The following is a 57,671-nucleotide window of genomic DNA, read 5'->3' as shown; positions in this document are numbered from 1 at the left end:
TGGCCTGCCTATTTGTGCCGGTCGCCTGCGCCTATTTCGCCGGCCTGGACATTGGTTATGCGGTTGGCCTCTACGCCGGCTCGCAGACGATCTCGGCCTCGATTGGCGTGGCCACCGACCAGATCAACAAGATGGGCCTGGAGCCGAATGTGGTCAAGGGCTACCTGACGGCGATTCCTGTCGGTTATGCGGTGACCTATATCTTCGGCACCGTGGGCTCGGCGCTTTTGCTGGCCAAGCTCGGGCCGTTCATGATCGGCGCCGATCTCGAGCAGGCCTGCAAGGACTACGAGAAGCGCCTGGGCGGCGGCAAAGCGGCGGCCAAGCCCGGCATCCTGTCGGCACGCCGCGGCGTTGAGTTGCGCGGCTACCGGATCACCGCCGCCAGCGGCCTGGCCGGCAAGCGCTGCGCCGACACCTTTACCGACCTGCGCGTATATTTCGAACGCATCAAGCGCGGCGATCAGATCATCGTCGCCCAGGCCGACACAGTACTGCAGGAGGGCGACTTGGTCGCCATCTCCGGCCATCGCGAGTTGTTGGTCAACAAGGTCGAAACGGTGATAGAGGAGATCGACGACGTCGAACTGCTGAACATGCCGGCCACCGTCGTCGACATTTTCGTCACCAGCAAGGAGGTCAATGGCAAGACCATCGCCGAGCTGTCGGACCTGCCGCAGGCGCGCGGTGTGTATCTGTCCAAGATCACCCGCAACCTGGTCGACATCCCGCTGCTGCCGGGCACCGAGATCCTGCGCGGCGACGTGCTGCGCGTCGGCGGCAGTATTGCCCACGTAGACGCGGCCGCCAAGGCACTCGGTTATGCCGACCGCCCTACCGATTCGACCGACATCGCCTTCATGTCAGCCGGTATCTTTATAGGCGGCCTCATCGGTGTCCTCAGTGTCAAGGTCGGCGGCGTGCCGATCAGCCTGTCGACCTCGGGCGGCGCGCTGCTGGCGGGCCTGTTCCTCGGCTACTACCGCACGATCAAGCCAGTGTTCGGCCAGATCCCCGGCCCGGCGCTGTGGATACTGAACAACCTCGGCCTGAACGTCTTCATCGCCATCGTCGGCATCAATGCCGGACCGGACTTCATCAAGGGTCTGCAGGAGCTCGGCGTCAGCCTCTTCCTGTGGGGTGTGGTGGCCACCTCGGTGCCCATCCTCATTGCCGTCGTTCTGGCGCGCTTCGTCTTCAAGTTCGACCCGGCGCTGATCTTGGGCATCGTGTCCGGCGCACGCACGACCACGGCCTCCCTGGGCATGGTGCAGGACGCTGCCAAGAGCAATATCCCGGCACTGGGTTACGGCATGCCCTATGCCGTGGGCAACACCTTCCTGACGATCTGGGGCCTGGCCGTCGTCGTGCTGATGAGCAAGCTGTCTGGCTGATGGATGGACTGACTGTCACATCACCGGACGAATTTCAACACAAGGAGTACCTGAGATGGATTTACTGACATTGCGCAAGTACGAAGCCCTGGGCCCGTTCGAGATCAAGAACTTCCTGGCCGAGGCGGCCAGCTCGGCGGCCAAGCATTCCTCGCTGGCCTATCTGAACGCCGGCCGCGGCAACCCGAACTGGGTCGCGACCGAAGCGCGCGAAGCCTTCTTTACGCTCGGCCATTTCGCCGTCACCGAGACACGCCGCGTGATGGACCTGCCGCCCGGCATTGGCGGCATCCCGCGCGCGCCCGGCTGCGCCGCGCGGCTGGAGGCCTGGCTGGCCAAGCACTCCGACCTGCCGGGCACCGATTTCCTGGCCCGCATGGTGCCCTGGGCGGTGAAGAAGTTCAGCTTCAAGCCGGACGAGTTCGTCAACGAACTGGTTGACTCTATCATCGGCGACCACTACCCGGTGCCCGACCGCATGCTGGCGCACAACGAGCTGATCGTGCGCCAGTACCTGAACTGGGCGATGCTAGGCGACAAACCTCCACCGGGCGTGTTCCAGCTCTACGCGGTAGAGGGCGGCACGGCGGCGATGTGCTACATCTTCAAGGCGCTGAAAACCAACCGGCTGCTGAACCCCGGCGACACGATCGCGCTGGGCGTGCCCATCTTCACGCCCTATCTTGAGATGCCCCATCTGGAGGACTACGACCTGCACATCGTGCCTATCCATGCACCGCAGGAGCAGCGCTTCCAGTTCACCGACGCCGAGCTGGACAAGCTGCTCGACCCTAAGATCAAGGCCTTCTTCGTCTGCAACCCCGGCAACCCCTCGGCGATGGCGATCGAGCAGCGCGTCTTCGACAAGATCGGCGAGATCCTGAAAAAGCGCCCGGACCTGATTCTGCTGACCGACGACGTCTACGGTACCTTCGTGCCCGGCTTCCGCTCGCTGATGGCAGCCTTCCCGTACAACACCATAGGCGTCTACTCCTACAGCAAGTATTTCGGCTGCACCGGCTGGCGCCTGGGCACGATCGCCGTGCATGAAGACAATCTGTTCGATGCGCTGATCGCCAAGCACGACGATGCGACGCTGGCGAAGCTGGACAAGCGCTATGGCGGTCTGACCCCGCATCCACGCGAGATCAAGTTCATCGATCGCATCGTTGCCGACAGCCGTGACGTGGCGCTGAACCACACGGCCGGCCTGTCGCTGCCGCAGCAGGTGATGATGAGCCTGTTCTCGCTCTACGAGCTGATGGACGAGGAGAAGGCCTACCAGAAGGCCTGCATGGAGATCTGTCATCGCCGCACCTGGGCAACCGTCAAGGGCCTGGGCATAGACATCGAGCCGAACCCGCTGTTCGACCATTACTACGGCCTGATCGACTTCGAGTTCTGGCTGCGCAAGTACGGTGGCGAGGAGGTCGCGACCTGGGTCAAGGCGAACATCCACCCGCTGGATATCGTCTTCCGCCTGGCCGAGGACCACGGCATCGTGCTGCTCAATGGCGGCGGTTTCGAAGCGCCCGATTGGTCGGCGCGGGTCTCATTCGCCAACCTCGACGATGAGGTCTACGAGCAGATCGGCCGCGCCGTACGGGCCGTAGCGCGCGGCTACTTCGAGGCCTATCAGCGCGACCAGGCCAAGGGAGCAACAAAGGGCTAAGCAACCCGCTTTGCCGTATCGGTCCCGGGGGACAGCCTTTGGGCTCGTGCTTCCCTCTAAGCAAGGCAGCCCAGGAGCACGCCCACATGGATTGGTTGACCCCGTACCTGACGAAGTCCCCCGAGATCGCCGTCTTCCTGGCCATCGGGGTGGGCTACTGGATTGGCAAGTTCAAGTACAAGGGCGTGGGATTTGGTCCCGTCACCGGCTCGCTGATTGCGGGCCTGGTGATAGGCTATTTTTTCCATATCCCGGTCTCAGACACGGCCAAACAACTGCTGTTCTTGCTCTTCATGTTCGGCATCGGTTATTCGGCCGGGCCCGGCTTTATCCGCGGCATTCAGGATGGCGGCTGGCGCTGGATCGCGCTGGGTATCGTGATGCCGGTCACCGGCCTGCTGACCAGTTTTGCCATGGCCAAGTTGCTGAACCTCGAGTTGGGCTATGCGGCGGGCATGATGTCGGGCGGCCTGACCGAATCGCCGGTGATAGGCACAGCCAGCGAAGCGATTCGCGCGCTGCCGCTGCCAGATGAAGAGAAGAGTAGGCTTGTGGCGCAGATACCGATCGCCGATGCGCTGACCTACATCTTCGGCACCTTCGGTGTGATTTTTTTCTGTGCCTATCTTGGCCCCTGGTTGTTGCGTCTGGACCTCAAGGCCGAGGCGCGCAAGCTGGAAAAAGAAATGGGCATGGAGCGCGAGGAGGAGGGTGTCAGTTCGGCCTGGCGCATGTTTGAGTTGCGCGCCTACCGCATCGATGTTGGCTTGTCCGTGATCGGCCGCACCGTCGCACAGGCTGAGTCGCAGCTGGCCAGCGAGCGCCTGTTCATCGAACGGATTCGGCGGGACGGGAGCATCATCGAGATAGGCCCCGACACCATACTGCAGGCCGGCGACATCTTGGCCGTGCTCGGCTCCAACGAGGCCTTGCTGCGGCTGGTCGACCGGCATGCCGAGGAACAGTATGACCGTGAGCTGCTGGATATCCCTTCCGCCAATTTTGACGTCGAGCTCACCAACCGAGTCCATGCTGGCCGCACCCTGGCCGACCTGAGGCAGCAATCCGATGCTGCGCGCGGGATTTTTCTCAAGTCCATCCGGCGTGGTGCCGAGACCATTCCTGTCGCACCTGGCACCGTGCTGCGGCGTGGTGATCTGCTGACGCTGTGTGGCATGGAACCGGCTGTGAAGCGAGCCGCCACAGAGCTGGGCAAGATTGCTTTTCCGGGCGCCAGCACCGACTTTGTAGCCCTGGGCCTGGCCATCTTTGTCGGTGCGCTGATTGGGGTGTCGGTGTCCTTCCCGGTTGGTGGTCTGCATATCGCGCTGGGCAGCAGCGTCGCCGTGCTGCTGGTCGGCATCGCCATGGGCTGGCGCAACTCGGTGCGGCCGGGTTTTGCCTATATCCCACCGGGTGCCATCGAGTTCATGAAGTCCATTGGGCTGGCGGCCTTTGTTTCCATGATAGGGCTGAAGGCCGGACCGGTGTTCGTTCAGGCCGTGAAGGAGATAGGCCTGCAGGTCTTCCTCGGCGGCATCGTGGTCACCTTGGTGCCGCTGTTTGTTGGCCTGTATTTCGGGCGCTATGTGCTCAAGCTCAATCCACTGATGCTGCTGGGTGCGCTGGCTGGTGCGCAGACGATGACGGCCGGCCTGGCGGCGGTGCAGGAGCGATCCGGCAGCCCGGTCGCCGTGATTGGCTATTCGGGCACGGTGGCCTTCGGCCACATCCTCATCTCGATCGGCGGTACGGCCCTGATCTGGATGCTGCACGCATGACCGCTACGCGAGCTGCAGCCGCAGCGGCGTGATTGCGCCGCAACGACAGCCACTCAAGCCGGCCGCGAAACCTCCGCCCTCCGCTTTCTCGCCGGCGTGATACTTGTCGTGTGAACAGGTTTCTTCCCGGCCCGCTCAGCCGCTGAACCTGAATTCAGGCAAAGCGATCGCTCATCAGCATGGCGTTCAACTTTCGCCGCTTCCAATACAGGTTGTGAATGCGCTGCTGCAGCTTGGTCAGCGTCGTGGCATCGACGTCTTCGTAGATCAGCAACATGGCCGGTCTCGACCCGTCGCCTTCGGCATGCTCGATTTGGTCAGGAAGCGGAAAGCCATATTTTTCAAGAAGCCCCCGGACCTCATCATCCGTGGTACCCGGTGCAATATTACCCAGCAAAAGACGACTCATGATAGGCGCTCCTTTTCGAGAAATTTACCAGGGCGGTACCGCAAGGATTTGCAACACGGCCATGACGCCAGAGGCCGGCTTTCATGTGCTGTGATTTGCGGCAGACCACACTAGGCCATGATATGCATGCCACCATCGATGTATATCGTTTCACCCGAGAGCCGGCGCGCATAAGGCGTCGCAAGAAAGGCGCAGGTGAAGCCAACGTCCATGATATCGACCAGTTCGCCCAATGGCGCGCGCTGTGCCGCTTCGTTGAGCAGCAGATCGAAATCTTTAAGCCCCGAGGCGGCGCGGGTCTTCAGCGGCCCGGGCGAAATCGGGTGCACGCGGATACCACGCGGCCCTAACTCATAGGCCAGGTAGCGGGCAGAGGACTCGAGCGCCGCCTTCACCGGCCCCATCACGTTGTAGCTGGGCACCACCTTGCTGGCGCCGTGATAACTCATGGTGAACATCGTGCCGCCTGCCGTCATCAACGGCGTAGCCAGACGCGCCATACGTATGAAGGAATGACAGGAGATATCCATGGCCTGGGCGAACCCCGCAGCAGAGCAATCCAGCAGACCGCCCTGAAGGTCATCCTTAGGCGCCCAGGCAATCGAATGCACCAAAACGTCCAGCCCACCCCATTCTTGTGCAATACGCTCAAACACCGCCTCCATATCGCCGGCTTTGGCCACATCCAGTGGCAACAACAAATCCGCATTCAGTTGCTTTGCCAATGGCTCGACATAGGTCTTGCCCTTGTCGTTGACATAGGTGATCGCCAGCCTGGCGCCCAGTTCGTGGAAGGCCTTGGCGCAGCCCCAGGCGATGGAGTGTTCATTGGCAATGCCGCAGATCAGGACTTTGCGGCCCTGCAATATGGGCGGCGAGCTGGTGCTGGTCATGTCTAAGCTCCTTTGGCAACTTTGAATGTGTGGGACGCGATCATGAGTTCCTCATTGGTGGGAATCACCCATACCGCGACTTTGCTGCTGGCCGCATTGATTTTTGGCCCGCCCGTGGCGTTGGCCACCGGATCCACCACCACGCCCAACCATGCGGCCGCGTGGCAGACCTGTTCGCGTAGTGCAGCTGCGTGCTCGCCTATGCCGGCCGTGAACACCAGCGCATCTATGCCACCTGCAGCCGCCGCCAGAGAACCCAGCTCGCGCCCTATCCGATAGGCAAACAGTTCCACCGCGAAGCGCGCACGCGTATCAGTGCTTGCCAGCAGGTCGCGCATGTCGCTGGACACACCGGAGACGCCCAGCAGACCGGACTGCTTGTAAAGCAAGGTCTCGATGGCTCGGGCGTCCATCCCCAGTTCGTCAAGCAAATAGAGGATGACGCCCGGATCCAAGCTACCGCTGCGTGTGCCCATGGGCAGGCCGTCTACAGCGGTGAAGCCCATCGTGCTGGCCACACTGCGCCCACCGACCAGCGCACACATGCTGGCGCCATTGCCAAGATGCGCAACAATGGTGCGGCCCGCAGCCGCCTTGGGATCAACCTGCGGCAACACGCTGGCGATGTACTCGTAGGACAGCCCGTGAAAGCCATAGCGCCGCACACCACGCTCGGTGATGGCCGCAGGCAGCGCAAAGGCCTGCGCCACTTCGGGCTGCGCTCGGTGGAAGGCCGTGTCGAAACAGGCCACCTGGATCAACTCCGGGCGCAGCTTGGCCACAATCTCTATCGACTTCAGATTGTGCGGTTGGTGCAGCGGAGCCAATGGGCTGAGTTTTTGCAGTTCAGCCACCAAGCCGGCGTTCACCCGCACGGCTTGGCTGAAGGCAATGCCACCGTGCACCACGCGGTGTCCTGCAGCCACCAGCTTGTGTCCACCACGGTGGGCCTGCAGGAAGTCGACAAGATAAGCAATCGCGCCATCATGACCCAGGGCGTCACCTTGCGGCCAGTCCTTCTGTTCGACCGTCGTGCCATGCGCATCTTTGACGGTGAAGTGGGGGCTGGTGTAGATGCCCTCGAACTGGCCGCGCAGGAACAGGTCCAGCCCCGTGCCGTCGGCGTCAAAAAGACTGAACTTGATGCTGGACGATCCAGCATTGAGAACCAGGATTAAATTGGCCATGGCTCAGCCCAGCGTCTGGCCGCTCTCGCGGCGCGCCTTGGCGACCATCGCAGCCACGGCGCAGGACGCCAGCCGGGTCGTGACCGAGTCGGCGCGGCTGGTCAGGATGATGGGCACACGTGCGCCCAACACTATGCCTGCGGCATCAGCGCCAGCCAGGAATGAAAGACTCTTGGCCAGCATATTGCCGGCCTCCAGATTCGGCACCAGCAGCACGTTCGCACGCCCGGCGACTGGCGAGCTGATCTTCTTGATCTGGGCCGCGTCCAGGTTGATCGCGTTGTCCAGCGCCAATGGGCCGTCGACGATCGCGCCCGTGATCTGCTGGCGGTCAACCATCTTGCAAAGGGCCGCAGCCTCGATGGTGGAAGGCACCTGCGGGTTGACGGTTTCCATCGCCGACAGTATGGCCACGCGAACCTCCGAAAAATGCATGGCGTGGGCAAGATCAATTGCGTTTTGCAGAATGTCGGCCTTCTCGGCCAGGGTTGGCGCAATATTGATCGCCGCGTCGCTGATGATCAACACTTGCTCATGTTCGGGGACATCCATCACAAAACAGTGACTCACGCGCCGCGCGGTGCGTAGACCGGTGTCGCGCTTGACAACGGCGGCCATCATCTCGTCGGTATGCAGGCTCCCCTTCATCAAGGCCTCGGCCCGCCCGGCGCGCACCAGCTCCACCGCCACGGTGGCGGAGGCATGGCTATGCGGAGCGTCCACGATCTCAATGGTGCCAAGATCAATCCCTAGAGCGGCAGCAACCGATTGGATGCGCTGGCTAGGGCCCACCAGGATAGGTTCAATCAAGCCGATTTGCCGCGCTTGCACCGCACCTTCCAATGCGCTCTGATCGCATGGATGTACAACCGCCGTTGGCGTGGGCGGGAGGTCTTTGCAGAAATCAATGAGGCGCTGATATTTGGCATGCTTGGCATCCATCGTGTGGTCCTCCTTTAACGTGTCATCGGCTGCGGGTCGTTTTTGCGCGGCTGGGTTTAACGGTCTTGGCGGGAGCGGCGGCGGCGGCACGAGCAGGGACACGAGTGCGCGCCGTAGCGGGACGCAGCAGGCTTTGGATCTGCGCCAACATGTCCAGCTGTTCAGGACTCGCCCCGCCATCCTGCACGCGCGGATCGGAGATGAGCTTTTTAAGCAACGTCGTGAAGCGTTTGCGCTCGGCCGCGTTCTGCAGCAGTTGCGGCAAGGTCTGCACGGCTTGCTCGGGCGCATACCGCGCGATGATTTCCTGTTGTCCGCGCAGGCGCCGCCATTCGTGCGCTGACAAATCCGGTAGCTCATCCGCGTACTCCGCCACCAGTTCCTTGCGCAATTCCATTCTCGACAAAGGCAAGGGCTGGCCTTGTTTTTTCAGCAGGAAAGATGCACGCGCCAGCGCCTCCACGTAGCCGCCCTTGCCCACAGCGTCGAGTACGTATTGCAGCTCCTGTGCGGGAACCTGGCCAGGGACTTCAGCCTCGGTCGGCGCGCTGGGTTCTTCTGCCGGCGCGGCAATGTTGGCATAGACAGAGAAGAAGCCGGCTTCGGTCATGGCGTCGCGCAGCGCGCGGTAATAGTCGAGTGAAGCGCTGATCCACTCGGCTCCGACGTGTTCTGCCTGACGCAGCGGGTGCTCTCCCGCCAAGGCATGCCGGTCCGCCTTGACCGCCTCGGCCGCGGGCGCCAACCAGGACAACCAGGGATTCGCATTCGAAACGGCCCAGTTCTGCACACGCAGCGGATGAAGTTGGCGCAGCGCTTCGGCGGTCTTTTCGCTCGACATGGCCTGCACCAGAGGGCGGCCAAAACGCTCATAAGCTTTCTGATTTAAATCCGATACCTGGGCAACCGCCTCAAATGCTTTTTCGTCGGCCCTCTCGAAGCGGTTGAGCCGCTGCGCAATATCTTCCAAGCGCAGCTCCCGGAACTCAACCTCATAGTCGGGCTTGCCGTCGCTGCCCGTCTTGTCGGTGATCTCCATGCCATACAGGCCCGGCGCGAGTCCCTCTATGGACTGCAGCACATCGACAATCGTTGCGTGTTCCTTTTTGGCGACCTTGCCGGACACAAAAATGCCCAGATGCCCGACGTCCTCGTGCAGCAGCCCGACAATGACCTGCCCCCTGGCCTTGATTTCAGCACTGCTGGTGTACACGTCGGCGACCCAATTGAAGGCCTGCTGCGGCGGTGTGATGTTGTCGCCCATCGAGGCGAACAACACGATGGGCGCACGAATCTCCCGCAGATCGAAGCCCTGGTCTTGCCACACCTTGTTGCCGACGAACAGGTTGCGGGTGATCCACTCGATCTCCTCCGCGTTCATCAGGTAGTAGCCACCCCACCAACGCTCGAATTCCAGAAAACGCGGTGGCTCGGTATCGGCCCTGTCGTAGAGGTGGTAGTACTTGTCCCACAAAGCGTTTGCCGGATTCAGCTTCTCGAAGTTCTGCACCAGGTGCGCACCGTCAAACTTGCCCGCGCCCAGATCGGCCGCAAATGACGCCATCCAGGAGCCGCCCATCATGCCGCCGGCATAACGCATGGGGTTGTCGCCTTCACCCTCGGTCCAGGCACCGCCCCAGTAAGACATTGGCGCACCGTTGATGACGATGGGGCCCGTATCCTCGGGGTCCGAAGCGGCCAGCATCATCGCAGCCCAGCCGCCTTGGCAGTTGCCGATGATGGCCGGTTTGGCGCTGCGCGGATGAAGCTCGCGCACCTTTTTGACGAATAACTGCTCAGCCCGGCAGACATCCAGCAAAGTCTGGCCCGGCTCGGGCTCGCGGTAGAAGATCACGAAGTAAACCGGATGGCCCGCACGCAGCGCCACACCGACCTGGGAATCGTCCTTGAACCCGCCTATGCCTGGGCCATGGCCGGCACGCGGATCGATGATGATGTAGGGACGCAGCTTGGGGTCGACCTTCACGCCTGCGGGCGGCGTAATACACAGCAGCGCGTAGTTCACCGGCCGTTCGAACGACCGGCCATCCAGCACCGTCTGGTACTCGAAATGCAGCACGGGCTTCAACCCCTCTGCATTGTGCTCAAGATAGTTGCTGCCGCGCTGCCGCAAGGTTTCCCAGAACAGGATGCCGCGCTGCACTGCGTCGATACCGTATGCCTGCCAGTTGGCCGGGTCCAAGACTGCTGCCAGCTGGGCCCGCGTCTCTTCCGGGGTGCCCGCAAGACTGCCTTGCTTCAGGCGAGCGGCGAACTTGTCTTTCGCCACTTGCATGCGCTTCTGAAAAACCGCCGCAACACTTTTGTTGACACGTTGGCTACGCTCAAGCCGCTCCGCTGCTTTCATAAGAAGACCTCCGCGCGTCGTCGATGCAAACATGGGGGGCAAATCTCTTGATTGGGAACTGCCCTATCAGTCAATTTCAGCAGACCTTACAGGCCCATTGCAATGATCATGCCATTGGAATATGAATCAACGCTACCCCTCTGCTGGCGGAAATGGCGTAACCCGCAATGGCTGTGGTGTTTCACTGACGGCCGTCTCCATTTGCGCTGTCTGACGACATGTAGTGAAAGATCATGTATCAATGCATACACACAATGAGTATGCTGTGTACTCGATGACATTTTTGTGTTCCTGCACCGGACTCTGCCCCCAGGTGAAAGTGCGGTTTCCCGTTGGGGAAGCTTGGGTGACAACCAACGGCATCACTCGTAAACTGCCACCATTTGATCGGAGGATGTTCGGCATTTAGTGCCGCTCGCCCAAGATGAAATTAAACGCAAAAACATATGTGTTGACGCCTGTCGCCTCCATCGTGATGGGCGCTCTTCTCGCAGGCTGCTACTACCCTGTGGCCGTCACGGCACAACCTGGCATACCGGTGCCAGTCACGACCACCACAACCACCACCACGACGAATACGCGCTCACCCGCCCCGCCTGCGGCGTCGGCGCCGCCGACGTCGCAGGCTCCGGTGGCGGGCAGCAGTTTCAGCGTGGCGCAGATCGACCAGATGATGGCGCCCATCGCGCTGTACCCCGATTCGCTGCTCTCTCAAGTGTTGATGGCCTCTACCTACCCGGCCGACGTGGCCGACGCGGCGCGATGGTCCAAGGCCAACTCGACACAGTCCGGAGATGCTGCAGTGAAAGCGGTGGATGCCCAGCCGTGGGATCCAAGCGTCAAGTCGCTGGTCGCGTTTCCGCAAGTCATCCAGACCATGGGAGACAAACCCGACTGGGTACAGAATCTTGGCGATGCCTTTCTTGCTTCTTCGAAGGACGTGCTGGATTCGGCCCAGCGGCTGCGTGCCAAGGCCAGGGAGAACGGCCAACTCAAGACAACCGAACAGCAAACGGTGGAGGTTCGACAGGAGCAGACCACGCAGCAAAGCGTGATCACCATAGAACCCGCCAATCCTCAAATGGTCTACGTGCCGACTTACAACCCAACCGTCGTCTACGGCACCTGGCCCTACCCGGCTTACCCGCCCTTTTATTACTACCCGCCTGCGGCCTACTACCCCGGCTACTACCCCGGTGCAGCGCTGGCCTCAGGGATTGCGTTCGGCATTGGTGTGGCAGCAGTGGCTTCGTTATGGGGCGGCTGCAACTGGGGCGGTGGCGACGTGAATATCGACGTCAACCGTTTCAACAACATCAATACCCGCAACACACGGGCGGCTGGCCAGACCGGCTTTCAGCACAATGCGGCCAATCGACGCGGTGTGCCCTATCGCGACAGCCGCAGCCAGCAACAATTTGGCCGCCAAGTGCCCGGTGCCGAACAGCGCGGCGATTTCCGAGGCCGGGATTCGGCGGCAACCCAGGCCCAACGCCAGCAAGCGCAAGAAACCTTGCGACAGCGTGACATGGACCCCGGACAAGGCCGTGAACGTTTGCAAAATGACGCGGGCACGCGAGAACGCGCTCAGGCCGCCGCGCAGGGCCGGCCCAGTACCAACCAGCGCGACACCGCTGGCATGCGTGACCAGGGCAGAGCCGCTCACAACAACAGCCGCGCTGGAGGCAATGCCGACAACGCGTTCCGCGGAGCCGGGCGAGACGGTGGACAACTTCCGCAGCAATACAACCGCGGCAACTCGAGCCGGCAGTCTATGGGCCAGCACTCCGGTGGTGGTGGCCGAATGTCTGGCGGTGGTGGTGGCGCCCGCGGCGGACGTCGGTAGCAGGGGGCTAATGATGCAGCGTTTTACTACTCATTTGAAGACTTTTCTGGCAGCACTCGTGGTCGGAGTGACTGCGCTCACGGGTGTTGCCACACATGCACAGCAGGTGTTCCCAACTGCGGAAGCTGCTTCCGAGGCATTCCATAAGGCCATCGCAGCCAACGACTCTGCAGCCATTCGAAACGTGCTGGGCGGACAGTGGAAGCGCTTTGTTCCCAAGGATGAAATCGCCCAGGACGACATCGCCACTTTTCTGGCCGCGTGGAACAAGCAGCACAGCTTGATCACTGAATCCGAAAACAGGGTCTTGCTCGCCGTGGGCGAGGGCAACTGGACCCTGCCCATTCCTATCGTCAAACATGCTGCCGGTTGGCGCTTCGACCCGACGATAGGTGCCGATGTGATGCGCACGCGCCGGATCGGCCGCAATGAACTTTCGGCCATCCAGGCGGTGCTCGCCTATTTCGATGCCCAACTGGAATATGCACAGCGTGACCGCGACGGCACTGGGGTACTGCACTACGCCCAGAAGATCATGAGTACGCCGGGGCGGCACGACGGACTCTACTGGGATGACTCGACCGGCATCGGCAGCAGTCCGCTAGGCCCGATGTACGGTGGCCAACGGGCTGGACAGGGATACCACGGCTACTACTTCAAGATTCTCACTGCGCAAGGTGAGAACGCACCCGGCGGAGCCTACAACTACATCATTGGTGGACGCATGCGGGCGGGCTTTGCGCTGATCGCCTGGCCCATAGAGTACGGCGAGAGCGGCGTCATGAGCTTCATGATCAGCCACGACGGCGCCTTGTACCAACGCGACCTAGGGCCGCGCTCGGACGCAACCGCGCGCGCCATGACGCTCTTTAATCCTGATGCATCCTGGAGCAAGACCACAGCACCTTGACCTCGCAGCCACCGACCGACTCGACAACTCTTGATGGCAACAGGTATAGCACCACGGAGGACGTTTTATGGCGCAAGGCAAGAAGAAGCAGCAGCCGCAAGCCGAGGCCGAAGGCAGCGCACAACTGCCAAAGCTCAGCAAAAAGGAGTATGAAGCAGAGCTTTACAAGCTCCATGTCGAGCTGGTCAAGCTTCAGGGTTGGGTGCAGAAAACTGGGGCCAAGATTTGCATCGTGTTCGAAGGGCGCGATGGTGCTGGCAAGGGCGGCACGATTAAGGCGCTCACCGAGCGCGTAAGCCCACGGGTCTTCAGAGTGGTCGCGCTGCCGGCTCCTACCGACCGGGAAAAAGGCCAGATGTACATGCAGCGCTACCTGCGCCACATGCCGGCCATGGGTGAAATTGTGATTTTCGATCGCAGTTGGTACAACCGCGCCGGGGTTGAGCGGGTGATGGGTTTTTGCACCGAGGAACAGGTCAAGAGTTTCCTCAGGCCTGGAGCGCCTTTGACCGAACGCGCCATCGTCGCCTCCGGCATCACCTTGCTCAAATACTGGCTGGAGGTCAGCGCAGAAGAGCAGACCCGCAGACTTGAACAGCGCATCGACGACAAACGAAAGCTCTGGAAGCTTTCGCCCATGGACCTGCTGTCCTACAGCCGCTGGTACGACTACTCGCGCGCGCGCGACGACATGCTCAAGGCCACCGACACCGAGTACGCGCCGTGGCTGGTGGCCGACTCCAACGACAAGCGCCGGGCGCGGCTCAACATCATCTCCGATATCCTCATGCGCATCCCCTACGAAGAAGTGGAGCGCGAGAAGATCGTTTTGCCCAAGCGGCAAAAGCCGGGTGACTACAAGGAACCGGACTATCCGTTCCGCGTGATCCAGCAAAGGTACTGACCCGGGGTGAAGTCAGGAGCCTTGCGGTGAACGATTGTTCTACCCCCTCTCAGCCCCGCGAACATGTGGTGTCGCTGCGCGGGGGACGCAGTGCGACGATTCGTTACGTCCAGGCCGCTGATCGCAGTGGCTTCGAGGACGCCTTCGCGCGCCTGTCACCACGCTCGCGTTACACGCGATTCTTTTCGCCGCTGCGCGAGTTGTCGCCTAGCCTGCTCGATGCCGCCACCCAGGTGCAGCCCGATCAGAGCGTGGCCATCGTTGCCGTCGACGGTGAAGGAGTCAACGCCGATATCGTAGGCGGCGCGCGTTATGCCTATAAGCCCGACTCACCGAGCTGCGAGTTCGCCGTCACGGTGGCGGACAACTGGCAAGGCCTGGGCTTGGCGCGCCAGCTGATGGAGGCCCTGATTTCGCTGGCGCGCGCCCAAGGCTTGCAACGCATGGAAGGTTATGTACTGCCCGACAACCACGGCATGCGCCAACTTGCCTCACGTCTCGGCTTCGTCGATACGGTCTGCCCCGGCGACCGCAGCTTGCGTCTCGTCAGCCTGGATTTGGGCTAGCCCATGGCACGCCTGGCTTTTGACTGGCTGCACTCTTACGAGCGCAAGTGGCTGTCTTCCGATGTGATCGCCGGACTGACGGCATCGGCAGTCGTGATTCCCAAGTCGCTTGCGTATGCCACCGTTGCCGGGCTACCCGTCGAGGCAGGCCTCTACACCGCCTTGGTGCCTGCGGCCATTTACGCCGTGCTTGGCAGCTCTAGACCCCTGAGCGTGAGCACCACCACCACTTTGGCAATCCTCACGGGTGCGGCGCTGCAGCCTATGGCAGCGACCGGCGACCAGGCCGCCCTGCTCGCGGCCGCTGCAACCCTGGCCTTGCTGGTGGGCGTGATTCTGATGCTCGCAGGCGCGTTGCGGCTGGGCTTTGTTGCCAACTTCATCTCGGAGCCGGTCTTGGTCGGCTTCAAGGCCGGCATAGGCATTGTGATCGTGCTCGACCAGATTCCTAAACTCATAGGGACACACATAGAGAAAGCTTCGTTCTTTCACAACCTGGCAGCAACGGTCGCCAGCATTCCCCATGCCTCATGGCTGACCGCAGCCCTCGGAGGCATCACCATCCTGATACTTTTGAGCAGCGAACACTTTTGGCCGCGAGCGCCAGCGCCACTGGTCGCTGTGGCGCTGGGCGTGGGGGCGCTGTGGCTGTTCGGGCTCGAAAAATTGGGCGTCAGCACCGTGGGCCAGGTGCCTACAGGCCTGCCGTCCGTCAGCTTGCCGAATTGGCATTTGATCGAGGCGCTATGGCCGGCGGCCACCGGTATTGCGTTGATGAGCTTCACCGAATCGATAGCGGCCGGACGCGCGTTTTCTCGCTTGGGAGAATCGCTGCCTCAACCCAATAGAGAGTTGCTCGCGACCGGACTGGCCAACCTGGGCGGCGCCTGGTTCGGGGCCATGCCGGCCGGTGGCGGTACCTCACAAACGGCGGTCAATCGCCTCGCGGGCGCACGCTCGCAATTGGCCGGGCTCATCACCGCAGGCATTGCCTTGGCCACGCTGCTGCTGCTGGCGCCGCTGATAGGCCTGCTGCCCAACGCCAGCTTGGCGGCGATTGTGATCGTCTACTCCGTGGGCCTTATTGATCCCAAGGAGTTCAGGGCGATCGCGCGTGTACGCAATACCGAGTTTTTGTGGGCGCTGGTAGCGCTCATTGGGGTGATGGTGATCGGAACCCTGCAAGGGATTGTGGTGGCGATTATTGTGTCTTTGCTGGCACTCGCCTATCAGGTGTCTGATCCCCCCGTGCATGCGCTGGGGCGCAAACCCGGCAGCAACATCTTCCGGCCGCGCTCGGCCGCACACCGTGAAGACGAGTTCTTCGTTGGTGTGCTCATCGTGCGCCCAGAAGGAAGAATCTTCTTCGCCAATGCCGAGCGGGTACGCCAGAAGATAGAGGCGCTGGTAGACGAAGCCTGGCCCAAGGTGGTGATACTCGACCTGAGCAGGGTTTTCGACCTGGAGTACACGGCGCTGAAGGTTCTGACCGAGGCCGAGCAGCGGCAACGCGAACTGGGCGTGAATGTCTGGCTGGTCGGCCTCAATCCCAGTGTGTGGAAGATGGTGAAGAGGTCGCCGTTGGGAGAGGCGCTCGGGACGGCCCGCACGGCCTTCAACGTCGAGCAGGCCCTGGACCGCGCCGGTATCCATTTAACACGCAAGCCCTGACCCCTGACGCCCACCCGAACCGATGCGCCAGCGCCGACGAAACCAAGCGCCAAGCCAGCAACCACGCTAAATCCGCGGCTCCAGCTCCAGCATGCGCACACGTGCGTTCTCGATGTGGCCACGCATGGCCCGTCTTGCGCCCTCGCCGTCCTGGGCTTTGATGAGATCAAAGATGGCGCGGTGTTCATCCAGCGCGTCTTGTGTGCGGCGCCAAGGTTTCATGTGGGCCAGGTGGCGCCACAGGTTGACGGCGTGGCTGACATCGTATTCCAGCGTTTTCAGCACCTGCGCCAGGCGTGGATTCGCAGAGGCTTGCGCCACGGCCTCGTGAAAGCCGTAGTCGAAGTGGTGCGCCACGTCACCCCGCTGGGCCGCAGCTTCAAAGCCGTCCAGCATGGCGGCCATACGCTCCAGATCGTGTGGCTTGCGGCGCAGCGCGGCAAAGTAGGCGCATTCGGGTTCCACCACCAGCCGCAGTTCCAGGCCGTAGAGGATGTGGCTCATGTCGGCGGCAGAGCGCTCTGGCGGCGCGGCAGCCAATGCGCCAGGCGTGGCCGTGACGTAGGTGCCGGAGCCACGGCGCGACTCCACCAGACGGTCACCACGCAAGCGGTCCAACGCCTGCCGCACCACCGGGCGCGAGACGTCGAACAACGCCGCCAGTTCCAGCTCGGACGGCAGCCGCGCCTCGGGGGCGAGTTTGCCGGTCATGATGGAGTGGAACAGGCTGTCGTACACACGCTCGGCAAAACGTTCATGGCGTACCGGCTCCACGCCCAGGTCGGTCAAGGCGTGCGCCATGGCTTCTGCCGTGGCGGCGTTGGCTGGCTCTTTGGAAGATGGCGATTTGCTGCGCATGGCGCTTGATTTTCAGCTTGGCCAGCCGGAAAGTCATCATTTGAAATGACAGATTCTGTCGCTTTCAAGTTGAACAATGCCCTGCAAGCACTAGTTGGCGCACACATTAGTAAACCATGTTGACAACTTTGCGCCGCCACTTCTAAGATGCTCTTAGAACGTGTTTACGCTCTCCGAGGGCCCTCTCGGAGAGCGTAAACACGTTCTAAGTCATTAGGAGACCCCCGTGAAGCAACATTTCATCGCCAACCGCTGGGTGCCGCCGGCATCGGGCGAAAGTATTCCCGTCATCGACCCATCTACCGGCGAGACCTTCGACGCGCTGGCGCGCGGCAATAGCGCCGACATCGACCAGGCGATTGCCGCCGCGCGCAGCGCCTACGAAGGTGATTGGGGCCGCCTCACCGCCGCCGAGCGCGGCCGCCTGCTGCACAAGCTGGCGCTGAAGATGCAGGACCACGTGGAAGAACTGGCGCAACTCGAAGCGCGCGACTGCGGCAAGCCGCTGAAGCAGGCGCGTGCCGACGCCAGCGCCGTATCGCGCTACTTCGAGTTCTATGCCGGTGCGGCCGACAAGCTGCACGGCTACACCATTCCCTACCAGAACGGCTACACCGTGCTCAGCATCCGCGAGCCACATGGCGTGACCGGGCACATCATTCCGTGGAACTACCCGCTGCAGATTTTTGGCCGCAGCGTGGGCGGCGCCCTGGCGGCCGGCAATGCCTGTGTGGTGAAGCCGGCAGAAGACGCCTGCCTGTCGCTGCTGCGCGTGGCCGAGTTGGCCGCCGAGGTGGGTTTTCCGCCGGGCGCGCTGAACATCGTCACCGGCTACGGCCACGAAGTGGGCGATGCGTTGGTGAAGCACCCCGGCATAGACCACATCTCGTTCACCGGCTCGCCCGCGATTGGCAAGGTGGTGGTGCGCGCCGCCGCCGAGAACCACACGCCGGTGACGCTGGAACTCGGTGGCAAGTCGCCGCAGATCGTGTTTGCCGATGCCGACTTCGACGCCATGCTGCCCGTGGTGGTCAACGCCATCGTGCAGAACGCCGGGCAGACCTGCTCGGCCGGCAGCCGCCTGCTGGTGGAGCGCAGCGCCTATGAAGCGGTGGTGGAAAAACTCGGCCAGGCGTTCGCCAAGCTGCGTGTCGGCCCATCACAAATGGACCTGGATTGCGGCCCGCTGATTCGCCACACCCAATTGCAACGCGTGAGCGGTTTCCTGGACGAAGTGCGACGCGACGGCCTAGGCATTGCAGCCCAGGGCCAGATCGTGGCCGAAGCGCCGGCCAGCGGCTTCTACCAGGCGCCCACGCTGGTGCGCGACGTGCCAGCCCAGCACCGCCTGGCGCAAGAAGAAGTGTTTGGCCCGGTGATTGCGGCCATGCCGTTCGACGACGAGCTTGACGCCGCCCGCCTGGCCAACAGCACCGACTACGGATTGGTGGCCAGCGTGTGGACACGCGACGGTGGCCGCCAGATGCGCATGGCGCGCAAGGTGCGCTCGGGCCAGGTGTTCATCAACAACTACGGCGCGGGCGGCGGCATTGAATTGCCCTTTGGCGGTGTGAAGGCCAGCGGCTACGGTCGCGAAAAAGGCTTTGAAGCTTTGTACGGCTTCACCGTCTTGAAGACCATTTCCATCAAACACGACTGAACTAGCGCGCCCGTCCGCCCGTGGCGGGCGCCGCTTCTTACGACAGCAAAGGCAGATCGGCCTTCTTCAACGTGCGCAGCACGATGCTTGATTTGCTGTGCCGAATGCCTTTGATCTTGTAGAGCTTCTCGCGCAGCAGGCGCTCGTAGTCCTTGGTGTCGCGCACGGCTACACGCAGCAGATAGTCGTAGTCGCCTGAGACCAGGTAGGCCTCAATCACCTCGGGAATGGTCGCCAGGGTTTCGCCAAACTTCTCCAGCGTGTTGTCCGAGTGGCTGTCCAGCGTCACCTGCACCAGCACAGTTTCACCCAGGTCCAGCGCCGCAGCGTTGAGGCGCACGGTGTAGCCCTCGATCACACCCGCTTGCTCCATACGCTTGATACGCTCCCAGCAGGGCGAGGCACTCAGCCCCACGGCCTGGCTGATGTCGTGCATGCTGGCACGGGCGTCGCCTTGTAATACCCGAAGGATTTTTCTGTCTGTTTTATCCATGCAGACGATTATTCTTAAATTTTTTCTGCTGCCAAATATTTTTCTACATTCGTAGCATTTCTAGAAAACTACAGAAAAGTCTTTGGTGGCGTTTGGCGGATACTTCTTTCACTGTTCAAGCGCTTACCGGCGTGGTCAACACAGCAAGGCGCCGGCGGGTTACCGCTCGCTGGCGCGCTGGCTTAAAGCCTGGGGCTAGGGGCTTGTCATTGGTTAAAACAAGTCCGCTGCGCGACACAGGCAAAATAGCGGGGTTTTCCCCAGCTGTTTTGCACATGACCATTGACCTGTTTCGCCAAGACGCCTACCGCACCGAATGCGAGGCACAGATCATCGCCATCACCGAACAGGGCATTGTTCTCGACCAAACCGTGTTCTACCCCCTGGGTGGCGGCCAAGCCGGCGACACCGGCATGCTGCAACTGGCCCATGGCGTGAGCCTGACGGTGGTGGACACGCGCAAGGGCCGCGACGCCGACGGCCAGCCGAACCAATCCATCGTGCACGTGCCCAGCCCCGAACAGGCGGACGAACTCGCCACGCTGCGTGTGGGTGACCGTGTGACGGCGCGCATCGACTGGCAGCGCCGCCACAAGCTGATGCGTTTTCACACCACCACCCACCTGCTGTGCCACCTGGTGCCGCAGTTGGTGAACGGTTGCTCTATCACCCCCGAATACGCACGCATAGACTTCAACATGACCGACCCGCTGGACAAAGAAGCACTCAGCGCCGGCATTGCCGCGCTGGTGGCTGCGGGCCACGCGGTGACGGTGGGCGAAATCAGCGATGCCGAGCTGGATGCCAACCCCAGCCTGGTGAAAAGCATGTCGGTGCAGCCGCCACGCGGCTCGGGCCACATCCGCACCATCCGTGTGGGTGGCGACGACGGGGCGGGTCTGATCGACTTCCAGCCATGCGGTGGCACACATGTGGCCAACACGGCAGAGATCGGCGCCATCGTCGCCACCAAGATCGAAAAAAAATCGGCCACCACGCGGCGTGTTGTACTAGGCTTTGCTGCGCCGCTTGAAGCCTGAGCCCGGCTCTTCAAGAACATTAGGAACTAAGGCAGCGCCGCCCCACTCCGAACACGCAATGCGCCGCCTCACTTCTCTCAAGACCTTTTTACTCGCTATTCTTTTTGCAGCTGCTTGCGCAGCTGGAATCAGCGCAAACGCGCAAAATGCCTTAAAGCCCAGCGGCAGTGCCGCCAGCACCCTCAGCACAGCACATGTGCAAGCCGAGCTGATGGCCTATGCCCCGGACGGCATCAGCCCCGGTGCCACGGTTTGGGTCGGCCTGCAGCTGCAACACGCACCCGAGTGGCACACCTACTGGAAGAACTCCGGCGACTCTGGCCTGCCCACCGAGCTGCAGTGGACCCTGCCCGCTGGCATTCAGGCGGGCGAAATCGCCTGGCCGCTGCCGCGCAAAATCCCCATCGGCACACTGGCCAACTACGGTTATGAAGGCACGGTGCTGCTGCCCGTGCCGCTGGAAATCAGCTCGGCCTTCAAGCCGCCGCTGCTTGGCAGCGAGGTCGAGATTCGGCTCAAGGCCGCCTGGCTGGTGTGCCGCAAGGAATGTATTCCCGAAGAAGGCGAGTTTGCGCTGAAGCTGCCGGTGCGTGGCTCGACCGCGCTCAACAGCTCCGGCTTTCTGGCCGCCCAGGCTGCACAACCCCAGGCCTTGCCCGCGGGCAGCAGCACGGCCGCCGTCAACGGCGAGCAACTCGAAGTGCGCGTCACCGGCCTGCCAAAAGCCTTGCGGGGCCAAACGCTGACGCTCTACCCGGAAACACCCGAGGTCATCCATACCGCCGCTGAAATCCAGCAAGACTGGCAGGGCGCGGTGTGGAGCGCGCGCGTGCCGCTGTCGGCGCACCGCAGCAACAGCCCCGAACAGATGCCTATGGTGCTGGCCACCGTCGGCACAGGCGACGCCGCGCGGCAAGGCTTTCGCACCGTGGCCGAAGTCACCACGTCCTGGCCCCCGGTCGCCGCCCCGGCGGCCATCACACCGGCATTGCAGGCCGCTTTGGCGGCCAATGCGCCACCGCCCAGCACACTGACACCCGCTTCCGGCGTCACCTTGGCCGCGGCCTTGCTCGGCGCCCTGCTGGGGGGACTGATCCTCAACCTCATGCCGTGTGTGTTTCCGGTGCTGGCCTTGAAACTCGTGGGTTTTGCGCGCCACAACCAGGACAGGCAGGCGCTGCGCCTGGGTGGGCTGGCGTATGCGATCGGCGTGGTGGTGTCGTTCCTGGCTTTGGGCGGCGTGATGCTGGGCCTGCGCGCGGCAGGCGCCCAACTGGGCTGGGGTTTCCAACTGCAGTCGCCATTGATGGTCGCGGGCTTGGCCTTGCTGTTTACGCTGATCGGCCTGAATCTGGCCGGCCTGCTCAACGTCGGCAATCTATTGCCCAGCCGGGTGGCAAGTGTGCAGTTGCGCCACAGCGGATGGAACGACTTTTTGTCCGGCATTCTGGCTGTGGCCATTGCCTCGCCCTGCACCGCCCCCTTCATGGGAGCCTCACTCGGTTTGGCGGTGGGCTTGCCAGCCGCGCAGGCATTGTTGATTTTTGCCACGCTGGGCCTGGGCATGGCCTTGCCGTATCTGTTGGCCAGCTTCACACCCGGCATGGCGCGTTGGCTGCCACGGCCGGGCTTGTGGATGGAGCAGTTGCGCCGCTTCATGGCGTTTCCCATGCTGGCCACCGTGGTGTGGCTGGTGTGGGTGATAGGGCAGCAAACCGGCATCAACGGTGCCGCCACTTTGCTGGCGCTGTTGCTGGGCGTCAGCGCCGTGTTGTGGACGTTTTCGCTCAGCGGTTGGGCACGGCCTCTTTTTGCTACCTTATCGATAGCTTCTCTGGCATTGCTGGCGGGCGCCATAGGCCAAAATCTTGTCAACACCGAGCCGGCCTCCAGCCACGTTGCCCGCGCCGACAGCCTGTGGCAGCCCTGGTCGCGCGAGAAGGTGCAGCAGGCCCACGCCCAGGGGCGCCCGGTGATGGTGGACTTCACCGCCGCCTGGTGTGTCACCTGCCAGTACAACAAGCTCACCGCCCTGTCCGACGCCAGTGTGCTGGCCGACCTGCAAGCCAAGCAGGTGATGCTGCTGCGCGCCGACTGGACGCGCCGCGACCCCGCCATCACCGCCGCCCTGGCCGAGCTGGGCCGCAGCGGCGTGCCGGTGTATGTGCTGGTGAAACCCGGGCAGGCCCCGGTGGTGTTGTCCGAATTGCTCACCGCAGACGCGCTGCGCGAAGCCATCGCCACGCTGTAGCCGGCGCGCGGCCGCAGACGCTTGCGCCATAACACGCTCAACCTGTCACTTTTGCCGGGCGTCAGCCCGTGCCGGTCAAGGGCACTGTGCGCAGCTTTGTGTCTTGCATGCCTCGTTGATCCTACAAAAAAAGATAAAAAAACGTAAATAGTGCAAATTTAACGTCGCCTGATATGTATACAACATGTCAATAATTGCTGTAACGTGCTCAACTAATTAGTTAATTCAGCATGAAAACAATACGTTATGGAAGCACTAACTGCGCTCACCCAGTCCGCCGGTCCGGTGTCTCTGCTGGCCTATAGCGAACGCCAGCCCTGGCTTGTCGGTTTATCCATCCTGATGTCGGTGTTGGCCTGCACCATGGCTTTGCAGGTGGCCAGCCACGGCCGGTGGACACAACGCCCCTTCGCGCGACGCACGGCCATCGGCAGCGGCGCCATCGCCCTGGCGTTGGGCATCTGGTCCATGTACTTCATCAGCCTGGAAGCCATACGTTGGCCCTATCCGGTGGCTTATCACTGGCAATACATTGCCTTGGCTTTGTTGCCCGCACTGCTGTCGACCTGGGCGCTGCTGCGCCTGCTGACACGCGGGCAGGTGCAAACACGCGACATCGTGGTGTGCGGCGTGCTCGTGACACTGGGCATTGCCAGCATGCAGTACGCCGGATTCGCCGCCATGCTGCGGCCTGTGCCGGTAACCGTTCACCCGTGGAAGATGCTGGCTGCGGTCACGGTGTCGCTGTTGTTGTCGATTGCGGCCATCTGGTTTCGGCTGGCCATGCGTCGACGGCGCAGGGTGAAGAACGATTTGCCGTTGGCACACATCTGGATCAGCGGCGTGGTGTTGGGCCTGGCCGTCGCCGGGGTGCAAATGTTGCTCTGGATGGGCTTGGAGGTTTCGCCTGTCGCGCCCACCCTCACCACGCCGCTGCCCGAACCGGGATGGCAGACCCGGGACGTGATCGCCTACGGCATCGCCTTGTCGACCGCATTCCTGTTGCTGCTGGTCGCGGCAGGCAACCACTTGCTGCGCTTTCAGGAACTGCTGCGCCAGGCCAGCACCAGCGAAACACGGCTGCGCAGCACACTCAATACCTTGACCGATGCGGTTGTGTTGTTCAATGCCCAAGGCCAGGTGTTGAACTTAAACCCCGCCGGTATTCGCCTGTTCGGCTGGAGCCTGGACGAAGCGCGGGCCCTCAAGGCCACCGACCTGCTGGGCAGCGACGCTGGCGGCAGCTTGACCCGGCTGGCCCCCCCCGGCGCCACGCACAGCCCACCCCAAGAGCGCCAAGCGCGACGCAAAGACGGCAGGTTTTTCCCGGTGCTGTTGTCAGTCGGTGAAATACTGCTGCCCGAGGCACGCTGCTACGTTGCCCAGGTATCCGACCTCAGCCAGCGCAAAGCCATGGAGCAGGCCTTGTTCGAAAGCGAGGCGCGCATGCGTTCACTGGTGCGCAACACGCCAGGCATGGCCTTTAGCATCCGCCTGCCCGAACGGGACACCAGCTATGTCAGCGACGGCGCCAAAACGCTGACCGGATGGACTGCCGCCGACTTCATGGTGCAAGGCCAGCGCATACTCGACATGGTGCACCCCGGAGACCGCGAGGAAACGCGCCGCTTGCTGCGCCAGGCGCTGCGCGAAGAGGGCCGGTTCGAGACCGAGTTTCGCCTGATCCACCGGCTGGGCCACGTGGTCTGGATCATGGCCCGCGGCGCGGTGGTACACGACGCCCAGGGGCAGGTGCAGTCCTTCGACGGATTGCTGCTGGACATTACCGAGCAAAAACTCGCTGAGATCGCCCTGCGCGAAAACGAAGCGCGGATGCGCACCCTGGTCGCCAACATCCCGGGGGTGGTGTTGCGCAGCGGCGCGACCGCACCGTTCCAGGTCTACTTTGTCAGCGATGCCATCCGCGGCTTGACCGGCTGGCCGGCGCAGGCCTTCATACAGGGCACGGTCAAATTTGCAGACCTATTGCTGCCCGGCGAAGCCGCACGCGCCGTGGCGCTACGCGACGGCGCCATTCGTGATCACACAAGCTACGACGCTGAACTCTGCCTGCGCCATCGCGATGGCCACGAGGTCTGGGTTCAGGTGCGCGGGCGCGCCGAATACGACGCCAAGCAAAACCCGAAATGGGTGGACAGTGTGTTGCTTGACATCACCCGCGCCAAGCAGTTGGAGCAGCAGGCCAAGGAACGTGAGGATCGCTTCAGTTCGCTGATCACCAACCTGCCAGGCATTGTGATGCGTCGACGCGGGGACGAACGCCGCTCGGTCAGCTTCATCAGCGATTCCGCCGAGAGCATTCTTGGCTGGCCGGTCAATGCCTTCATCAAAGATGGCTTGCGCATGCGCGACCTGATCCATGAAGAGGATCTAGAGCACGCCATCAAAGCCCTAGACGACTGCCTCCACACCAGCAAGACATTTGTGCATACCGTGCGCATGCGGCACAGAGAAGGCCACTATCTCTGGCTGCGCACCCATGGCTACGTGGTCGATGACGAACATGGCATCCGCTGGATCGACAGCGTGCACTTCGATGTCAGCGATGCCATGACCCTGGAGCTGGCGCTCAAAGAGCAGCAGAAGCAATTCAAAACCCTGGTGAGCAATATTCCGGGCGTGGTCTTTCGTTTGCGCATGGACGAACATCTGTCGCCGGTTTTCGTCAGCCAAGGCATGCCGGAACTCGTGGGTTGGCAGCCCGAGGATTTTGTCGCTGGCCGCGTCAGCATACTGGGCGCCATACACCCCGACGACCTCGCAGGTGTAAGCCAGGCGGTGTTGGCCGCCACGCCCGCCAACCCGACCAACTCACTACAGTTCCGCTGGCGTCACAAAGACGGCCACTACGTCTGGATCTCCTTGCAAAACTGCGCCGTGTTCGGCGCCGACGGAACCATCGCCTACCTCGATGGCGTGGTTTTCGACATCACCGAAACACACAAAAACCAGGAAGCCCTGCGCGCCAGCGAACAACTCAGCCGCACGCTGATTGCCAACACACCGTGTGTGATGGTGCGCGTAAGCCCGGACTGGACACCGCTGTATGTCAGCGATGCCGTATCCACCATGTTCGGCTGGCATGCGGACGACTTCATGCAGGGGCGCGCTGGCTTTCTGAACCTGCTCCATCCAGACGACCTGGCCGCCGCCACCGCCACGGCTCAGGAAGCGATACGCACCAAACACAGCTTCAACAACTACCACCGCTTCATCCATCGCGATGGCCACATCGTGCACACCCTGTTCTCGGGTACACCGGCCCTGGATGCCAGTGGCAAGGTACTGTCGGTCGACGGCATACTGATCGATCTGACCGAACGCTTTGAGATGGAGCAGGCGTTACGCGACGCCAAGGATGCGGCCGAGCGTGCGGCCGAGAGCAAATCCACCTTCCTGGCGAATATGAGCCACGAGATCCGCACGCCGCTGAACGCCGTCATCGGTTTCAGCGAATTGCTGCTGGGCACTGGACTGGACGAGCAGCAACGCCGCTACCTCACCACCGTACGCAACAGCGCACGCTCGCTGCTGGGACTGCTTAACGACATTCTGGACACGGCCAAACTCGAACGCAATGCGCTAGAACTGGAACAACTGGACTATTCGCTCAAAGAACTCTGCCTATCGGTGGTGGAGTCGTTCGAACTGGTGGCGAACAAGAAGAAACTGTCCCTTTCCCTGGAGTACGCCAGCGATCTCAGCGACTACATGCTGGGCGACGCCTTGCGCATGCGGCAAATCATCACCAACCTGCTGAGCAATGCCGTCAAGTTCACCGAGAAAGGCACAGTCAAACTGGTGGTCGAGCGCCAGGATGGGCAACTCCATCTGGCTGTGCACGACACGGGCATAGGCATAGCCCCGGAACGGCTGGACAGCATCTTCGACCCGTTCGCGCAAGCCGATGCCTCCACCACCCGCCGCTTTGGCGGCACCGGGCTGGGCACCACCATCTCGCGCCAGCTGGTCACCTTGATGAAGGGTCGCCTGTGGGCGGAGAGTCGCTTGGGCCAGGGCAGCAGCTTCCACGTCCTGCTGCCACTGGCCGAAGGTGCACCCGTGGTGCACGCACACGAAGTCACGCTGTTTGACATGCCCGTGCTGCACATCTTGGCGGCCGACGATGTGCCGCAGAACATTGAATTGCTGAGTCTGATCTTGCGCAACGCCGGGCACCAGGTCACCACGGTCACAGACGGGGCCGAGGCCGCTGAAGTCTTCAAGCGCGGCATGTTCGACGTGGTGCTGATGGACGTGCAAATGCCCGGAATTGATGGCCTGGAAGCCACGCGACTGATACGTCGCTTTGAACAATCCCTCGGCCGCCGCGCCACACCCATCATCGCCCTGACCGCCAGCGTGCTGGAAGAAGACAGGCAGGCCACCCGGGCTGCGGGCATGGACGGTTTCGCCACCAAACCCATAGACCAGGCTGCGCTGATGCAAGAAATTGCACGTGTCACCAGTGTCGCGGTCGCGCCGCTACAAGCGCCGCAAACTCAAACGGCATCTGCCGCCCCAGCCAAAGCAGCAGGCCATGTAATTGACCACGCCGCCGGAGCTGCCCTCTGGGGTAGTTCCGCCACCCACGCGACGGCCGTCGCCCGGTTCGCCAAAGACATTGCGGAACTCAGCACACGGCTGACGCAGCAGGCATGCCTGGCGGACACCAGTGAACTGCGCCAGACCGCGCACAAGCTGCGTGGCATGAGTGCCAACCTATGTTTGCCGTTGCTGAGCAAACGTCTTGCCGCACTCGAAGCCGCCGCACAAAAAATGGATGGCCCCAGCGTTCAAGGGCTCATGCCTGAGGTGCTGCGCGCGCTGGAAGATGTTGCCGCTGCGGCGGCCGCGAACGCCGTGCCAAACGGGCCAGCCATCGCCCCAGCAGCACATCAGAGTGGCTCCAGCGAAGCAGACACACCTCAGCTTCTACAAGCCCTGGGGCGCGCCACCATGGCGCAGATCCAGCATGGCGAATTTGACGAGCCGGCCATCCTGCGCCTGACCCATGCCATGCACCGTCTCGGCCATCAAAACGAGGCCGACGCGCTGTACAACGCCTTGCAGGATTTTGAGATGGACGAGGCCCATAACGTCTTGTCCAGTTGGCTAGATACCCTGCTGCCCCGCTGAAAGTCCACCACCATGCAGATCTCCGAGACCACCGACATACGCCCCGCCATTCTGGTGGTGGACGACGAACCCACCAACCTGCAAGTCTTGCGTGTTGTGCTGCAAGATCAGTACCGCCTGTTCTTCGCGAAGAATGGCGCGCGCGCCCTGCTGCTGGCCGCGCAAGAGCAACCCGACCTGATTCTGCTGGACATCATGATGCCGGAGATGTCCGGTTACGACGTCTGCATCGCGCTCAAGCGCAATCCCGTGACCGCCAGCATCCCGGTCATTTTTGTGACCGCTCTGGCCGACGCCAAGGACGAGGCCAAGGGTTTTGCCGCGGGCTGTGTCGACTACCTCACCAAACCCATCAACGCGGCAATCACCAAGGCAAGGGTGCGCACCCATTTGTCTTTGGTGCAGATCGACACCTTGCGGCAGACACGCCTGGAACTCATACAACGGCTGGGCATGGCGGCCGAATACAAAGACAACGAAACCGGCTTGCATGTGATCCGTATGAGCCACTATGCGCGCCTCACGGCTTTGGCTCTTGGCCTGAGTGCAGCATACGCTGAGGAGCTTTTTAATGCGGCGCCCATGCACGACATCGGCAAAATCGGCACACCCGACGCCATTCTGCAAAAGCCTGGTCCGCTCACCCCCGAGGAATGGGCCGTGATGCGTCAACACGCGGAGGTCGGCGCCAGCATCATGGGCACCCACACACCGGGTTTGTTGCAGACCGCCCATACCGTCGCGCTGACACACCACGAAAGATGGGATGGCAGCGGCTACCCTCGCGGCCTCAAGGCGGAAGAGATTCCTATCGAGGGCCGCATCGTGGCGGTAGCCGATGTTTTTGATGCCTTGACCAGCGAACGCCCCTACAAACCGGCCTGGACCGTCGAGGCTGCGATTGCGTTATTGCAACGCGAGAGTGGCAAACACTTTGATCCCCAAGTGGTTGCGGCCTTTCTAAGCCAGCTGCCGGCGATCATAGAGATCAAAAACCGCTGGATGGAAACCGCCGAGTCCATGCATCAAATCGTGCCCGAGGGCGCTGTAAGCGGATCTATGGATGCGCTGCAAGTGGGCGCGTCGCCTTAGCCGCTTGTTGAGCCTGTTCCCGGGCGGTTCTCAGACGTGAAACAAGCGCTGCACCAAACCGCGCAGCCAGACGTTGGCCGCATCCTTGTGAAAGCGTCTATGCCAGAACTGGTGCACCTCCACCACCGGCGACTTGAAGGGTGGCTCAACAATCCGAATGGCGCCATGGCGCACACAGATGTTGGCCAGGTCACGCGGCACGGTGGCAATAAGATCCGAGCTTTCAATGATGGGCAGCAGGCTCATGAAGTGAGACAAGCCCACGGTCACGCGCCGTTCCACGCCGCGCTCCTGCAGGGCCTGCTCCAACAGATGCTCGCGCCCGTCGGGGCTGACCACCGCGTGGGATGCCGCCAGGTAGGCTTTCAACGTCAGCCGCTCCTTCACGCTCGCGTGGTCGGCTCGCACGATACACACGTAGTCGTTGCGAAACAACTTCTGCAAAAAGAAGCCGGCCTTCTGCAGATCTGGCAAATAACCAATCGCCAACTCGGCCGCACCCGAGGCCAAGGCATCGGCGGCGGCGTAGCGCGACATCGACAAGGTTTGCAGCGAGCAATGCGGCGCGGCCTTGGCGAAGTGCGCCAGGATCTGCGGCAAAAAATGCACCTCGGCAATGTCGGGCGTGACGATGGCAAAACGTTTGGTGGCGGTCAGCGGGTCGAACGCCGACGCCGGCAAGATTTCCACCTTGATGGCCTCGATCACGCGGCGCACCGGCTCGGCCAGGTCTTGTGCACGCGGCGTGGGCAGCATGCCGGCGGCGGTCTTGACAAACAGCGGGTCGTCAAACAACAGGCGCAGGCGCGCCACTGCGGCGCTCATGGCCGGTTGGCTCAGGCCCACGGCTTCAGCGGCACGGGTCACGCTGCGGTGTTCGGTCATCGCGGCAAAGGCCACCAGCAGGTTCAGGTCAACGTCTTTGATATCCATGCCATGGATTCTATGTATATCGAAAATCTGCTTTATCAATTGAATGACGCTTCCTAAACTCGCCTCCATCAAGAGGCCGGCACACCTGCGCACGGCACGTTGGAGACAAGATGGCGGAGCAAACATTGGGTTCAGAAAGCGGCCACAGGCTAAAGCCTCGTTGCGCCTGTGGCATCGATGTGCATGCGCATGTGGTGCCCGAGCATTTCCCGGCCTACCTGGGCAGCAAAGCGCCAAGCGACTGGCCGTCCACCGTCGCAGCCGCGCCCGTGAACGGGCTGTGCCACCGCAGCGTGATGATCTCCGGCAAAAACTACCGCACGGTGTCGGAAAAATGCTGGAGCGTGACGCACCGCCTGGCCGACCTGGCCGCCATGGGCCTGCAGCACCAGGCCATCTCGCCCATGCCGGAGCTGCTGTCGTACTGGATGGCGCCGAGCGACGCCGCACAACTGCTGCGCTACCTCAACGAACAGATCGCCGGCATGGTGGCCGAGTCGAACGGCGCGCTCATAGGCCTGGGCGCCGTGCCGCTGCAAGACATGGACCTGGCCATCGCCGAATTGCGCTACGCGGTGGAGACGCTGGGTTTTGCGGGTGTGGAGATTGGCAGCAACGTCAACGGCGTGCCGATTGGTGCGCCGCAGTTTGATCCGTTTTTTGCAGCCTGCGAAGCGCTCAACGCCGCCGTGTTTGTGCACGCGCTCAAACCCACCGGCATGGACCGCCTGGTCGGTCCGCCGCCTCTGCAGCAGGTGTTGGCCTACCCCACCGACGTAGGCCTGGCCTCGGCCTCGGTGATCACCAGCAACCTGGTGCTGCGCCGCCCCAAACTACGCATCGCATTCAGCCACGGTGGCGGCACACTGGCCATGCTGCTGCCACGCCTGCAAAAAGGCTGGAGCGTGTTTCCGGCGCTCAAGGAGCAAGTGCTGAGCGCCCCCATGGAGCAGGCACGGCAACTCTTCTTCGACACCCTGGTGTTCGACCCAACCACGCTGGCCCAGTTGGTGCGCCAGTTCGGCGCCTCGCAACTGCTGGTGGGCACCGACTACCCATTCAACTTCCACGAATCGGCACCCCTGCAGCAGTTGGACGCTGCGGCTTTGGACGCCCACACCGTGGAGCAACTCACCCATGGCAACGCGCGCCGTTTTCTGGCGCGCACCTTCACGAAAGCAAACACATGAGCTCTCCCTGGATAGCCGGCCTGCGCAGCGTGGCACTCAAAGTGCCCGACCTGGAGCGCGCTGAAGACTTCTACACCAACACCTGGCACCTGGCCGTGGTGGCACGCACGCCTGACGCGTTGTACCTGCGCGGCACCGGCGCCGACCACCACCTGCTGGCACTGCACCAGGGCGGGGCCAACGCCGAGATCGTGCACGCCAGCTTCCGCGCACGCAGCCGCGAAGCACTCGATGCAATTGCCCAAGCCGCCGTGCAAGCCGGTGGCAGCGTGCACCTGCCCATTGCGCCCATCACCGAGCCCGGTGGCGGCATCGGCCTCACGGTGCGTGACCCGGATGGGCGCCTGCTGCAAGTGGTGTTTGGCGACAGCCAACACAGCGATGCCCACGAGACCCCGGACCGGCCTATACGCCTGGCCCACGCCGTGCTGAACAGCCACGACGTTGAAGCCACACAGCGCTTCTTTGCGCAGGCGCTGGGCTTCACCCTGGCCGACCGCACACGCATCATGGCGTTCTTGAACTGCGCCAGCGACCACCACAGCGTGGCCCTGGGCGACACCGACAACGATGCGCTGAACCACATCGCCTTTGTGATGCCCGACCTGGAATCGGTGATGCGCGGCGGTGGCCGCATGCGCGACGCTGGCCACCAAATCGAATGGGGGCCCGGCCGCCACGGCCCTGGCGACAACGCCTTCAACTACTTCATAGGCCCGTTTGGCGAGGTTATCGAATACACCGCCGAAGTGGAGCAGATCGACGACAGCTACCAGGTTGGTGGGCCGGACGACTGGAAGTGGCCTCCCGGCCGTGTTGACCAGTGGGGCATTTCGCAACCACCGTCGGCGCGCCTCAAGGAGGCCCAGCGCCAAGTCTTCTTTATCAAAACTTAAACCTCGTTCTCTTTCATTTTTTCTGCACAGGAACCCCATGAAACTCACCACCTACTTGCACAACGGCGAAGCCCGCCTAGGCCTGGTCGACGGCGACGCCGTCATCGACCTACACACCGCCCAACCGCAAGTGCCTGCCGACCTGCGCGCCGCTCTGCGCGCGGGCGTGGATCTGGCCGCTGCCGCCAAGGCTGCCCTGGCCTCCAGCGCACCACGTGTACCGCTCAGCAGCCTGAAACTCGCACCACTGGTGCCCGAGCCCGGCAAGATCATCTGCCTGGGCCTGAACTACTTCGACCACGCCAAAGAAGGTGGCCGCGAAAAGCCCGAGTACCCCTGGTTCTTCTTCCGTGGCGCCACCTCCTTGGTGGCGCATGGCGAAGCCGGCATTGCCCCCAAGGTGTCGGTCAAGTTTGACTACGAGGCCGAGCTGGCCCTGGTGATTGGCCAACGTGTGCCACGCCACGTGTCGCAGGAAGACGCCCCCAACTACGTGTTTGGCTACACCTGCTTCAACGACATGTCGGTGCGTGACTACCAGAAACGCACGCCACAGTGGACCATAGGCAAGAACTTTGACGGCACCGGCGGCTTTGGCCCTGTGCTGGTCACGGCCGACGAATTGCCACGCGCCGCAACGGGCTTGAAGATCCAGGGCCGCCTGAACGGCGAAGTCATGCAAAGCGCCAACACCGACGACATGATCTGGGGCGTGGCCGAAACCATTTCGCTGCTCAGCGACGTGCTGACGCTGGAGCCGGGCGACGTGATTGTGATGGGCACGCCGGCCGGCGTGGGCCAGGCACGCACCCCGCCCGTATGGATGAAGGCCGGTGACCGCTTCGAGGTCGAGATCGAACGCATTGGCACCTTGGTGAACCCCATACACGCAGAGGCATAAACCTATGGCATCCCTAGCAAAACGCGACGTTTACGACGTCGCGGTGGTTGGCTTCGGCCCATCGGGTGCGGTTGCCGCCGGGCTGCTGGCCGGCATGGGCCTGAGTGTGTACGTGTGTGACCGCCTGCGCCAGGTGTACGACAAGCCCCGCGCCATCGCCATAGACCATGAAGTGCTGCGTGTGTTCCAGCAGCTCGGTGTGGTGCAGCAAGTGGCGCCGTTTGTCGAGCCCTTCACACCATCGGAGTACTACGGCGTCGACGGCCAGCTCATCAAACGCCTGACCATGGTGGCCCCGCCCTACCCGCTGGGCTACACACCGTCCAACGTGTTCAGCCAGCCGCCGGTGGAAGCCGTGCTACGCGAACACGTGCAAGGCGCAAACAACACCCACGTGGCCCTGGGCACCGAAGTGGTGGGCCTGCTGCAGGACGACAGCGGCGCCACGCTGCAGCTGCGTGACGACCAAGGCATTGAAGACACGGTGCGGGCGCGTTACGTCGTGGCGTGTGATGGCGCCTCCAGCACGCTGCGCGACATGGTTGGCTTGACGCTGGAAGACCTGGAGTTCGACGAGCCCTGGCTGGTGATCGACGTGTTGGCCAACGCCAAGGGTTTGGCCAAGCTGCCTACCACCAGCGTGCAGTACTGCGAGCCCGACCGTCCCTGCACCCTGGTGATTGGCCCCGGCAACCACCGGCGCTGGGAGATCTCGCTCAAGCCCGGTGAAGACCCGCGCCAGGTGACCGAACCGGACCAGACCTGGAAGCTGCTCTCACGCTGGCTCACACCCGAAGACGGTGAACTCTGGCGCCAGGCCAGCTACCGCTTCCATGCCTTGGTGGCCGCGCAATGGCGCAAGGGCCGGGTGTTTTTGGCGGGCGACGCCGCACACCAGCAGCCGCCCTTCCTGGGCCAGGGCATGTGCCAGGGCGTGCGCGACGTAGCCAACCTCAGCTGGAAACTCGCTGCCGTGCTGAAGGGCGAAGTACAAGGCGCGGCGGCTCAAGCATTGCTCGATAGCTATGGCACAGAGCGCAAACAACACGTGCGCCAACTCACAGGCCGCATCAAGAACATTGGCGCGGTGATTGGTGAACGCGACACTGCCAAGGCGCGTGAACGCGATACACGCATGTTGGCCGAATGCGGCGGCGTGGTGCGCGACATGCCGCGCCAGGATGTGCTGCCAGGTTTGGAGACCGGCTTGTTGTCGCCCATCGCCCATGCGGCCAACGGCAGCATCTTTCCGCAACCGTGGATCGCCCAAGACACCGGCCCGGTGCGCCTGGACACGCTGGCCGGCAACGCTTGGTGGCTGGTCTTGAGCAGCGGCTTTGACGGCCCTGTGCCCACAGTGGCAGGCGTGAGCACGCTGCACATGGGCCAGCCGTTGCAAGAAACCGAAGGTGTGGTGGCGGCCTGGTTCCAGCGCCATGGGGCTGTGGCCGCGCTGGTGCGCCCCGACCGCTATGTCTACGGCGTTGTGGTCACGGCCCAAGAGCTGCCCGCCCTGTTGAAGGCGCAGACACAGGCCATGACCGGCTGATCATTTTTATAACGGAGACAAACATGCAAAGAAGAACCTTCAACCTGGCCGCAGGCGCCCTGGGCGCAGCCTCGCTTTTGCGCACCGGCTTCACCGCCGCACAAGACACCTGGCCCAGCAAACCCATCAAGGTGGTGTTATCGCAACCCGCCGGCTCCGGCCCCGACAATATTGCACGTGTGTTGGGCGACGGCCTGGCGCAAGCGCTGGGCCAACCGCTGGTCATAGACAACAAACCCGGCGGCCAGAACGTCATAGGCGCACAAACGGCGGCGCGTTCGCCAGGCGACGGCTATACCCTGTACTTCGCCACCACCGCCGCGCTGGTGACCAACAGCTACCTGTTCAAGACCCTGCCCTACGACCCTTTGAAAGACTTCGTGCCCGTGGCCTTTGTGGCCAACAGCCCGTTCGCCGTGCTGGTGCGCGCCGATTCACCCATCACCTCGTTGCAAGACCTGGTGGCACGCAGCAAACAAGACCCCGGCAAGTTGTCGCTGGCCAACGAAGGCCCGCGCACCTTCGGCGGCATGATTGCCCGCGTCATCAACGCCCGCACCAAGGCCCAAGCCAACCTGGTGGCCTATAGCTCGGTGGGAGTGGCGCTGCAAGACATCATGGGTGGCCACGCCCAGGCCGTGGTGGCCGACCTGGCCTCGACCGCGCAGCTCGCCAAACAGGGACGCCTGCGGGTGCTGGCCGTGACCACCGCCAAACGTGTGCCCGGCTGGGAGCAAGTGCCCACCGTATCCGAGACCTTGCCCGGCCTGGAGATGACCGGCTGGATGGCGATGGTGGCGCCGGCTGGCACACCGCAGCCCGTGATCGCGCGCCTGAATGCCGAGATCAACAAACTGCTGGCCAACCCTGGTGTCGCGGACAAGATTCTGGGCATAGGCCCGATTCCCGCGCCCGGTGGCTCACCCAAAGACTTCGATACGTTCTTGCAAGACGAGCACAAACGCCTGGGCCAGTTCGCCGCCGAGATTGGTTTGCTGCCCGAATAACAACCCACACCCACCGCTTGGCGATTGACAAGACGCCAGGCTTCATCGCAGCATTCGCTTCCGGAGCCAGTCTGCGGTCTATCAAAGGCCGCAGCCTGGCTCTTGTATTTGCGAATCGACTTTGCTTGATTTATCAAATCGAAGGAGTATTGCGATGTTGCTTTCCATTCTTGCGCAAGATCCCAAGCTAACAACGTGGAGCGCCGCATGAGCCCGCGCGCCGGCAGGTGGCTCAAGCGCATAGGCCTGGCGCTATTGGTTTTGTTGCTGCTGGCCGCAGGCACAGTCTGGCTGGGCCTGGAGCTGGCGCAGCGCAAGATGCAGCGCCGCATCGACGTGAACGTGCAAGCGGTGGTCCTGAGCGACGACCCCGCGGCCATAGAGCGTGGCCGCTACCTCTACGCCTCGCGCGGCTGTGTGGATTGCCACGGCGCCGACGGCAAGGGCCGGGTGTTTCTCGACGACCCCAATGGCATGAAAATCGTCGGCCCACACATCAGCCCCGGGGCCGGCAGTGTGACAACCAGCTACCGCCCCGAAGACTGGGTGCGCAGCATACGCCACGGCGTGCATCCGCAGGGACGGCCGCTGCTGATCATGCCCAGCGAGGACTACAACCGTTTGACCAATGACGACCTGGCCGCCCTGGTGGCCTGGCTGCGCCACATGCCCGCAAGCGACCAAGGCCTGGTGGGCCTGGTACAGCTTCCGCTGCCGGTGCGGGCGCTGTATGGGTTTGGCATGATTCAAGACGCGGCCGCGAAGATAGACCACAACCTGCCGCCGCAAACTCCCTTGCCGCAGGGCGATACCGTTGCGCATGGCCGGTATGTGGCGAATATGTGCCTGGGCTGCCACGGCCCGCAGCTGGCCGGTGGCCGCGTGCCCGGCGGCCCACCCGATTGGCCACCGGCCTCCAGGCTAGCGCCCGGTGCCGACTCGGCGCTGCAGCGCTACCCCGATGCGGATGCGCTGCTCAAACTCTTCAAAACGGGAAAGCGCCCAGACGGCTCGGCAGTCAAAGTGATGCCATTCGAGTCCTTGGGCGCCATGAGCGAGACCGATGTGCGGGCGCTGCACGCGTACCTGAGTTCGCTGCGCAGCCCCGCCAAGTAGACAACCTTAGCCGGGCACGGCCGCCGCCTCTTCCACCACAGGCGGTGAGCCCTTGCGCATATTTTTCAAGAACAACACGCTTTGCCACACGATGACCAGTGCAATCACGCCCAACAGGGTGCCGCTGATCGGACGCGTGACAAACACCTCAAAGCTGCCACGGCTGAGCAGCATGGTGCGGCGGAAGTTCTCTTCCAGCATGGGGCCCAGGATGAAGCCCAGCATCAGCGGCGCGGCTTCCATGTCCAAACGCAGGAACAGGTAACCAATCAAACCAAACACCGAGGTGGTGAAGATGTCGTCCAGGCTGTTGTTGATACTGAAGGTACCAATGCAGCAGAAGAACAGAATCGCCGGAAACAACACGGTGTAAGGGATCTTGAACACCGACAACCAGTAACGCACCAGTGGCACGTTCAGCACCACCAGGAAGCAGTTGCCCACCCACATGCTGGCGACCAGGCCCCAGAACAAGTCAGGGTGTGTGGCAATCATGTTCGGACCGGGCTGTATGCCCTTGACGATGAAGGCCGCCATCATCAAGGCCATCACGGCGTTTTCCGGAATGCCAATGGCCATCAGCGGGATGAAGCTGGTACGTGCAGCGGCTTCATCGGCAGCCGCTTGACCGGCCACACCTTCAATGCAACCCGTGCCGATTTCGTGTTTGTACTTGCTGAACTTCTTGTCGGCTGCATACGCCGCGAACTGGGCAATGGTGGGGCCGCCGCCGGGCAGGATGCCCAGGATGGAGCCGATCACACTGCCGCGCAGCGCGCTGGGGATGATGCGTTTGAACTCGGGCCAGGTGGGCATGAGTTTGATCTTGCCGTTGAACGGCGTGAGCACGTTTTTGTTGTCGAGGTTCTTCACCACCTCGGCAATACCAAAACAACCCAGCGCAATGCTGATCAAGCCAATGCCATCCATCAGGAAAGGCAGGTCCATGGTGTAGCGCGCCACACCACTGTTCACGTCCGTGCCCACCATGCCCAGCAGCACACCCACCATGGCCATGGCCAGGCCGTTGAGCAGGCTACCAGCACTCACAAAACTCACGCAGAAGAAGCCCAACAGCATCAGTGCGCAATAGTCTGCGGGGCCAAACAGAAAGCCCACCTCGCCCAGTGCGGGAGCCATGGTCGACAACACGATGATGGCCACCGTACCACCAATGAAGCTGGAGATGCCTGCGGTGAACAAGGCCAGGCCGGTCTTGCCTTTGAGCGTCATCTGGTAGCCGTCTATACATGCCACGATGCTGCTGGCGTGCGGAATCTTCATGGTGATGGCACTCACGCTGTCGCCGTATTGCGCCCCGTAGTAGATACCGGCCAACATGATCAGTGCCCCCCCCGTGGGGATGGAATAGGTCAAGGGCAGCAACAGGCTGATGGTCGACAGCGGGCCCAGGCCGGGCAGCAGCCCGATGAGGGTGCCAACCGTGCACCCCAGCGCGCAGTACAACAGGTTTTGCCAGGTCAGTGCGTGCTCAAACCCGAACGCGAGATTGTGTAGAACATCCATGATCGCTCAGCCTCCGTACAGCGGCAAACTCAGGCCGAGGAATTCTTTGAAGGCAAAAGCCACCAGGACCAGGCCAATGCTGATCTTGATGTTGCGCGACACCGAATACGAGGTACCTGCCAGCGTGGAGCAGAACACCAGGTAGACGATGGCCACAATCATGTTGAGGTATTCGGAGATCAGCGCAAAGCCTACCAGGCTGGCCAGAATCACCAGGATGTTTTTCACGCTGTAGTCCAGCGGCACCGGCGCCACAAAGTGCGCGCGCACGGCTTGCAGCAAACCAATCACAAACAAAAAGCAGCTCACCAGCAGCGGGAACATGCCTGGGCCGGAGCGGCTGAGTTCACCGATGGAGTACTTCGTGGCCACCGTGCCGAAAAGCACGGCAATCGCCATGAGGAACAAGCCGCGGACGAAGTTGCGGTTACTGAAATTCATGGCAGGCAGCTCCTGGGCTGCGCCACACGGGGCGTTGTGTTTGAACGGGAAAGGTCCATCCGGGTCTCCAAAAGTATGGGAGCGGATAGTAGAAAGCGAGGCTTCCAAACGGCTTTCGTTTCAGACAGCTAGCCGCAAAATACGTGTTATCACTAACCGATGGATAGGTGTTTTCCGCAGGCGATGAGGCGTCCTTCAGGCAGCGGTATCAAGTCACCAAAGTAAGCTGCAAGGTGGCGCGCAAGCCGCTGGTATTGGCCTCCGCGGTGGCATCGGCCAGGCTGATGTCGCCGCCATTGCGCCTGGCGTAGGCGCGTGCAATCGCCAGGCCAAGGCCCGAACCGCGTGAGCCGGTTCGCGACGATTTGGCCGGGTCGGCTGTGCCTTGCTGAAAGCGTTCAAAAACAACTTCACGCAGCGCCTCGGCAATGCCCGGACCGTTGTCGCTGACCTCGGCCAAAGCCCTGCCTTCGTGGGTGTAAACCTTGACGGTGATACGCCCGCCCACCGGGGTGTAGACGATGGCGTTGTGCACCAGGTTGGCCAGGCTTTCGTGCAGTTCCAGCGCCCGCGCAAGCACCGGCACGGCCATCTCGTCTGGTCGCGCCACACACACATCGGCTTGATCCCGCGCGTCCACCCAGCCGAGGTCCTGCTGTTTCTCGTGCGCCAGGGTCAGGTACTGCAGCACCACTTCTTTGGCGATGTGGTTGAGGTCCACCAGCACCGGTGCATCTACCGGAGCAGCACTGTCATGAGCATCGGCCAGCGACAGCAGCTGTTCACACAAACGCCGGCTGCGCGCAATCTGCGCGACGATGGCGCGCAGGGTCTGCTGCACCTTGTCGGCGTCTTTTTCCCTCAATGCCACGCCGGCCTGGGTCAACATGATGGCCAGTGGCGTGCGCAACTGGTGCGAGGCATCGGCGAGAAACTGCGACTGCTGGTCCAGCAGTTCACGGTAGCGCGCAACGTGCAGGTTGATGGCCGCCACCAGGGGGGCTACCTCATGCGGCACACCACTGGTGTCCAAGGGCTGCAGCTCGTGCCCCTTGCTGTCCAGGACGGATTTGCGCAGCTTCTCCAGGGGATGCAAGGACCAGGTCACCCCCAACCACACCAGCAATATCACCACCAGCAGCATACGTGTGTCGCGCAGCAAGGCCTGCTCTGACGAAGCCGCTTGCACACGGTCGCGCGGCCCGGTGCTTTCGGCCAACTGGACCAGCAAGTCGTAGGGCCGGCCGCGTTGATCGCGCAGTTGGCTCTGCAAGGCCACCACACGCACCGATTGGCCACGGTAATAACTGTCGTACCAAATGGCACCCGAGGGGCCTACGGTGGGCGGTGCTGCGGGTGGCAAGGGCGGCGCAGGCAGATCGGCTTCGCCCAGCAGGATGACTGGATTCGATGCGGCGGCGGGGGGTGAAACCGCTGCACGCTGCGGCGTCACCGCCACATGCCAGAACTTTTGCGGAGCAGCACCCGCATGCGCCACATCCTCCGCTACCGGAGAAACAAACGGCGCCTCCAGCCGAAACGCACCATCGGCCGCCAGCGACACACGGCTGCGCAGCGTGGTGGCCGACTCCAGCATTGATTGATCGTAAGTGTCCTGCACCAGGTTGCGCAGGGCGCGGTAGTCGTTCCAACTGTCCAGAACCAGCAGCCCGAGAATGCCCGGCAGCAGCAGGGTCAGCAGGCGCGCACGGATGCCGAACCGATCGGGATCGGTACGCAGGACTTTCATAGCGGTGTGGCGTCCGCCATGCTCTCCAGCATATAGCCCAGGCCGCGCACGGTGACGATGCGTACATCGCCACCGGCCAGCTTGCGGCGCAGGCGGTGCAGCACCAGCTCAATCGCATCCGGTCCAGCACTGCTGGCCACCGGAAACACCTTGCCGGACAGCAGCGACTTCTCCACCGGCGTTCCACTGCGCGCCAGCAAAACCGACAAGGCCGCACTCTCGCGCGGTGTGAGCTGCAGCAGCTTGCCGCCCAGTGTGAAGGCGCGGCTGTCACTGGCGCAAGACAAGGAACCACATTGCAAGACCGTCTGTACGTTGCCCCGGCTGCGCCGCACCAGCGCCGTCAGGCGCGCTTCCAGCTCTTCGATCTCGAAAGGTTTGGTGAGAAAGTCATCGGCGCCTAGGTTCAGTCCTTTGACACGGTCTTGCAAAGCGCCTTGCGCCGTCAGGATCAACACCGGTGTACGGTTGCCAGCCTTGCGCTGATCGGCCAGCACGGCCAGACCGTGTTTGTCGGGCAGGCGCAGGTCCAGCACCACCACGTCGTAGTTGTTGCCCGCCAGCAGCGATTCGGCCGTGACAGCATCCGGCGCATGGTCTGGCACATAGCCGCTTTGCTTGAAGGCGCGCAACAGCCATGCCGCCATTTCGGCTTCGTCTTCTACCAGTAATAAGCGCATATCAGTTCACGGTCTTCAGAGAGGAAACGCCAGTCATCGCGCGGCGTGGCCCGGGGCACACGCGCTGGATTTTCCGGAGATGGCATCGGCATCACCGGCAAAACCCACGCAAAACGATGGCGAATTCTCGCTCCAGATGCCGAATCGTGTCGATGCATGGCAAAAGCCTGGAAACCTGATCGCGACACTTACCGACCGCAAGCCCATTGCGGCCGGACGCAAGCACACGCTGGGCCGTGGACCGAGGCGGTGCGCGCTGGCAGCGCCATCGCCCCATGAAAGCGATGCTGCTCAGTCTATGACGACGTTGGCGTCTTTCACCAGCTTGGCGTACTTGCTGGTGTCGGCCTTGATCTGCTCGGCCATCTGGGCCGGCGAGTTGCCAACGGGTTCGGCGCCTATGTCGGCCATACGTTTCTGGAAGTCCGGCGACTGGATGATCTTCACCATCTCAGCGTTCAGTTTGGCCACCACATCCCTGGGTGTGCCGGCCGGGGCCAGAATGCCGAACCAGGTGCCTTGGTCAAAACCCTTTAGACCGGACTCTTCAAGGGTGGGCACATCGGGCAAGGTGCTGGAACGTTTGGCCGTTGTCACGGCCAGGGCGCGCAGCTTGCCGCTCTTGATAAACGGCACCACGGGCGTGATGGTGTCGAACGACATGGCCACCTGGCCGCCCAGCAGATCCGTGGTCAGCGGCGCGCTGCCCTTGTAGGGCACGTGCAGCAATTCAATGCCGGTCATCGCCGCGAACTGTGTGCCCACCAGATGCTGCAACGTGCCATTGCCGTTTGAGCCAAAGGCCAGCTTGTCTTTCGCTGTCTTGGCTTCTGCGACCAATCCCTTGACATCGGTGACCGGCGATTTGGCGTTGATCACCAACACATTGGGCACCAGCGCCACGGTGGTGACAGGCGCAAAACTCTTCTCAAAATCGTAGGGCAGTTTTTTGTAGACGCTGGTGGCGATGGCGTGGTGCACCGCACCCATCAGCAAGGTATAACCATCGGGCTTGGCCGTGGCCACATAAGCAGCCCCCAGTGTTGCGCCGGCACCGGGGCGGCTTTCCACGATGACGGGTTGGCCCAGGCCTGCCGACAACTTTTCGGTCAATGCCCGCGCCAACACATCGGAGCTGCCGCCGGGCGGGAATGGCACGACCAAAGTGACCGGCTTGCTGGGGAACTCCTGTGCGCAGGCAAAGGCGGTGGTCAAGCCCAACGCGATGGCCGTCAAGGCCTTGCGTGGGTCGATTGCTTTGCTGTCCATGTCTTGTCTCCTTTTATTTTTTTCAAGCAGCGCTGTAAAGCAACGGCTAGGCAAGCTTGCGCTGCGGCGGCGCGCTCAATTGCTGGCACACAGCCTGCGTCACTTGCGCCGTGGTCGCCTTGCCCCCCAGGTCGCCGGTATGCAGTGCCGGGTTGGCGGTGACACTTTCCACCGCCCGCATGAGCTGTGCTGCGGCTTGCACCTCACCCAGGTGCTCCAGCAGCATGACCACCGACCAGAACGTGCCCACCGGGTTGGCCAGGCCCTTGCCCATGATGTCGAAAGCCGAGCCATGGATGGGCTCAAACATCGAGGGGTAGCGGTGTTCGGGATCGATGTTGCCGGTGGGCGCAATGCCCAGGCTGCCGGCCAGGGCCGCCGCCAGGTCGCTCAGGATATCGGCGTGTAAATTGGTGGCGACTATGGTGTCCAGCGTGGCCGGGCGGTTGACCATGCGCGCCGTGGCGGCGTCGACCAGTTCCTTGTCCCATTTGACGTCGGGGAACTCCTTGGCGATCTGCACCGCGATCTCGTCCCACATCACCATGGCATGGCGTTGCGCATTGCTCTTGGTGACAACGGTCAGCAGCTTGCGTGGACGTGACTGGGCCAGCTTGAAGGCGAAGCGCATGATGCGCTCCACGCCGGCGCGGGTCATCATCGAAACGTCGGTGGCAGCTTCTATGGGGTGGCCTTGGTGGACACGGCCACCCACGCCGGCGTATTCACCCTCGGAGTTTTCCCGCACGATGACCCAGTTCAGGTCGTCCGGGCCGCAACGCTTCAGGGGGCCGTCGATTCCAGGCAGGATGCGTGTGGGGCGCACGTTGGCGTACTGGTCGAAGCCCTGGCAGATTTTCAGGCGCAGGCCCCAGAGGGTGATGTGGTCGGGGATGTGCGGGTCGCCCGCCGAGCCGAACAGTATGGCGTCCTTGTCGCGCAGCGCGTCCAGGCCGTTGTCCGGCATCATCACACCATGGGCGCGGAACCAGTCGCCGCCCCAGCCGAAGTTCTCAAACTCGAACCTGAATTGTGTGCTGGAACGTGCCAGGGCTTCCAGCACCTCCTGGCCCGCCGGTACAACTTCTTTGCCTATGCCATCGCCGGGAATTGTTGCGATGCGGTATGTCTTCATGGAGGGTCTCCGACTGCTGATGGATGGCGTGACTGTAAGGACTCGACACCCTGCGGGGATGCCGCTAAAGTCAATCCAATATTTACTTGAAGTTAACAATGGACCCGCACCATGCCGAATGCCATTCAAGCTGCTGACCTCGGCTTTTTCTCGGCCATTGCCTCTGCCGGAAGTCTGAGCGCTGCCGCACGCGAACTGGGCATTTCAACGCCGGCCGTGAGCAAACACCTGGCCTTGATGGAGTCTCGCGTGGGTGTATCTCTGGTCAGTCGCACCACACGCCGCATGAGCCTGACGCCGGAGGGTGAGGTCTATCTCGAACACGCGCGCCGCATCCTCAGTGAAATCGACGACATGGCGCAATTGATCAGTGGTGCCAAGGCGTCCGCGAAAGGCTTGCTGCGCGTCAACGCAACCCTGGGCTTTGGGCGCATGCATGTCGCCCCCATCCTCTCGAAATTTGTGTCGGCGTTTCCCGATGTGGAAGTGCAACTTCAACTGTCGGTAAACCCGCCGCCCCTCACAGAAGATGCGTTTGACGTCTGCATCCGTTTCGGCGCACCACCGGATGCACGTGTCATCGCCAAACACATCGCGCCCAACCGCAGACTATTGTGCGCCTCGCCGGCGTACATTGCCAAGCGCGGCACACCCAAGGTGCCAAGCGATCTGGTGAAGCACAACTGCATAGGCATTCGCCAGGGCGAAGAAGCCTATGGTGTGTGGCGGCTCACCAGTGGCCGGGGGCGTGCGAGCACCACAGAGGCCGTCAAAACCAGAGGCAATCTCACCACCAATGACGGAGAGGTCGCCGTGAACTGGGCATTGGATGGCCATGGCATTCTGATGCGCGCCGAATGGGATATTGAGCGCCACCTGAAAAGCGGGCGCCTGGTGCAGGTCTTGCCCCAGTGCCACACCCCCGATGCAGACATCTACGCCGTTTACCCGCAACGGCTGCAGAACGCGGGGCGCGTACGTGCGTTGGTCGAGTTCGTCACCCGCTCGTTCAAGTGACGCTGGGCCAGGTAATGGCGGGGCGCCAGGCCCTGCATGGTTTTTTGGCCTCGCGCATCGCCTCAGGGCTCAGTTGACGTCCTCGAGCAAGATCTCGGGCGAACCCGGCAACATCACCTCGAGCATTTCCAGGTCGGGCGATGCCGCCAAGGCGTAGGGCATCTGGCCTGGAATCGTGATGCTGTCGTCTTTGTTGAGCGTATAACTTGCCGCGCCTTGTGTGACGGTGAGGCTGCCGCTGAGCACGAAGTAAAAACAGAACTCGGTCGCGTGGCTTTGCACCACCGCGGGCCTGGCCCCGGTCACCCGCACCAGACGCACGGCGGCCAGGCCATCGGTAGCAGCTTCAATGCCGGTGTTCTGCGCCTCAAAACCCTTGAGGCGCCAGTCCGTCCATGCGGCCTCGGCTTTGATGTGGCGCGTAAAGCGCTGGCCGCCAAACAAATGTTCGGGCGGCAGCGGCGCACTTGGCAAAGGCAAGTCGTGGTCGGCCATGGTGATGTGTTCGGCGGGGCTGCCAATCTCCACCACCTCGGCACCGGCCGAGCTTTCCAGCACGCGGTGGCGAATGGTCGGCGGCTGCAGCACACAGTCGCCCGCGTTCAAGATGAAGGGCTCACCCTGGCCTTCGTAGACCACACGCACCCAGCCCTTGCGGCAGAAGATCATCTGAAAGCGCACCTTGTGGAAGTGCACGTAGTCGGGCACCGGGCCGCCTTCCAGAATGGCGATGTGTGAGGCGATGAAGGCGCCGCCATGGCGGTCCGGCAGCAGGTCGCGGTACCGCAGGCCGGCGCGGCCCACGCTCCATTCGGCATCACCATCCATGGTGCTGAGCACCAAGGCCTGGCGCGTGGTGGGCGACTTCATCGGCGGATCGACATGGGCCAGGCGAATCTTCACGCCGTTGGGCGCCAGCAGTTCGCGCTGGCCGCCAGCGGCCAGGTCGGGGGCTGTGCACAGCAGGTGCAGGGTTTGCACACCCTGGGTCACATGCACAGACAGATACAGCGACAGGCCGTAGCCCGAGACGATGGCGGTGGCGGGCGCGTCCGCCGGAAAGATGGCGTCTATCCTGAAGCCCAGTTGGTTGACAAAATAGTTCAGGCTGGGCACCAGCTCGGGGCAATACATGGGCACCAGCGCCGACTTGAACTGCGTGGTGTCGATCACGTTGTCGGGCATGGTGTTGATGGCGGTCTGCGCCTGCTCCAGGTGCTCTGCGCTCGGGCTTGTTAAAACGGCTTCGGTCACGTCTGTCTCCTATTGGGCTGTCGTCGGAATCTTGGCTTTCTGGGCGATGGCTTTGAACTTGGCGGTCTGCGACTTCACCAGCGTCGTCATGGCCTCGGGGCCTGCGGCATTGATCTCCAGGAACATGGCGGCCATGCGCTCCTTGACATCCGGCTGGGCCAGGATGTCCTGCACCTCTTTGTTCAGCCGGGTGGTGATGGCGGGCGGCGTGCCGGTCGGCGCCAGCAGGCAATAAAAGGCTTCAATCGACGCGGCCGCCAGCCCCAGCTCGCCCATGCCCGGCGCTTCGGGGTAGAAAGGGGTGCGGTTTTCGCCGTTGAGCGACAACACGCGCAACTTGCCCGACTTGATGTGTGCGCTGGCCGCCGACAGGGTCTCAAACCCCAGGTCAACTTCTCCGCGCAGCAAGGCCAGCAAAGCTTCTGATGCACCCTTGAACGGAATCGGCTCCAGCTCAATGCCCGCCGCGTTGGACAACATCTCGCCCGCCAAGTGCGGCGCACTACCGGCGCCATAGGTCGAATAACGCAAGTCTTTGGGATGCGCCTTAGCGGCGGTGATGAAGTCGGTCAGCTTGTGGAACGGCTTGGCCGATGAAGTCACCAACACCACGGGCGCGCTCACCAGTTGGGTGATGGGCACCAAGTCTTTGTTGACATCAAACGGCAGGTTGTTGCGCAGCGCCGGCAACACCGCCAAGCTGCCACCGCCGGTGACCAGCAGGGTGTAGCCGTCGGGCGCAGCCTTGGCGACCATGTCGACGCCGATGATGGTGGATCCACCGGGCTTGTTATCGACCACCACGGCTTGGCCCAGGCGCCGGCCCAGATGCTCGGCAATGATGCGCGCACTGGCGTCAGTGGCGCCACCCGGCGGAAACGGCACGATGAACTTGAGCGGCTTGCCGGGCCAGCTGTCGGCGACAGCCGCCAGGGGTGTGGCAAAGCTTGCGGACACGACCGCAGCAGTGGCGAGAGTGTGTAGAAACCGACGGCGCGGGAGGGTGTTTTTCATGGTACGGGGTGTTGCTGTCGTGGGGGATTGGAGAGTCATGCGTGCGGCGTGGCCCACGGCGCCGTGTTGGGCGCCGCAGCCGACGCAGAAGCTTGTGCGCCGAGGTCCCAGAACAAGCCGGCCATCATCAGCAAACCTTCCTTGGCCACCGAGCCGAGTATGTGTTCGTTGGGCGCATGCTGGGCGCAGGCCGGGTAGGAATGCGGAATCCACAGCGTGGCCTGGCCCAGGATTTCGGCGAACGCATCGTTGGGCAGAGAGCCCGCCAGGTTGGGCAACAGCGTGGGGGTTTTGCCGGTGGACTGCTGTAGCGAAGCGAGCGTCCACGCCACCCACGGGCTTTGCAGCGACAGGCGCGTGGCGGGTGTGGCGGCGGTCACCGTCACCACCACGTCTTCAAAACCATGGGCATCCAGATGCGCGCGCACGGTGGACTCAAGGTTTTGCCAATCGGTGCCGGGCACAAAACGCAGTTGGCAATGCGCCGTGGCCTGGTAGGGAATGGCGCCCACGGGCCGTTCGATGGAGCCCGCGCCCAGGGCCAACACCTCCAGCGTGTTCCAGGCGTGCAGGCGCTCGGAGGCGCTGAGTTCGCTGCGGCCCCAGGCCGGGTCGGTGGCGGGATCGTCTTCGCCCGTGCCCACGTCCACGCCAGCCAAGGCGGCGCGGATGTCGTCGCTGATGGGTGGCGGCTGCAAACCTTCAACCAACATGGCGCCGCGTGGGCCCACCATGCAGCTCACGGCGTTGGCGATTACTACCGCCGGATTGGTCAACACCCCACCCCAGTTGCCGGAGTGAAAGGCACGGTCGCGGCTTTTGAGGTGCAGGCTGAAATTGACGATGCCACGCGAGCCTAGAAACACCGTGGGTTGTGCGGCGTGTACCCGTGGGCCATCGCTGGCAATGAACACATCGGCGCGCAGGCGCTCTTGCTCTTGTGCGCAGAGTTCGCGCAGGCCGGGGCTGCCGACCTCTTCGCCCATCTCCAGCAGCACCGTGACGTTGTAGCCCAGGCGGCCGCCTTGTGCTTGACGCGCCTGGATCACGTGCGCCAGCGCGGCCAGGTTGATGGTGTGTTGACCTTTGTTGTCGGCCGTGCCACGGCCATACCAGCGGTCGCCTTCCAGCGTGAGCGCCCAGGGTTGCAGACCTGCACGCCATTGCGCATCCTGGCCACGCACCACGTCACCATGGCCGTAGGTCAGCATGGTGGGCAAAGCGGCGTCTTCAATCCGCCGTGCAATCAACACCGGCAGCATGCCGGGCAGCGGGTTGGCGATCACTTCACAGTGGAAATCCAAATCTTGCAGGTAGGGCGTGATGTTGTCCTGCAGGTAGGCCGTCAACACATCTTCAGCACATTCTTCGCTGGCGGTGGGGTGCCGGACACGGGCGGCCAACAGCCTGGCGTAATGGCCGTTATCAAACCAGGCGGCGACGGTTTGCAGTAGTGTTTCCCTGCTGGGGGCAGTGTTGGTTTGGGTAGGGCTTGTCATGGAACTGAAATCTATTCGAGCGCATGACTATTTACAATTAGAGAATTTAAAATCGTAAATTGCCATAAAAGCAATGACTGCACCAATCCAAAGCATCATGTTTGACACGGCGGCACGCTACTTCCTGGAAGTGGCGCGCACTGGCTCTATCACCCTGGCGGCAGAACAACTGCATGTGGCCAGCTCGGCCATCAGCCGGCAGATTTCAAAGCTGGAAGACACCGTGGGCTGCGCGCTATTCGAGCGGCGTGCACGCGGCATGGTGTTGAGCAGCGCCGGCGAGCGTCTCGCGGCCTATGTGCGCAGCAGCGCACTGGAGGGCGAACGGGTGCTGGAAGAGTTGCGCGACCCGGCCCGGCAAGCCCAGCGGCAAATCAAGATTGCCAGCACCGATGGCTTTGCCTGCGGCTTTTTATCGGAGGTGATGCTGAGCTTTAGACAACAGCACCCCGAGTGCTCGTTGTCGCTGTGGGTGGGATCGCCCGAAAGTGTCAGTGGCCAGGTGTCGCGTGGCGATGTCGACGTGGGGCTGAAGTTTTCGCTTGCACCAGAACGAGGCGTGCGTGTCGAACACCAGCAAAACTCGCCCGTCATGGCCGTGATGAGTGCACAACATGCACTGGCCAGACACAAACGTCTTTCGCTCAAACAGATCACGCAACACACGCTGGGCCTTCCGGTGCAGGGCAGCACGTTGCGGCAGTTGCTCGACATGAAGTTTCAGGCCGAAGGTCTGCGCCTCAACAGTTCATACTCGGGCAATCTGGCCACACTGCTGCCGCTCACACTGCAGGGCGAGACCCTGTTGTTCACTTCGGTGATCAGTGTGTCGGTCTTGCTGACCTCGGGCCAGCTTGTGGCCGTGCCCATTCCCGAGCTGGATTTTCAGCAACGCTCGGTGCAGGTGCTGACCCACGACAGCGAGGCGCCCGCGCCGCTGCAGCAAGCGTTTGTGAAACACTTGGTGGCGGCGGTGGTAGACCACGGTTAGAACCCCCTCTGGAGATTCCACCGCGGCGAGGTCCGACGCAAAGAGTTGTCAACAGCCTGGCTTGGGCATACCTCTGAAGCCTCGGCCGGCCACTAAGCCTCCACGCGAGAGAAGAACAACAGCCAGCAGGCCCAACAAGGTAAGCGCCCAAGTCGACGGTTCGGGCACATGCCCGTAGAAACTGACTTGCGCAAAGTTCTGCCCCCACTGGCCTGCGTCACTGGTGCCGATGTCACTCACCAAGATGAGGTCAAGTGTCGTGACACCGCCCAGGGGAATGAACGAACCGAAATCAAAGCTCACGTTGTCCGTGAAAACATCATTGAACAGTGTCGTGGTCGCGCCGCCTAGTGTGTTCGTAATGGTAACGAAAACACTGCCGTAAGCGCTGGCGTCACCGAAGATGGATGACAGCGTGAGGAAGTCAAAGTGCAAGGAAACCCAACCGCTGTCGGTAAAGGAGCCGATGAACTGAGATTGTCCCGTTGCAAAAGCGGGCCCAGCGGCGCTGTCGACCTCCGCGGTGGTGGTGAGCAGCCCTGCAGTCCCTAGGCCACTGGACGCTGCAAAGTCGTTGTTGCCAACCACCGCAGCCGAAGCTAAAGCAGGCAACGTTGCTGGCGGGCTGCTGGCGGTTTGGTAGTCCGCCTGACCGTCGGCCACCGCGACCGCACTGGTGGTGTATTGGGTGTTGGTGAACACCAGCGGCCCCGCTTGGGCGTGGATGGCCACGGCCGATAAGAACGCGATCAGAAGTCTTTTGGACACTTGAGATTCCCCTTCGAAATTGGACTGCGTGGGCGGCCGTACCGCGCGCCCACGCGATAGTTGATTAGCGGATGACCGTTACCGTCGTACTGGCTTGAACCAACCCAAAATTGCCGCTGCCCGCGAGGGTTGCCGTTGCATTGACGGGCACGTTTGAGCCAGAAGGCAGCCCGCTCAGCGTCGCCTTATTGAAGGTGGCAACATAGGTAGCGCCGTTCGCAGAGCGGGCGAGAGACACTGGCGAAACGCCGCTCAGCTTCACATCGCGCACCGTCCAACCGGAAAGGCTGTAGCCTGACGCGGCGCCAATGACCACCTGTACCACGCCAGTGGTGGTGCGCAGGTTCAATGCCGAGGGCAACACGTTCAACGTCAGCTCGGGCGTACAAGCTCCATTCACCAAGGAAGGGTCGCTTGGGCTGGTGCAGGACGGCAACTTCCACAGGTACTCCTTGGCAAATTTAGCAAACATGAGTTGCCAGAATTCCCAGTCATGGCCGCCAGGAATTTCGGTGAACTCATGTCGAATACCGTTGGCAGCCAAGGTGCTGTGCATGGCGCGGCCACCGAAGACGTAGTCCCACTTGCCCAGGCCAATGTGCACGTTGGTCGTGGCCTTGTACTGCGAGATCAGATCGATTTGCTGGGCGTTCGGCGTGATGCCGTTGCTCCAGATGCCGAATTGCGAGAAAACGTCTGGGTGGTTGAGGTAGAAGTTCGCCGTGGTACCGGCACCGGCACTCAGGCCGGCATAGCCGCGTCCGGCACGGTTCTTCGACACGTTGTAACGCGATTCGATGAACGGCAGGATGTAGTTGAGCACGTCGGGCTCGATCCGCGCAAAGCTGTGACCCCAGTCCTGGTAGTTCACCGACACCGCTACAAACGGCTCGTGTCCCTGTTGAACCAGGTTATCCACGATTTTGGGCAGTGCACCTTCGTTCATCCAACGCATCTCGTTGCCGAACTGGTCACCCGAGTTGCCCATGTTGATGTACAGCACGTTGTACGGTGTGGCACGCTTTGCGTCATAGCCGTAGGGCAAATAGACCGTCATCCCACGGTCCGTGCCATTCGAGGCGGGGTAGGTGATGGTCTGCACAACCCCCGTCTTCCCATCCGTACGGGGCAGTTCGAGGCTACGGTCACGGTACTCGCCCGTACCTTGCTTGGCGGCGTTATAGGGCACATAAACCAGACTGGACAGACTGCGCAGGCCGGTCGCGGTGTTCACGAGCGCCGGGTTGGCAGGATCATCGAGCCGCGCTGTCGTGATGCCGTTCTTGGTGATCTCGAAGTTGTAAACGAACGCACCGCTCGACAAATCTGCGGTGGTGACCCAGTCCTCAGTGCCCGCGACCTTGGTCAACTCGACGGCATACCGGGAGCTTCCCGATCCGCCGCCTGGCCAGTAGGTCGTCTTGTAGTCTCCGGGGAGATGTCCATACGCGGCCTTGAAATCAGGCGACAGATTGTTCAAGTTCATGCCGTTGCTGCCACCGGTGTACTGCGGGGCTTGCTCGTCCCACAGCATGAAGGTGTCGCTGTACAGCATGACTCTCGTCACGGTCGGGTCGGCCCGGTAGACGAACGTCGCGGTGTATCCGGTTTTGGAGTTTTCGTTAGCGGTCACGGTGACGCCCGGCGTGTATCCGGGTGTCGCCGCGTAGGCGTTCACACTAGACCCGACTAACAGCGCACTGAGCGCCATCGATGCAAAAGCTCGTTTCATTGAAGTCCCTTTCTTGGTTTGGACGATGTGCCCTGGTCGTACAACCTGACCAGTGATTCAAGAGTTCTCTCGAAAAGCGCGCTGCGACGTTCTAGGCTTGATTGTTTTTGATCGTTTCAGATCATTTGTTATCGTTATCGCGCGTTTCGATGCAATGTACTGGCACCTTGTGTTCCGACAACACCGGGTATGCCCTCTCGCGGTTTACCCTTGTAGGACAGTACGCTTCACACCCATGACATTGAACCCGCGACAGTCCGAGCTGCTTGATGAAGTGCGTGCGCAGGGATCGGTCATGGTGGAAGACCTAGCTGACCGACTGGGCGTCACATTGCAGACCGTTCGACGCGACGTAAAACTGTTATCTGAGAACGGCCACCTTGATCGCTTCCACGGTGGCGTCCGCGTACCAACTTCAACCACCGAGAACATCACCTACCAGTTGCGCCATCAGCTCAACGCGCAGGCGAAGCAACGCATCGCCCGCAGGATTGCGCAGGATGTTCCGCATGGGTGTTCGTTGATCCTGGACATCGGCACCACGACGGAAGCGGTGGCGCGTGAACTGTTGCGCCACAAGGGCCTGCGAGTCATCACCAACAACCTGAACGTCGCCGCAATCCTCTGCGACAACCCCGACTGCGAAATCATCGTCGCGGGCGGTGTGTTGCGCGCACGTGACCGTGGCATCGTGGGTGAGGCCACGGTCGACTTCATTGCGCAGTTCAAAGTCGACATCGGCCTCATTGGCATTTCGTCGATCGAGTCTGATGGCACTTTGCGCGATTTTGACTACCGCGAAGTCACTGTCGCACGGGCCATCATCGAGCACTCGCGAGAGGTCTGGTTGGCAGCAGACCACAGTAAGTTTGGTCGACCAGCTATGGTGGAGCTAGCGCGCCTTGAGCACATTGACCGGCTCTACACTGACAAGCCGCCCCCAGCTAACTATGAGAGACTATTGGCCGATGCAGGCGTGACGTGCTTCATGGCGACCTGATGCCGCGTCACCAATCGACAAACTAGCAGCAACGTCAACCGCTCACATGGAGAGGTTAAGGGCGACAGGCTTATGTCGATGTCTCTAAGCTAAACCAAGTTAGTGCCGTACGGCGTGCCTTCGAGAAAAGGATCGGTCGCGCGCTTGCTGCGCGACCGAGGCCCTCACAATGCTTCCGTCCCAGGCGGGATCTTACTTGCCGTAGCTCAACCCGAATCCGAATTTGTACTCGCTGCCTTGTGCATCTTTGTAGGCATAGGCGAAGTTTTCGTAGTGACCCGGCAGGTCTGACGCGTTTTTGGTCAGGGCACTCTGCCCGGCCGGAATCGACATTGGCAATCTGCCGGTGGGGTTGAAGTTTCCCTTGATCACGTCGAGCAAGGCGTCGACTGTGATGTCATAAGTCGCCACGACCGCCGAGGCGTTCGGCTCGATCCCGTCGAGCAGGAACGGGTTGCCCATATTGATCATCATCACCGACTTGGTGTTCGCCTGGATCGTCTTGATTCGCGCCAGCCCGCCCTCGTCAATCGTAAAGTCGTTGATGCCGATTTCCTGGTGCGAGCGAGTCAGTCCGCTCGCCAGCGGAGATGGCGGCTCCGCGCATGCAACATAGGACGGCGAGCTGGCGTTACTGCATAGAGTGGTATTGGTGGGCGTGACCATCAGGAATGCGACAGTCGCTTGCGCATAGTCATTCACGAAAGTGGCATTTGGATAGACGGCTCGCAGCTTGGCTATCAAGCTCGTCGTCAGCGAGCTTTTCGCAGCGCCTTTTGCAAAGCCCTCGGCGTAGATCTTGACTCCAGCATCCGCATTCTTGAGCGGCAGCACGCCAGTGTTCTTCAGTAGCACCACGGACTTGTGCTGGGCCTCAAGCGCCTTGGCTGCATCTGCATTGGCGACCGAAGTGGCATAGGCTTCGTCTACATAGCGCGCTTCGAACAGGCCCAGGCGGAACATCTCCTTGAGCAGGCGGCGCGTGGAATCATTGATCTGGTCGATGCTGACCAGCCCTTGGTCAAGCGCGGCGCGGATGTCTTTGTGTGCGACGGCCTCAAACACGCCGTTGCGGTACTCGCCGGTACCAACCGAAACCAGATTAACGCCAGCATTGATCGCTTTCGCTTCACGCTGAATAGAGGTCAGTGTTTCAGTACCAAATGGCTCGCCTTCATCGAGCATGATGCGGCTATCGGTGTTGATAACACCGTTAAAACCCATACCCTTGCGCAGGTAGGCTAACAACTTGTCGTTGAAACCAGCGCCGACCTCTTCAAACTGCTGTGTCGGCGAGTACCAGAAATCCTTGGGTAGTTGCTCCACCGACCCAGCATTTCTGGGAACCTGATAGTAGGCCATGATCGCACTGGTACCTGCATCCACGGCTGACTGGAAAGGTTTCAGGTGATAACCCAGGCTCTTGGGAGACGAATAGACGGCGTACATCCCCTCCTTGCCGTGAGAGTCGATACCGTTGGGAGCAATGCCATTGCCGGGGAAGTGTTTGGTTGTCATCGCGACGCCCATGCGCGCCGTTATCTTGCCCGACGAGACCTTGATCGGCGACTGGAAGCCCTCGATGAGCTGGGTCTGGATTTCGGAGACGAAATCAGGATCATCACCAAAGGTTCCGTTAACGCGTGTCCAGCGAGGCTCCGTCGCCAGGTCTGCTTGGTACATGTAGCCCTTGCGCATCCCGCCGGCCACCCACTCATTCACGGTCAGTTTGGCGAAATTGCGGATCAGGTCTTGCTGGCCGTTAGCCGTCTTATCGCCCAATGCCGCAGCGGCCATACCCAGCGTACCCGGCCAGTTGCCGGATGATTCTGAAAAGCCTAGACCGGCGGCCGCATGGTCACGCGGGTTGGAGATGATCACAACCGGAATACCCAGTGCCGACGCTTCGGCGATCTCCTGCACCTGGTTCGACCAGCGTGCCATCGTGCCTGGCGCGGGGCTCGCATCGCGCGTCACGATGTATCGGGTGTTGTATTCATTGATGAGAGTAGAGGTCGCCACGCCAACCGCCAATCCGCCATACAGCGCGAAGCCTGTTTCACAGACCAGATCGCGATTGCCAAGCATGGGGGTTGAGGTCGGGCAAACCGCAGCGGGTCCCGTGCCCGCACGCATGTAGCCATTGTCCACCGCCATCAGGCCGACCTTCTGATCGACGCTCATGCGCGCCAGCAGGTCCTCCGTGCGTTCGTTGACGGACTTGCGATAGTCCTCATACGGATCAATGATGCCATTGCCATTGAGATCCTTGAAGCTCAGATCTCCTACCTTGAGAATTAGCTTGCCGGTCACGTGCGTCTGGCTGTCGGCGACGATCTGCGCTGATACGGAAGCCATATCTCCGCTGGCATACAGTGATTGGCCATCCAGCTTGGCTGGATCTACGTATCCTGCAACGACACCGGACGCGATTCCTTCTCCCCCACCTCCGCCGCAGGCTGTCATGAACGTAGCGCCGACAATCGCCATTGAAACCGCATAAACGCCATTTTTCTTCTTGAATACTTGCACAGTTGACTCCTCCAACCCCAAGGGGCATTGATCAGGTATCCGCGCGGCACAGACGTCCATGCCAATCCACCCTGCCGTGAACCTGAGAGGGCCGACCGCGAATCCGCCTGAATTTATTCGGGTTCGGATGGCGGGGTCTAATGCCGTTTTTACATGTCTCCATGACATCCGAATTTCTCCCGAGAGATGCGGGGCAACTCGAGCCATTTGGCTCGTTCCTCGCGGCACTGGTCAGGTGCTATGCGCCCCCGCAGCCCGAGCCCATCGCGACAAAATTTCTAGACGCGTGGGGTAGTCCCCTATTGAGCAGCGGCATCCGATACGCAACAGTGCCGGCCCGTACGAACCCGAGAGCCAGAAGTTTGAGATGGATACACGCTTACTGAAATTTTTCATGGTCGTCGCTGAGGAAGGCAACCTCGGGCGCGCGACACATCGCCTGCATATCACGCAGCCGGCCCTGACACGGAAAATCCAATCCCTGGAAGAGCATTTTGGAACTCCCCTTTTTACGCGCACGACTTCCGGGATGGTGCTCACCTCAGCCGGGGAGGCATTGGCTCAGCGCGCCGGGAACATCCTGTCCGAACTGGAACTCGCAAAATCAGAGGCGCTGCGCGCCGAGACGGAAACACCGTTGCGGATGGACATAGGCGTTTACGGCACCGCTATCTTCAATATCGTTCCGGAGATCATCGAGAGGTTTTGTTCCCGCCATCCGAAGGTACAGCTTGCACTGCACAACACACCCAAGAGTCAACAGATCGAGTTGCTGCGGCAGGGAAAGATCGAAATTGCCTTTGACCGATTCTTTCCGGAGGAGCCAGGCCTGACACGGCTAACGGTGTGCAAGGAACCACCGTTCGTTGTGCTGCACGCCAATCATCCCTTGGCACAGAAACGCTCGCTGTCTCTTGCAGAGTTGTCCGCAGACGTATTCATCGGAACCAATGCCAATGTCTCCGACGCGGACTGGGAGAAGATGTTCGGCTTCATTCCCAACTTTGGGCAAAAAGTTGATGACATCCTGACTGCAGTTTCCATGGTGCGATGCGGCTTCGGCGTGACGCTAGCCCCACCGTCCCTGAAAGTGCTGCAGATTCCCAACGTGGTGTACAAACGCCTGGCGGGGTCGCCCGGCTTCAACTTCGAGTTGCATTGCCTGTACCGTGAGAGTGGATCTTCGTCGCTCCTGGATGCCATGCTGGAAACCGTGCGTGAATATAGCGCCGAACACTAATATGGTGAGTTAGAAGTTCATTGCACTATTCTTGAGGGCCAAGGTCTCTCGTGTACACGCGTGTAGCTCGTGTACTTGACGAGCCAGTCATGAGTGAAAGACCCGAAACGAGACTGGTGTTGACGGGCACCAACCGTGAGGAGATCAAGCTCCCGACGTTGCGGCGCAAAACGTCTCAGGCCTTTGCACTGCGAGCGCGCATCGTGCTGACCTGTGCCGACGGGACTGTCGCAGACGGTCGTCTCGCGCATCTGGTGCGCCTAGGGCTAGCAACCGCATCCCAGCATTGAGAGGTTTTGTCTTCAAACTTCTAACTCACCACACTAGATGCTGCCGGCGCCCCTCCTCAAATAAACAGAAAACATGAAACAAGCATCCGAAAAAACCTATCTGAGCTGGTCTCACATTGCGGGCTACGGACTAGGCGATTTTGCAAACAATCTCGTCTTCAGTCTGGGGGCACTCTTCCTGCTCAACTATTACACGGATGTCGTCGGCTTCAGCTTGGCCGTAGCAGGTTCGCTCATCTTGCTGACTCGTGGATTCAGCGCATTCACCGACGTGGTCGCCGGGCGTACGATCGATCGGCTTTCGCCGCGACTCGGGCGATTTCGGCCCTTTCTGCTGTGGGGGGCGATCCCCCTTATGCTGGCAAATGTAGCCATCTTTTCCGTTCCGCCGGATTGGGCATACGGAGCGAAGCTTGCGTATGCGGTAATCAGTTGCGGCCTGCTTGTCACGGCATACTCCTTCGTGAACATCCCGTACGGAGCACTGGCCTCCGTCATGACGCAGGCCCCACACGAGCGTGCCCTGCTAGGCGTCTCCCGCACGGCGATGTCCTTAATCCCGGGTGTTGCGCTGGCCGTCCTTCTTAAGCCACTTCTGGGTGAAACGCAAGATAAGCACGCAGGCATTACTCATCTCGTCCTGTACATATCCGTGATCGGAGTATTTCTATACATGGCTTGCTTCAAGCTCACACGCGAAACCGTCGTTCGCGATACCCCGAGCCCCAGCACGCGCGAAAGCATTCGCTGCATACTCACGAACAAACCATTGATCACATTGTGTGCGACCACCTTCTTAACTCTTGCAGGTGCGTTTTCGATGGCCTCGTCGCTGATCTACTT

The 57,671-nt window shown here is 61.7% G+C and carries 43 protein-coding genes and 1 pseudogene (2 of these 44 running past the window's edge); 24 read left to right on the top strand and 20 right to left on the bottom strand.

Annotation, left to right across the window (positions count from 1 at the left end; all coding sequences use genetic code 11):
• The 3 genes from aspT (ACFQ95_RS14295) to aspT (ACFQ95_RS14285) form a co-directional block, all read left to right on the top strand.
• Positions 1-1,394: the 3' portion of an aspartate-alanine antiporter gene (gene aspT, locus ACFQ95_RS14295; RefSeq protein ID WP_422831972.1), read on the top strand. The gene continues 298 nt to the left of window position 1, outside the view; only the last 1,394 of its 1,692 coding nucleotides appear in the window; the start codon falls outside the window, past its left edge; the stop codon is at positions 1,392-1,394.
• A 55-nt stretch (positions 1,395-1,449) separates the two neighbouring features.
• Positions 1,450-3,066, top strand: coding sequence for a bifunctional aspartate transaminase/aspartate 4-decarboxylase (locus ACFQ95_RS14290; RefSeq protein ID WP_422831971.1), 1,617 nt, complete (start codon positions 1,450-1,452; stop codon positions 3,064-3,066).
• A gap of 86 nt (positions 3,067-3,152) precedes the next feature.
• Positions 3,153-4,847, top strand: coding sequence for an aspartate-alanine antiporter (gene aspT / locus ACFQ95_RS14285; RefSeq protein ID WP_422831969.1), 1,695 nt, complete (start codon positions 3,153-3,155; stop codon positions 4,845-4,847).
• A gap of 154 nt (positions 4,848-5,001) precedes the next feature.
• On the opposite strand, the gene ACFQ95_RS14280 is transcribed toward aspT (ACFQ95_RS14285), so the two are convergent.
• The 5 genes and pseudogenes from ACFQ95_RS14280 to ACFQ95_RS14260 form a co-directional block, all read right to left on the bottom strand.
• Positions 5,002-5,256: an RNA-binding protein gene (locus tag ACFQ95_RS14280; RefSeq protein WP_422831968.1), complete on the bottom strand. Its 255-nt coding sequence runs from the start codon at positions 5,254-5,256 to the stop codon at positions 5,002-5,004.
• 110 nt (positions 5,257-5,366) lie between these two features.
• A complete protein-coding gene (gene fabI / locus ACFQ95_RS14275) occupies positions 5,367-6,149 on the bottom strand; it encodes an enoyl-ACP reductase FabI (protein ID WP_422831966.1) in 783 nt (260 codons plus the stop codon).
• 2 nt (positions 6,150-6,151) lie between these two features.
• On the bottom strand, positions 6,152-7,336 hold the full coding sequence (locus ACFQ95_RS14270; protein ID WP_422831964.1) for an acetate/propionate family kinase: 1,185 nt from the start codon (positions 7,334-7,336) through the stop codon (positions 6,152-6,154).
• Positions 7,337-7,339: 3 nt separating this feature from the next.
• A pseudogene (locus ACFQ95_RS14265) lies at positions 7,340-8,281 on the bottom strand (phosphate acetyltransferase); the annotation flags it as partial.
• 19 nt (positions 8,282-8,300) lie between these two features.
• Positions 8,301-10,646, bottom strand: coding sequence for a DUF3141 domain-containing protein (locus ACFQ95_RS14260; protein WP_422831962.1), 2,346 nt, complete (start codon positions 10,644-10,646; stop codon positions 8,301-8,303).
• 448 nt (positions 10,647-11,094) lie between these two features.
• Between ACFQ95_RS14260 and ACFQ95_RS14255 the strand changes: the two genes are divergently transcribed.
• The 5 genes from ACFQ95_RS14255 (at position 11,095) to ACFQ95_RS14235 (ending at position 16,543) form a co-directional block, all read left to right on the top strand.
• Positions 11,095-12,492 carry a DUF3300 domain-containing protein gene (locus ACFQ95_RS14255; RefSeq protein WP_422831961.1) on the top strand — a complete coding sequence of 466 codons (1,398 nt, stop codon included), beginning with the start codon at positions 11,095-11,097 and terminating at the stop codon, positions 12,490-12,492.
• A gap of 10 nt (positions 12,493-12,502) precedes the next feature.
• The gene (locus ACFQ95_RS14250; RefSeq protein WP_422831960.1) at positions 12,503-13,402 is read left to right on the top strand and encodes a DUF2950 domain-containing protein; all 900 of its coding nucleotides are present in this window, start codon (positions 12,503-12,505) and stop codon (positions 13,400-13,402) included.
• A gap of 67 nt (positions 13,403-13,469) precedes the next feature.
• Positions 13,470-14,306: a polyphosphate kinase 2 gene (ppk2, locus tag ACFQ95_RS14245; protein ID WP_422831959.1), complete on the top strand. Its 837-nt coding sequence runs from the start codon at positions 13,470-13,472 to the stop codon at positions 14,304-14,306.
• A 26-nt stretch (positions 14,307-14,332) separates the two neighbouring features.
• Complete coding sequence (locus ACFQ95_RS14240; protein WP_422831958.1) at positions 14,333-14,872, top strand: GNAT family N-acetyltransferase; 540 nt, start codon at positions 14,333-14,335, stop codon at positions 14,870-14,872.
• 3 nt (positions 14,873-14,875) lie between these two features.
• Positions 14,876-16,543 carry a SulP family inorganic anion transporter gene (locus tag ACFQ95_RS14235; RefSeq protein WP_422831956.1) on the top strand — a complete coding sequence of 556 codons (1,668 nt, stop codon included), beginning with the start codon at positions 14,876-14,878 and terminating at the stop codon, positions 16,541-16,543.
• A gap of 66 nt (positions 16,544-16,609) precedes the next feature.
• Here ACFQ95_RS14235 and ACFQ95_RS14230 read toward each other — a convergent pair whose 3' ends face one another.
• Positions 16,610-17,344: a FadR/GntR family transcriptional regulator gene (locus tag ACFQ95_RS14230; protein ID WP_422831955.1), complete on the bottom strand. Its 735-nt coding sequence runs from the start codon at positions 17,342-17,344 to the stop codon at positions 16,610-16,612.
• A gap of 283 nt (positions 17,345-17,627) precedes the next feature.
• Here ACFQ95_RS14230 and ACFQ95_RS14225 point away from each other — a divergent pair, with 283 nt between their 5' ends.
• Positions 17,628-19,061 (top strand): aldehyde dehydrogenase family protein, encoded by a 1,434-nt coding sequence (locus tag ACFQ95_RS14225; RefSeq protein WP_422831954.1) that lies wholly within the window; start codon positions 17,628-17,630, stop codon positions 19,059-19,061.
• A 37-nt stretch (positions 19,062-19,098) separates the two neighbouring features.
• Here the strand turns inward: ACFQ95_RS14225 and ACFQ95_RS14220 are convergent, their stop codons facing one another.
• Positions 19,099-19,554 carry an Lrp/AsnC family transcriptional regulator gene (locus tag ACFQ95_RS14220; protein WP_422831953.1) on the bottom strand — a complete coding sequence of 152 codons (456 nt, stop codon included), beginning with the start codon at positions 19,552-19,554 and terminating at the stop codon, positions 19,099-19,101.
• Positions 19,555-19,829: 275 nt separating this feature from the next.
• On the opposite strand from ACFQ95_RS14220, the gene ACFQ95_RS14215 reads away from it, so the two are divergent.
• From ACFQ95_RS14215 to ACFQ95_RS14200, 4 genes are all read left to right on the top strand, one after another.
• Complete coding sequence (locus tag ACFQ95_RS14215; protein WP_422831951.1) at positions 19,830-20,594, top strand: alanyl-tRNA editing protein; 765 nt, start codon at positions 19,830-19,832, stop codon at positions 20,592-20,594.
• A 58-nt stretch (positions 20,595-20,652) separates the two neighbouring features.
• Positions 20,653-22,845: a protein-disulfide reductase DsbD family protein gene (locus tag ACFQ95_RS14210; RefSeq protein ID WP_422831949.1), complete on the top strand. Its 2,193-nt coding sequence runs from the start codon at positions 20,653-20,655 to the stop codon at positions 22,843-22,845.
• A 246-nt stretch (positions 22,846-23,091) separates the two neighbouring features.
• Positions 23,092-28,005 carry a PAS domain-containing protein gene (locus ACFQ95_RS14205; protein WP_422831947.1) on the top strand — a complete coding sequence of 1,638 codons (4,914 nt, stop codon included), beginning with the start codon at positions 23,092-23,094 and terminating at the stop codon, positions 28,003-28,005.
• A gap of 12 nt (positions 28,006-28,017) precedes the next feature.
• On the top strand, positions 28,018-29,097 hold the full coding sequence (locus ACFQ95_RS14200) for an HD domain-containing phosphohydrolase (RefSeq protein WP_422831945.1): 1,080 nt from the start codon (positions 28,018-28,020) through the stop codon (positions 29,095-29,097).
• Between the two features lie 30 nt (positions 29,098-29,127).
• On the opposite strand, the gene ACFQ95_RS14195 is transcribed toward ACFQ95_RS14200, so the two are convergent.
• On the bottom strand, positions 29,128-30,030 hold the full coding sequence (locus tag ACFQ95_RS14195; protein WP_422831943.1) for a LysR family transcriptional regulator: 903 nt from the start codon (positions 30,028-30,030) through the stop codon (positions 29,128-29,130).
• A 110-nt stretch (positions 30,031-30,140) separates the two neighbouring features.
• On the opposite strand from ACFQ95_RS14195, the gene ACFQ95_RS14190 reads away from it, so the two are divergent.
• The 6 genes from ACFQ95_RS14190 (at position 30,141) to ACFQ95_RS14165 (ending at position 36,689) form a co-directional block, all read left to right on the top strand.
• A complete protein-coding gene (locus ACFQ95_RS14190; RefSeq protein ID WP_422831942.1) occupies positions 30,141-31,220 on the top strand; it encodes an amidohydrolase family protein in 1,080 nt (359 codons plus the stop codon).
• A complete protein-coding gene (locus ACFQ95_RS14185) occupies positions 31,217-32,116 on the top strand; it encodes a VOC family protein (protein WP_422831941.1) in 900 nt (299 codons plus the stop codon). Before ACFQ95_RS14190 ends, ACFQ95_RS14185 begins: the two co-directional genes overlap by 4 nt.
• A 37-nt stretch (positions 32,117-32,153) precedes the next feature.
• Positions 32,154-33,017 carry a fumarylacetoacetate hydrolase family protein gene (locus tag ACFQ95_RS14180; RefSeq protein ID WP_422831939.1) on the top strand — a complete coding sequence of 288 codons (864 nt, stop codon included), beginning with the start codon at positions 32,154-32,156 and terminating at the stop codon, positions 33,015-33,017.
• A 4-nt stretch (positions 33,018-33,021) separates the two neighbouring features.
• On the top strand, positions 33,022-34,566 hold the full coding sequence (locus tag ACFQ95_RS14175) for a bifunctional 3-(3-hydroxy-phenyl)propionate/3-hydroxycinnamic acid hydroxylase (RefSeq protein ID WP_422831938.1): 1,545 nt from the start codon (positions 33,022-33,024) through the stop codon (positions 34,564-34,566).
• Between the two features lie 23 nt (positions 34,567-34,589).
• On the top strand, positions 34,590-35,573 hold the full coding sequence (locus ACFQ95_RS14170; protein WP_422831936.1) for a Bug family tripartite tricarboxylate transporter substrate binding protein: 984 nt from the start codon (positions 34,590-34,592) through the stop codon (positions 35,571-35,573).
• A gap of 207 nt (positions 35,574-35,780) precedes the next feature.
• A complete protein-coding gene (locus ACFQ95_RS14165) occupies positions 35,781-36,689 on the top strand; it encodes a c-type cytochrome (protein ID WP_422831934.1) in 909 nt (302 codons plus the stop codon).
• A gap of 6 nt (positions 36,690-36,695) precedes the next feature.
• On the opposite strand, the gene ACFQ95_RS14160 is transcribed toward ACFQ95_RS14165, so the two are convergent.
• The 6 genes from ACFQ95_RS14160 to ACFQ95_RS14135 all read right to left on the bottom strand — a co-directional run bounded on the left by ACFQ95_RS14160 (position 36,696) and on the right by ACFQ95_RS14135 (position 43,491).
• Positions 36,696-38,216: a tripartite tricarboxylate transporter permease gene (locus ACFQ95_RS14160; RefSeq protein ID WP_422831932.1), complete on the bottom strand. Its 1,521-nt coding sequence runs from the start codon at positions 38,214-38,216 to the stop codon at positions 36,696-36,698.
• Between the two features lie 6 nt (positions 38,217-38,222).
• On the bottom strand, positions 38,223-38,657 hold the full coding sequence (locus ACFQ95_RS14155; protein ID WP_422831930.1) for a tripartite tricarboxylate transporter TctB family protein: 435 nt from the start codon (positions 38,655-38,657) through the stop codon (positions 38,223-38,225).
• Positions 38,658-38,865: 208 nt separating this feature from the next.
• Entirely contained in the window at positions 38,866-40,407 is a 1,542-nt protein-coding gene (locus tag ACFQ95_RS14150) for a sensor histidine kinase (RefSeq protein WP_422831929.1), read from the bottom strand.
• Positions 40,404-41,087, bottom strand: coding sequence for a response regulator (locus ACFQ95_RS14145; RefSeq protein WP_422831927.1), 684 nt, complete (start codon positions 41,085-41,087; stop codon positions 40,404-40,406). The genes ACFQ95_RS14150 and ACFQ95_RS14145 overlap by 4 nt, the downstream gene beginning before the upstream one ends.
• A 291-nt stretch (positions 41,088-41,378) precedes the next feature.
• Positions 41,379-42,356 (bottom strand): Bug family tripartite tricarboxylate transporter substrate binding protein, encoded by a 978-nt coding sequence (locus ACFQ95_RS14140; protein WP_422831925.1) that lies wholly within the window; start codon positions 42,354-42,356, stop codon positions 41,379-41,381.
• A gap of 46 nt (positions 42,357-42,402) precedes the next feature.
• Positions 42,403-43,491, bottom strand: coding sequence for a tartrate dehydrogenase (locus ACFQ95_RS14135; RefSeq protein ID WP_422831924.1), 1,089 nt, complete (start codon positions 43,489-43,491; stop codon positions 42,403-42,405).
• Between the two features lie 111 nt (positions 43,492-43,602).
• Here ACFQ95_RS14135 and ACFQ95_RS14130 point away from each other — a divergent pair, with 111 nt between their 5' ends.
• Positions 43,603-44,508 carry a LysR substrate-binding domain-containing protein gene (locus ACFQ95_RS14130; RefSeq protein WP_422831923.1) on the top strand — a complete coding sequence of 302 codons (906 nt, stop codon included), beginning with the start codon at positions 43,603-43,605 and terminating at the stop codon, positions 44,506-44,508.
• Positions 44,509-44,577: 69 nt separating this feature from the next.
• Here the strand turns inward: ACFQ95_RS14130 and ACFQ95_RS14125 are convergent, their stop codons facing one another.
• From ACFQ95_RS14125 to ACFQ95_RS14115, 3 genes are read right to left on the bottom strand one after another with little or no spacing between them, the layout of a single operon-like run.
• Entirely contained in the window at positions 44,578-45,762 is a 1,185-nt protein-coding gene (locus tag ACFQ95_RS14125; protein WP_422831922.1) for a cupin, read from the bottom strand.
• A 9-nt stretch (positions 45,763-45,771) separates the two neighbouring features.
• The gene (locus ACFQ95_RS14120) at positions 45,772-46,776 is read right to left on the bottom strand and encodes a Bug family tripartite tricarboxylate transporter substrate binding protein (RefSeq protein ID WP_422831921.1); all 1,005 of its coding nucleotides are present in this window, start codon (positions 46,774-46,776) and stop codon (positions 45,772-45,774) included.
• A 35-nt stretch (positions 46,777-46,811) separates the two neighbouring features.
• Positions 46,812-48,275, bottom strand: coding sequence for a M20 family metallopeptidase (locus ACFQ95_RS14115; RefSeq protein WP_422831920.1), 1,464 nt, complete (start codon positions 48,273-48,275; stop codon positions 46,812-46,814).
• Between the two features lie 73 nt (positions 48,276-48,348).
• Between ACFQ95_RS14115 and ACFQ95_RS14110 the strand changes: the two genes are divergently transcribed.
• Positions 48,349-49,266, top strand: a complete 918-nt coding sequence (locus ACFQ95_RS14110) for a LysR family transcriptional regulator (protein WP_422831919.1) — start codon at positions 48,349-48,351, stop codon at positions 49,264-49,266.
• A gap of 48 nt (positions 49,267-49,314) precedes the next feature.
• On the opposite strand, the gene ACFQ95_RS14105 is transcribed toward ACFQ95_RS14110, so the two are convergent.
• The gene (locus ACFQ95_RS14105) at positions 49,315-49,998 is read right to left on the bottom strand and encodes a PEP-CTERM sorting domain-containing protein (protein WP_422831917.1); all 684 of its coding nucleotides are present in this window, start codon (positions 49,996-49,998) and stop codon (positions 49,315-49,317) included.
• A 100-nt stretch (positions 49,999-50,098) separates the two neighbouring features.
• Positions 50,099-51,766: an alpha/beta hydrolase gene (locus ACFQ95_RS14100; protein WP_422831915.1), complete on the bottom strand. Its 1,668-nt coding sequence runs from the start codon at positions 51,764-51,766 to the stop codon at positions 50,099-50,101.
• A 235-nt stretch (positions 51,767-52,001) separates the two neighbouring features.
• Between ACFQ95_RS14100 and ACFQ95_RS14095 the strand changes: the two genes are divergently transcribed.
• Positions 52,002-52,766 carry a DeoR/GlpR family DNA-binding transcription regulator gene (locus ACFQ95_RS14095; RefSeq protein ID WP_422831913.1) on the top strand — a complete coding sequence of 255 codons (765 nt, stop codon included), beginning with the start codon at positions 52,002-52,004 and terminating at the stop codon, positions 52,764-52,766.
• Positions 52,767-52,958: 192 nt separating this feature from the next.
• Here ACFQ95_RS14095 and ACFQ95_RS14090 read toward each other — a convergent pair whose 3' ends face one another.
• Positions 52,959-55,298 carry a glycoside hydrolase family 3 N-terminal domain-containing protein gene (locus ACFQ95_RS14090; RefSeq protein ID WP_422831911.1) on the bottom strand — a complete coding sequence of 780 codons (2,340 nt, stop codon included), beginning with the start codon at positions 55,296-55,298 and terminating at the stop codon, positions 52,959-52,961.
• 367 nt (positions 55,299-55,665) lie between these two features.
• Here ACFQ95_RS14090 and ACFQ95_RS14085 point away from each other — a divergent pair, with 367 nt between their 5' ends.
• Both ACFQ95_RS14085 and ACFQ95_RS14080 read left to right on the top strand, forming a co-directional pair.
• Complete coding sequence (locus tag ACFQ95_RS14085) at positions 55,666-56,538, top strand: LysR family transcriptional regulator (protein WP_422831909.1); 873 nt, start codon at positions 55,666-55,668, stop codon at positions 56,536-56,538.
• 363 nt (positions 56,539-56,901) lie between these two features.
• Positions 56,902-57,671: the 5' portion of a glycoside-pentoside-hexuronide (GPH):cation symporter gene (locus tag ACFQ95_RS14080; RefSeq protein ID WP_422831907.1), read on the top strand. Its footprint extends 589 nt past the window's final position; the window shows 770 of its 1,359 coding nt (coding positions 1-770); it begins with the start codon at positions 56,902-56,904; its stop codon lies off the right edge, out of view.

Source organism: Variovorax sp. HJSM1_2, assembly GCF_049316285.1.
Lineage (GTDB): Bacteria > Pseudomonadota > Gammaproteobacteria > Burkholderiales > Burkholderiaceae_C > Rhodoferax_B.
This window is presented reverse-complemented; position numbering and strand designations above follow the sequence as displayed.

Excerpts from the sequence above, each read along its gene's own strand:
- ACFQ95_RS14290 (WP_422831971.1), top strand. The coding sequence starts at position 1,450 with ATGGATTTACTGACATTGCGCAAGTACGAAGCCCTGGGCCCGTTCGAG.
- aspT (WP_422831969.1), top strand. The coding sequence starts at position 3,153 with ATGGATTGGTTGACCCCGTACCTGACGAAGTCCCCCGAGATCGCCGTC.
- ACFQ95_RS14280 (WP_422831968.1), bottom strand. The coding sequence starts at position 5,256 with ATGAGTCGTCTTTTGCTGGGTAATATTGCACCGGGTACCACGGATGAT.
- fabI (WP_422831966.1), bottom strand. The coding sequence starts at position 6,149 with ATGACCAGCACCAGCTCGCCGCCCATATTGCAGGGCCGCAAAGTCCTG.
- ACFQ95_RS14270 (WP_422831964.1), bottom strand. The coding sequence starts at position 7,336 with ATGGCCAATTTAATCCTGGTTCTCAATGCTGGATCGTCCAGCATCAAG.
- ACFQ95_RS14260 (WP_422831962.1), bottom strand. The coding sequence starts at position 10,646 with ATGAAAGCAGCGGAGCGGCTTGAGCGTAGCCAACGTGTCAACAAAAGT.
- ACFQ95_RS14250 (WP_422831960.1), top strand. The coding sequence starts at position 12,503 with ATGATGCAGCGTTTTACTACTCATTTGAAGACTTTTCTGGCAGCACTC.
- ppk2 (WP_422831959.1), top strand. The coding sequence starts at position 13,470 with ATGGCGCAAGGCAAGAAGAAGCAGCAGCCGCAAGCCGAGGCCGAAGGC.
- ACFQ95_RS14235 (WP_422831956.1), top strand. The coding sequence starts at position 14,876 with ATGGCACGCCTGGCTTTTGACTGGCTGCACTCTTACGAGCGCAAGTGG.
- ACFQ95_RS14230 (WP_422831955.1), bottom strand. The coding sequence starts at position 17,344 with ATGGCGCACGCCTTGACCGACCTGGGCGTGGAGCCGGTACGCCATGAA.
- ACFQ95_RS14220 (WP_422831953.1), bottom strand. The coding sequence starts at position 19,554 with ATGGATAAAACAGACAGAAAAATCCTTCGGGTATTACAAGGCGACGCC.
- ACFQ95_RS14215 (WP_422831951.1), top strand. The coding sequence starts at position 19,830 with ATGACCATTGACCTGTTTCGCCAAGACGCCTACCGCACCGAATGCGAG.
- ACFQ95_RS14210 (WP_422831949.1), top strand. The coding sequence starts at position 20,653 with ATGCGCCGCCTCACTTCTCTCAAGACCTTTTTACTCGCTATTCTTTTT.
- ACFQ95_RS14205 (WP_422831947.1), top strand. The coding sequence starts at position 23,092 with ATGGAAGCACTAACTGCGCTCACCCAGTCCGCCGGTCCGGTGTCTCTG.
- ACFQ95_RS14200 (WP_422831945.1), top strand. The coding sequence starts at position 28,018 with ATGCAGATCTCCGAGACCACCGACATACGCCCCGCCATTCTGGTGGTG.
- ACFQ95_RS14195 (WP_422831943.1), bottom strand. The coding sequence starts at position 30,030 with ATGGATATCAAAGACGTTGACCTGAACCTGCTGGTGGCCTTTGCCGCG.
- ACFQ95_RS14190 (WP_422831942.1), top strand. The coding sequence starts at position 30,141 with ATGGCGGAGCAAACATTGGGTTCAGAAAGCGGCCACAGGCTAAAGCCT.
- ACFQ95_RS14185 (WP_422831941.1), top strand. The coding sequence starts at position 31,217 with ATGAGCTCTCCCTGGATAGCCGGCCTGCGCAGCGTGGCACTCAAAGTG.
- ACFQ95_RS14180 (WP_422831939.1), top strand. The coding sequence starts at position 32,154 with ATGAAACTCACCACCTACTTGCACAACGGCGAAGCCCGCCTAGGCCTG.
- ACFQ95_RS14175 (WP_422831938.1), top strand. The coding sequence starts at position 33,022 with ATGGCATCCCTAGCAAAACGCGACGTTTACGACGTCGCGGTGGTTGGC.
- ACFQ95_RS14170 (WP_422831936.1), top strand. The coding sequence starts at position 34,590 with ATGCAAAGAAGAACCTTCAACCTGGCCGCAGGCGCCCTGGGCGCAGCC.
- ACFQ95_RS14165 (WP_422831934.1), top strand. The coding sequence starts at position 35,781 with ATGAGCCCGCGCGCCGGCAGGTGGCTCAAGCGCATAGGCCTGGCGCTA.
- ACFQ95_RS14160 (WP_422831932.1), bottom strand. The coding sequence starts at position 38,216 with ATGGATGTTCTACACAATCTCGCGTTCGGGTTTGAGCACGCACTGACC.
- ACFQ95_RS14155 (WP_422831930.1), bottom strand. The coding sequence starts at position 38,657 with ATGAATTTCAGTAACCGCAACTTCGTCCGCGGCTTGTTCCTCATGGCG.
- ACFQ95_RS14150 (WP_422831929.1), bottom strand. The coding sequence starts at position 40,407 with ATGAAAGTCCTGCGTACCGATCCCGATCGGTTCGGCATCCGTGCGCGC.
- ACFQ95_RS14145 (WP_422831927.1), bottom strand. The coding sequence starts at position 41,087 with ATGCGCTTATTACTGGTAGAAGACGAAGCCGAAATGGCGGCATGGCTG.
- ACFQ95_RS14140 (WP_422831925.1), bottom strand. The coding sequence starts at position 42,356 with ATGGACAGCAAAGCAATCGACCCACGCAAGGCCTTGACGGCCATCGCG.
- ACFQ95_RS14135 (WP_422831924.1), bottom strand. The coding sequence starts at position 43,491 with ATGAAGACATACCGCATCGCAACAATTCCCGGCGATGGCATAGGCAAA.
- ACFQ95_RS14130 (WP_422831923.1), top strand. The coding sequence starts at position 43,603 with ATGCCGAATGCCATTCAAGCTGCTGACCTCGGCTTTTTCTCGGCCATT.
- ACFQ95_RS14120 (WP_422831921.1), bottom strand. The coding sequence starts at position 46,776 with ATGAAAAACACCCTCCCGCGCCGTCGGTTTCTACACACTCTCGCCACT.
- ACFQ95_RS14115 (WP_422831920.1), bottom strand. The coding sequence starts at position 48,275 with ATGACAAGCCCTACCCAAACCAACACTGCCCCCAGCAGGGAAACACTA.
- ACFQ95_RS14110 (WP_422831919.1), top strand. The coding sequence starts at position 48,349 with ATGACTGCACCAATCCAAAGCATCATGTTTGACACGGCGGCACGCTAC.
- ACFQ95_RS14100 (WP_422831915.1), bottom strand. The coding sequence starts at position 51,766 with ATGAAACGAGCTTTTGCATCGATGGCGCTCAGTGCGCTGTTAGTCGGG.
- ACFQ95_RS14095 (WP_422831913.1), top strand. The coding sequence starts at position 52,002 with ATGACATTGAACCCGCGACAGTCCGAGCTGCTTGATGAAGTGCGTGCG.
- ACFQ95_RS14085 (WP_422831909.1), top strand. The coding sequence starts at position 55,666 with ATGGATACACGCTTACTGAAATTTTTCATGGTCGTCGCTGAGGAAGGC.